The 56,365-nt window shown below is 54.7% G+C and carries 56 protein-coding genes and 1 tRNA gene (1 of these 57 cut by a window edge); 26 read left to right on the forward strand and 31 right to left on the reverse strand.

The genetic code is table 11. The features are described from left to right. Positions 1-33: 33 nt before the first annotated feature. Entirely contained in the window at positions 34-261 is a 228-nt protein-coding gene (locus KOI40_RS03570; protein WP_216096100.1) for a hypothetical protein, read from the forward strand. 9 nt (positions 262-270) lie between these two features. Here KOI40_RS03570 and tatC read toward each other — a convergent pair whose 3' ends face one another. From tatC to rpiA, 9 genes are all read right to left on the reverse strand, one after another. Beyond that, positions 271-1,026, reverse strand: coding sequence for a twin-arginine translocase subunit TatC (gene tatC / locus KOI40_RS03575; RefSeq protein WP_216096101.1), 756 nt, complete (start codon positions 1,024-1,026; stop codon positions 271-273). 16 nt (positions 1,027-1,042) lie between these two features. Next, the gene (gene tatB, locus KOI40_RS03580) at positions 1,043-1,474 is read right to left on the reverse strand and encodes a Sec-independent protein translocase protein TatB (protein WP_216096102.1); all 432 of its coding nucleotides are present in this window, start codon (positions 1,472-1,474) and stop codon (positions 1,043-1,045) included. A gap of 6 nt (positions 1,475-1,480) precedes the next feature. Then, on the reverse strand, positions 1,481-1,732 hold the full coding sequence (gene tatA, locus KOI40_RS03585; RefSeq protein ID WP_216096103.1) for a twin-arginine translocase TatA/TatE family subunit: 252 nt from the start codon (positions 1,730-1,732) through the stop codon (positions 1,481-1,483). 98 nt (positions 1,733-1,830) lie between these two features. Beyond that, a complete protein-coding gene (locus KOI40_RS03590) occupies positions 1,831-2,190 on the reverse strand; it encodes a phosphoribosyl-ATP diphosphatase (RefSeq protein ID WP_216096104.1) in 360 nt (119 codons plus the stop codon). Continuing rightward, complete coding sequence (gene hisI, locus KOI40_RS03595) at positions 2,187-2,576, reverse strand: phosphoribosyl-AMP cyclohydrolase (RefSeq protein WP_216096105.1); 390 nt, start codon at positions 2,574-2,576, stop codon at positions 2,187-2,189. Before hisI ends, KOI40_RS03590 begins: the two co-directional genes overlap by 4 nt. Positions 2,577-2,693: 117 nt before the next feature. Further along, the gene (gene ubiB, locus KOI40_RS03600; RefSeq protein WP_216096106.1) at positions 2,694-4,331 is read right to left on the reverse strand and encodes a ubiquinone biosynthesis regulatory protein kinase UbiB; all 1,638 of its coding nucleotides are present in this window, start codon (positions 4,329-4,331) and stop codon (positions 2,694-2,696) included. Positions 4,332-4,345: 14 nt separating this feature from the next. Beyond that, positions 4,346-5,008, reverse strand: a complete 663-nt coding sequence (locus KOI40_RS03605; RefSeq protein WP_216096107.1) for a ubiquinone biosynthesis accessory factor UbiJ — start codon at positions 5,006-5,008, stop codon at positions 4,346-4,348. 48 nt (positions 5,009-5,056) lie between these two features. Continuing rightward, the gene (gene ubiE, locus KOI40_RS03610; protein WP_216096108.1) at positions 5,057-5,806 is read right to left on the reverse strand and encodes a bifunctional demethylmenaquinone methyltransferase/2-methoxy-6-polyprenyl-1,4-benzoquinol methylase UbiE; all 750 of its coding nucleotides are present in this window, start codon (positions 5,804-5,806) and stop codon (positions 5,057-5,059) included. 198 nt (positions 5,807-6,004) lie between these two features. After that, positions 6,005-6,676 (reverse strand): ribose-5-phosphate isomerase RpiA, encoded by a 672-nt coding sequence (rpiA, locus tag KOI40_RS03615; RefSeq protein WP_216096109.1) that lies wholly within the window; start codon positions 6,674-6,676, stop codon positions 6,005-6,007. Between the two features lie 199 nt (positions 6,677-6,875). Here rpiA and ilvA point away from each other — a divergent pair, with 199 nt between their 5' ends. Both ilvA and KOI40_RS03625 read left to right on the forward strand, forming a co-directional pair. Continuing rightward, positions 6,876-8,393 (forward strand): threonine ammonia-lyase, biosynthetic, encoded by a 1,518-nt coding sequence (gene ilvA / locus KOI40_RS03620; RefSeq protein ID WP_216096110.1) that lies wholly within the window; start codon positions 6,876-6,878, stop codon positions 8,391-8,393. Between the two features lie 394 nt (positions 8,394-8,787). Beyond that, complete coding sequence (locus tag KOI40_RS03625) at positions 8,788-8,925, forward strand: hypothetical protein (RefSeq protein ID WP_216096111.1); 138 nt, start codon at positions 8,788-8,790, stop codon at positions 8,923-8,925. Positions 8,926-9,211: 286 nt separating this feature from the next. Here the strand turns inward: KOI40_RS03625 and KOI40_RS03630 are convergent, their stop codons facing one another. The 9 genes from KOI40_RS03630 to KOI40_RS03670 all read right to left on the reverse strand — a co-directional run bounded on the left by KOI40_RS03630 (position 9,212) and on the right by KOI40_RS03670 (position 17,012). After that, complete coding sequence (locus KOI40_RS03630; protein ID WP_216096112.1) at positions 9,212-9,496, reverse strand: hypothetical protein; 285 nt, start codon at positions 9,494-9,496, stop codon at positions 9,212-9,214. 167 nt (positions 9,497-9,663) lie between these two features. Then, a complete protein-coding gene (gene alr, locus KOI40_RS03635) occupies positions 9,664-10,764 on the reverse strand; it encodes an alanine racemase (protein ID WP_216096113.1) in 1,101 nt (366 codons plus the stop codon). 27 nt (positions 10,765-10,791) lie between these two features. After that, complete coding sequence (locus tag KOI40_RS03640) at positions 10,792-11,649, reverse strand: D-amino acid aminotransferase (RefSeq protein ID WP_216096114.1); 858 nt, start codon at positions 11,647-11,649, stop codon at positions 10,792-10,794. 250 nt (positions 11,650-11,899) lie between these two features. Then, positions 11,900-12,787 (reverse strand): LysR family transcriptional regulator, encoded by an 888-nt coding sequence (locus KOI40_RS03645; protein WP_216096115.1) that lies wholly within the window; start codon positions 12,785-12,787, stop codon positions 11,900-11,902. Between the two features lie 70 nt (positions 12,788-12,857). Next, a complete protein-coding gene (locus KOI40_RS03650) occupies positions 12,858-13,706 on the reverse strand; it encodes a DUF4392 domain-containing protein (protein WP_216096116.1) in 849 nt (282 codons plus the stop codon). A 16-nt stretch (positions 13,707-13,722) separates the two neighbouring features. Then, positions 13,723-14,679: a 5-oxoprolinase subunit C family protein gene (locus KOI40_RS03655; protein ID WP_369413141.1), complete on the reverse strand. Its 957-nt coding sequence runs from the start codon at positions 14,677-14,679 to the stop codon at positions 13,723-13,725. After that, positions 14,676-15,425 carry a 5-oxoprolinase subunit PxpB gene (pxpB, locus tag KOI40_RS03660; protein WP_233710003.1) on the reverse strand — a complete coding sequence of 250 codons (750 nt, stop codon included), beginning with the start codon at positions 15,423-15,425 and terminating at the stop codon, positions 14,676-14,678. The genes KOI40_RS03655 and pxpB overlap by 4 nt, the downstream gene beginning before the upstream one ends. Next, on the reverse strand, positions 15,422-16,156 hold the full coding sequence (locus KOI40_RS03665; protein ID WP_304504166.1) for a 5-oxoprolinase subunit PxpA: 735 nt from the start codon (positions 16,154-16,156) through the stop codon (positions 15,422-15,424). Before KOI40_RS03665 ends, pxpB begins: the two co-directional genes overlap by 4 nt. A 52-nt stretch (positions 16,157-16,208) precedes the next feature. After that, positions 16,209-17,012: a putative hydro-lyase gene (locus KOI40_RS03670; protein WP_216096117.1), complete on the reverse strand. Its 804-nt coding sequence runs from the start codon at positions 17,010-17,012 to the stop codon at positions 16,209-16,211. A 246-nt stretch (positions 17,013-17,258) separates the two neighbouring features. Here KOI40_RS03670 and pepQ point away from each other — a divergent pair, with 246 nt between their 5' ends. Further along, a complete protein-coding gene (gene pepQ / locus KOI40_RS03675; protein ID WP_216096118.1) occupies positions 17,259-18,581 on the forward strand; it encodes a Xaa-Pro dipeptidase in 1,323 nt (440 codons plus the stop codon). 291 nt (positions 18,582-18,872) lie between these two features. Next, positions 18,873-20,243, forward strand: a complete 1,371-nt coding sequence (locus KOI40_RS03680; protein ID WP_216096119.1) for a Na+/H+ antiporter NhaC family protein — start codon at positions 18,873-18,875, stop codon at positions 20,241-20,243. A gap of 80 nt (positions 20,244-20,323) precedes the next feature. Here KOI40_RS03680 and KOI40_RS03685 read toward each other — a convergent pair whose 3' ends face one another. After that, the gene (locus tag KOI40_RS03685; protein WP_216096120.1) at positions 20,324-20,911 is read right to left on the reverse strand and encodes a 2-hydroxychromene-2-carboxylate isomerase; all 588 of its coding nucleotides are present in this window, start codon (positions 20,909-20,911) and stop codon (positions 20,324-20,326) included. A 92-nt stretch (positions 20,912-21,003) separates the two neighbouring features. Then, positions 21,004-21,165 carry a hypothetical protein gene (locus KOI40_RS03690; protein WP_216096121.1) on the reverse strand — a complete coding sequence of 54 codons (162 nt, stop codon included), beginning with the start codon at positions 21,163-21,165 and terminating at the stop codon, positions 21,004-21,006. Between the two features lie 172 nt (positions 21,166-21,337). Here KOI40_RS03690 and KOI40_RS03695 point away from each other — a divergent pair, with 172 nt between their 5' ends. From KOI40_RS03695 to KOI40_RS03705, 3 genes are all read left to right on the forward strand, one after another. Then, positions 21,338-21,889, forward strand: a complete 552-nt coding sequence (locus KOI40_RS03695; RefSeq protein ID WP_216096122.1) for a winged helix-turn-helix transcriptional regulator — start codon at positions 21,338-21,340, stop codon at positions 21,887-21,889. 136 nt (positions 21,890-22,025) lie between these two features. Further along, positions 22,026-22,102, forward strand: a tRNA-Arg gene (locus KOI40_RS03700). 533 nt (positions 22,103-22,635) lie between these two features. Next, positions 22,636-23,052, forward strand: coding sequence for a c-type cytochrome (locus tag KOI40_RS03705; RefSeq protein WP_216096123.1), 417 nt, complete (start codon positions 22,636-22,638; stop codon positions 23,050-23,052). A gap of 108 nt (positions 23,053-23,160) precedes the next feature. Here the strand turns inward: KOI40_RS03705 and KOI40_RS03710 are convergent, their stop codons facing one another. Next, on the reverse strand, positions 23,161-23,934 hold the full coding sequence (locus tag KOI40_RS03710; protein WP_216096124.1) for an exodeoxyribonuclease III: 774 nt from the start codon (positions 23,932-23,934) through the stop codon (positions 23,161-23,163). A gap of 387 nt (positions 23,935-24,321) precedes the next feature. On the opposite strand from KOI40_RS03710, the gene pyrE reads away from it, so the two are divergent. The 3 genes from pyrE to KOI40_RS03725 all read left to right on the forward strand — a co-directional run bounded on the left by pyrE (position 24,322) and on the right by KOI40_RS03725 (position 26,255). Next, entirely contained in the window at positions 24,322-24,963 is a 642-nt protein-coding gene (gene pyrE / locus KOI40_RS03715) for an orotate phosphoribosyltransferase (protein WP_216096125.1), read from the forward strand. Between the two features lie 71 nt (positions 24,964-25,034). Continuing rightward, positions 25,035-25,709 carry a hypothetical protein gene (locus tag KOI40_RS03720; RefSeq protein WP_216096126.1) on the forward strand — a complete coding sequence of 225 codons (675 nt, stop codon included), beginning with the start codon at positions 25,035-25,037 and terminating at the stop codon, positions 25,707-25,709. 123 nt (positions 25,710-25,832) lie between these two features. Continuing rightward, a complete protein-coding gene (locus KOI40_RS03725) occupies positions 25,833-26,255 on the forward strand; it encodes an MAPEG family protein (RefSeq protein ID WP_216096127.1) in 423 nt (140 codons plus the stop codon). Between the two features lie 86 nt (positions 26,256-26,341). On the opposite strand, the gene KOI40_RS03730 is transcribed toward KOI40_RS03725, so the two are convergent. Beyond that, entirely contained in the window at positions 26,342-29,494 is a 3,153-nt protein-coding gene (locus KOI40_RS03730) for an efflux RND transporter permease subunit (RefSeq protein WP_216096128.1), read from the reverse strand. Further along, complete coding sequence (locus KOI40_RS03735) at positions 29,491-30,750, reverse strand: efflux RND transporter periplasmic adaptor subunit (protein ID WP_216096129.1); 1,260 nt, start codon at positions 30,748-30,750, stop codon at positions 29,491-29,493. Before KOI40_RS03735 ends, KOI40_RS03730 begins: the two co-directional genes overlap by 4 nt. A gap of 348 nt (positions 30,751-31,098) precedes the next feature. Between KOI40_RS03735 and KOI40_RS03740 the strand changes: the two genes are divergently transcribed. From KOI40_RS03740 to KOI40_RS03760, 5 genes are all read left to right on the forward strand, one after another. Then, the gene (locus tag KOI40_RS03740) at positions 31,099-33,492 is read left to right on the forward strand and encodes a Tex family protein (protein ID WP_216096130.1); all 2,394 of its coding nucleotides are present in this window, start codon (positions 31,099-31,101) and stop codon (positions 33,490-33,492) included. Positions 33,493-33,546: 54 nt separating this feature from the next. After that, positions 33,547-34,017, forward strand: coding sequence for an EVE domain-containing protein (locus KOI40_RS03745; RefSeq protein ID WP_216096131.1), 471 nt, complete (start codon positions 33,547-33,549; stop codon positions 34,015-34,017). Continuing rightward, a complete protein-coding gene (locus KOI40_RS03750) occupies positions 34,014-34,937 on the forward strand; it encodes a ChaN family lipoprotein (RefSeq protein ID WP_216096132.1) in 924 nt (307 codons plus the stop codon). Before KOI40_RS03745 ends, KOI40_RS03750 begins: the two co-directional genes overlap by 4 nt. 108 nt (positions 34,938-35,045) lie before the next feature. Then, a complete protein-coding gene (locus KOI40_RS03755) occupies positions 35,046-35,519 on the forward strand; it encodes a CBS domain-containing protein (protein ID WP_216096133.1) in 474 nt (157 codons plus the stop codon). A 144-nt stretch (positions 35,520-35,663) separates the two neighbouring features. Then, the gene (locus KOI40_RS03760; protein ID WP_216096134.1) at positions 35,664-36,044 is read left to right on the forward strand and encodes a SpoIIAA family protein; all 381 of its coding nucleotides are present in this window, start codon (positions 35,664-35,666) and stop codon (positions 36,042-36,044) included. Positions 36,045-36,102: 58 nt separating this feature from the next. Here KOI40_RS03760 and KOI40_RS03765 read toward each other — a convergent pair whose 3' ends face one another. Further along, positions 36,103-37,125: a zinc-binding alcohol dehydrogenase family protein gene (locus KOI40_RS03765; RefSeq protein ID WP_216096135.1), complete on the reverse strand. Its 1,023-nt coding sequence runs from the start codon at positions 37,123-37,125 to the stop codon at positions 36,103-36,105. A 465-nt stretch (positions 37,126-37,590) separates the two neighbouring features. Between KOI40_RS03765 and KOI40_RS03770 the strand changes: the two genes are divergently transcribed. After that, positions 37,591-37,797: a cold-shock protein gene (locus KOI40_RS03770; RefSeq protein ID WP_167187766.1), complete on the forward strand. Its 207-nt coding sequence runs from the start codon at positions 37,591-37,593 to the stop codon at positions 37,795-37,797. Between the two features lie 143 nt (positions 37,798-37,940). Here the strand turns inward: KOI40_RS03770 and KOI40_RS03775 are convergent, their stop codons facing one another. After that, positions 37,941-39,512: an alanine/glycine:cation symporter family protein gene (locus tag KOI40_RS03775; protein ID WP_216096136.1), complete on the reverse strand. Its 1,572-nt coding sequence runs from the start codon at positions 39,510-39,512 to the stop codon at positions 37,941-37,943. Between the two features lie 360 nt (positions 39,513-39,872). Between KOI40_RS03775 and KOI40_RS18585 the strand changes: the two genes are divergently transcribed. The 6 genes from KOI40_RS18585 (at position 39,873) to KOI40_RS03800 (ending at position 45,975) form a co-directional block, all read left to right on the forward strand. Beyond that, positions 39,873-39,998, forward strand: coding sequence for a hypothetical protein (locus tag KOI40_RS18585; RefSeq protein WP_255568219.1), 126 nt, complete (start codon positions 39,873-39,875; stop codon positions 39,996-39,998). Positions 39,999-40,055: 57 nt separating this feature from the next. Then, the gene (gene safD, locus KOI40_RS03780; protein ID WP_216096137.1) at positions 40,056-41,423 is read left to right on the forward strand and encodes a sulfoacetaldehyde dehydrogenase SafD; all 1,368 of its coding nucleotides are present in this window, start codon (positions 40,056-40,058) and stop codon (positions 41,421-41,423) included. A gap of 162 nt (positions 41,424-41,585) precedes the next feature. Beyond that, positions 41,586-43,112 carry a MocR-like pyridoxine biosynthesis transcription factor PdxR gene (gene pdxR, locus KOI40_RS03785; RefSeq protein WP_216096138.1) on the forward strand — a complete coding sequence of 509 codons (1,527 nt, stop codon included), beginning with the start codon at positions 41,586-41,588 and terminating at the stop codon, positions 43,110-43,112. 156 nt (positions 43,113-43,268) lie between these two features. Next, entirely contained in the window at positions 43,269-43,682 is a 414-nt protein-coding gene (locus tag KOI40_RS03790; protein WP_216096139.1) for a hypothetical protein, read from the forward strand. A 57-nt stretch (positions 43,683-43,739) separates the two neighbouring features. Continuing rightward, complete coding sequence (gshA, locus tag KOI40_RS03795) at positions 43,740-45,323, forward strand: glutamate--cysteine ligase (protein WP_216096140.1); 1,584 nt, start codon at positions 43,740-43,742, stop codon at positions 45,321-45,323. Positions 45,324-45,372: 49 nt separating this feature from the next. After that, positions 45,373-45,975 (forward strand): acyl carrier protein phosphodiesterase, encoded by a 603-nt coding sequence (locus KOI40_RS03800; protein WP_216096141.1) that lies wholly within the window; start codon positions 45,373-45,375, stop codon positions 45,973-45,975. Between the two features lie 25 nt (positions 45,976-46,000). On the opposite strand, the gene KOI40_RS03805 is transcribed toward KOI40_RS03800, so the two are convergent. Beyond that, the gene (locus KOI40_RS03805) at positions 46,001-46,558 is read right to left on the reverse strand and encodes a DUF4136 domain-containing protein (protein ID WP_216096142.1); all 558 of its coding nucleotides are present in this window, start codon (positions 46,556-46,558) and stop codon (positions 46,001-46,003) included. A 351-nt stretch (positions 46,559-46,909) separates the two neighbouring features. On the opposite strand from KOI40_RS03805, the gene KOI40_RS03810 reads away from it, so the two are divergent. Continuing rightward, positions 46,910-48,115, forward strand: coding sequence for a class I SAM-dependent rRNA methyltransferase (locus KOI40_RS03810; protein ID WP_216096143.1), 1,206 nt, complete (start codon positions 46,910-46,912; stop codon positions 48,113-48,115). On the opposite strand, the gene KOI40_RS03815 is transcribed toward KOI40_RS03810, so the two are convergent. Both KOI40_RS03815 and KOI40_RS03820 read right to left on the reverse strand, forming a co-directional pair. Next, the gene (locus KOI40_RS03815) at positions 48,112-49,278 is read right to left on the reverse strand and encodes an imelysin family protein (protein ID WP_216096144.1); all 1,167 of its coding nucleotides are present in this window, start codon (positions 49,276-49,278) and stop codon (positions 48,112-48,114) included. The genes KOI40_RS03810 and KOI40_RS03815 overlap by 4 nt on opposite strands. A gap of 56 nt (positions 49,279-49,334) precedes the next feature. Continuing rightward, positions 49,335-50,006, reverse strand: coding sequence for a histidinol-phosphatase (locus KOI40_RS03820; RefSeq protein ID WP_216096145.1), 672 nt, complete (start codon positions 50,004-50,006; stop codon positions 49,335-49,337). A 332-nt stretch (positions 50,007-50,338) separates the two neighbouring features. Here KOI40_RS03820 and rppH point away from each other — a divergent pair, with 332 nt between their 5' ends. Continuing rightward, positions 50,339-50,935 carry an RNA pyrophosphohydrolase gene (gene rppH / locus KOI40_RS03825; RefSeq protein ID WP_216096146.1) on the forward strand — a complete coding sequence of 199 codons (597 nt, stop codon included), beginning with the start codon at positions 50,339-50,341 and terminating at the stop codon, positions 50,933-50,935. Between the two features lie 10 nt (positions 50,936-50,945). Then, positions 50,946-53,216 (forward strand): phosphoenolpyruvate--protein phosphotransferase, encoded by a 2,271-nt coding sequence (gene ptsP, locus KOI40_RS03830; RefSeq protein WP_216096640.1) that lies wholly within the window; start codon positions 50,946-50,948, stop codon positions 53,214-53,216. A gap of 79 nt (positions 53,217-53,295) precedes the next feature. Here the strand turns inward: ptsP and mepK are convergent, their stop codons facing one another. From mepK to KOI40_RS03845, 3 genes are all read right to left on the reverse strand, one after another. After that, positions 53,296-53,841, reverse strand: a complete 546-nt coding sequence (mepK, locus tag KOI40_RS03835; protein ID WP_233710005.1) for a peptidoglycan L,D-endopeptidase MepK — start codon at positions 53,839-53,841, stop codon at positions 53,296-53,298. A 458-nt stretch (positions 53,842-54,299) separates the two neighbouring features. After that, the gene (locus KOI40_RS03840; RefSeq protein ID WP_216096147.1) at positions 54,300-56,105 is read right to left on the reverse strand and encodes a L,D-transpeptidase family protein; all 1,806 of its coding nucleotides are present in this window, start codon (positions 56,103-56,105) and stop codon (positions 54,300-54,302) included. 162 nt (positions 56,106-56,267) lie between these two features. After that, positions 56,268-56,365, reverse strand: the 3' end of a protein-coding gene (locus KOI40_RS03845; RefSeq protein ID WP_216096148.1) for an NRDE family protein. The gene runs 718 nt beyond the window's last position; the window shows 98 of its 816 coding nt (coding positions 719-816); the start codon falls outside the window, past its right edge; it ends in the stop codon at positions 56,268-56,270.

The following is a 56,365-nucleotide window of genomic DNA, read 5'->3' on the forward strand; positions in this document are numbered from 1 at the left end:
ATAAGAAATTACAAGAGATACAGGGGAGAAACGATGGAACCCTTGTCTGCAGTTTTTATGGTTTTTGGTATGGTGTTGCTGGCGGTCAGTTGGCTGTTGTTATTGCAGCTGGCGTTTGCCAGTGACTACAGCTGGGGCATGTTTGCCCTGCTCTTGCCACCTCTGGCGTACTTCTATGGCCTGTTCCGGTGGGACAGCGCCCGCGAGCCGATACTGATGTCGGTGTTGGGCTGGGTGTTTATCTTCATCGCCCTGGCCTGACTACCTCTATTATTCTGCCGTTTGCGATTCTTTCGGGCTGCGGCTGAGAAGCCGACCGAACAAGAGTCCGAGTTCAAACAACAGCCACATGGGCAGTGCCAGCAATGACTGGGACATAATGTCCGGTGGGGTCAACAACATCCCGAAGACAAAACAGCCGACAATAATGTAGGGACGTTTTTGTGCGAGCCCGTCCGCGGAAACCACACCGGCGACGATCAGGATGACCGCGGCAATGGGAATTTCGAAAGCCAAACCAAAGGCAAAGAACAGCTTAAGGACAAAGTCCAGATAGCTGCTGATGTCCGTCATTACCGTCACATTGGCGGGGCCGACAGTGGTGAAAAAACCAAAAATCAGTGGGAACACCACAAAGTAGGCGAACGCCATACCGGCATAGAACAGCAGGATGCTGGAAATTAAAATCGGAATGGCAAGGCGCCGTTCACGCTGATACAGCGCCGGCGAGATAAACGACCAGATCTGATAGAGCACAAACGGCATCGACAGAAACAACGCCAGAAAAAAAGTCAGTTTAAAGGGCGTTAAAAAAGGTGAGGCCACCTCGGTGGCGATCATGGTGCTGTTTTCGGGCAGCAAATCCTGCAGAGGTTCAGAGACAAAGGTATAGATGTCGTTGGCAAAGTAAAACAGGCCGCAGAAGATCACCAATATGAACAGGACAATGCGCAGTATCCGATCTCTCAGCTCTACCAGATGTTGAACCAGAGTCATTTCCTGATCGTTGGGAGGCGTGTCGTTCATAGGGGATTAACGGGTCTCAGTGGTGGCCGATATCAGAAGGCTTGGTCTGTGCGCCTTCTTTTGGCTCTGCAGATGCAGAATCTTCAGTTGTGGACTTTGGTGCGTCTTGATCACCGGGTGCTGAATCTGACGGATCCAGACGATTTAGTGACTCAGAAACCTCTTTCATGCTGTTCTGGATATCATCGACGTTTTCACTCACTGCCCGGGAGATCTCATCTTTGGATGAGTTCAGACGCTGCATAACGTCTTCGTTATGCAGTTGACGACGAATATCATCGGCACCGATTTGTTGTTCAAATTCAGTGCGGGTGTTTTGTATGCCTCGCTTGAGTCTGCCCCACCACAGCGCCAACGTGCGCAAGGTGTCAGGCAGGCGTTCAGGGCCGATGACCAGCAGGCCAACGACACCGATTACAAGAAGCTCGAAAAAACCGATATCAAACACGGCGACTTACTTGTTGCTGTCGACTTTTTCGGATTCGCCGTTAACCACTTTCTCGGCGCTATCACTTTTGTTTTCGACTTTTTCTGGATCGTTCTTCTCTTCGGCTTTCTTGTCTTCATCGCTCATGGCTTTCTTAAAGCCCTTGATGGCTCCGCCCAGGTCTCCGCCGAGATTGCGCAGGCGTTTGGTACCGAACAACATGAAAACAATGGCCAGGATGATCAATAACTGCCAAACACTAATTCCACCGATACCCATAGAGTTACTCCAATTTCAAAATGAGTGCACACAATCTGCACGTTAAACAAAGATGATTAAACCAATAGTGTTACGTATGTATTAAAAGCGTCCGTCCACTAGTGCTTGTTGCGGGATGCTTTCTCTTCCAGGCCGGACATATCAAAGCGACGCGCCAGTTCATTCAATACCGCAGAGGCGTCTTCGCCCAGGTGGGAGAGCATCACCAGGGAGTGGAACCACAGATCGGCCGTCTCGTAGATAACATCACTGTTGTCACCACTGGTTTGGGCGTCCTTGGCGGCGAGTACGGTTTCCACGGCTTCTTCGCCAACCTTTTCCAGGATCTTGTTGAGCCCTTTCTGATGCAGACTGGCAACGTAGGATTTGCTGTCGTCACCGGCGGCTTTGCGTTCTTCCAGAATCCGACACAACTCGGTCAGGATGTCTGTATTGCGTAAATTGTTGGTGACGCTCATGCGTAAATCTCTTTGGGGTCTTTCAGAACCGGGTCAACCGCAACCCATTCTCCATCTTTCAGGACTCGGTAAAAACACGACTCTCTACCGGTATGACAGGCCATGCCGCCCAGTTGTTCCACCTGCAGAACAATCACGTCTTCGTCACAGTCCAGACGAATCTCGCTGACCACCTGAGTGTGGCCGGAGCTTTCACCCTTGCGCCACAACTGCTGGCGCGAGCGGGACCAGTAAACAGCGCGTCCCTCTTCGGCTGTGAGCTGCAGAGACTCTTTGTTCATCCACGCCATCATCAGAATCCGGCCACTTTTGGCGTCCTGGGCAATGGCGGGCACCAGGCCGTCGTCGGTCCACTTGATGCTGTCGAGAAACGACTTGTCTGTCACGAGTGTTTTACCTTATCAATAACTGCTATCAGGTCGCCGATTCTAACCTATCCCGCGGCCTTTGGATATTCGCCATCCAACGGCGCAGCGGCGGGGGGAAATCGGACAGGGCGGGGGCTACTGGCTGACCCAGGCCCAGCCGGCAATGGCGACCAGTACCCAGCTGTAGGTGGGAATGGCGCTTAAATTTACGCCGGCAGCCGGCAGGGCCGTGGCAACCGCCCCGATACCCGCCAGAACCGCAATCAGCAACCTGCGTCGGGTGCGGCCTACACTGGCCTTTTGGCGATTGATGAGCTCGGTGGCGCGCTCTAGTTTGGGGGTGAGTTCTCCCAGCTGCTGAACCTGATCCAGGGCTGCGGCCAGCTTGTGAGGCATTTGCGGCGCCTGTTCCAGGATTTCCGGTCCGTAGCGTTTCAGTTGTTGCCACAGGCTGCGGGGATTGAAACGATCCTGCATCCAGCGCTCCAGATAGGGGTGAGCGGTTTGCCAGAGGTCGAGATCGGGGTACAGCTGGCGTCCCAATCCTTCAATATTGAGCAGGGTTTTTTGCAGCAGCACCAGTTGTGGCTGAACTTCCATGTCAAAGCGGCGGGCCGTCTGGAACAGGGTAATGACGATCTGCCCGAAGGAGATTTCCCGCAGGGGCTTTTCAAAGATGGGTTCGCAAACGGTACGAATGGCGGCTTCGAAGTCATTGACCGGGGTGTCCTCCGGTACCCAGCCACTTTGCACGTGAAGCTCGGCGACAAGACGGTAATCGCGACGGAAAATGGCCAGCAGGTTGCGGGCCATATAGTACTGGTCCGCCTGGGTCAGAGAGCCCACAATGGCCATGTCCACAGCAATGTACTGTGGTCGCTGAGGGTGCTCGCGAGAGACAAAGATATTGCCCGGGTGCATGTCGGCGTGGAAGAAATTGTGTTCAAACACCTGGGTAAAGAAGATTTCGACGCCGCGTTCGGCCAGCAGCTTCATATTGGTGTTCTGTTCGGCCAGGGCTTCCATGTCGGTGACCGGAATCCCGTAGATCCGCTCCATCACCATGACATTGGCGCGGGTGTAGTCCCAGAAGACTTCCGGCACATAGAGCATGGGCGAATTGGCAAAATTGCGGCGCAGCTGGGAGGCGTTGGCGGCCTCCCGTTGCAGGTTCAGCTCGTCGAAGATGGTGTGTTGGTATTCTTCCACCACTTCCACCGGGCGCAGGCGCTGACCGTCGGTGGCGAAACGCTGGACCAGTTTCGCCAGCAGATACATCAGCCTGATGTCTTTTTCGATGGTGATTTCGATACCGGGACGGATAACCTTGATGACAATGTCCTGCCCGGACTCCTTAAGTCTGGCGGTGTGCACCTGTGCCACGGAGGCGGAGGCCAGCGGTTCGGGGTCGAAGTCGTCAAACAGTTCGGTGACCGGTTTGCCGAGGGCTTTCTCTATGATTTCGCGGCACAGATCGTTATCAAACGGGGCGACGTTGTCCTGCAGGTGATCCAGCTCTTCCACAATATCGGGGGCAATCAGGTCCGGACGGGTAGACAGCAGCTGACCGAATTTGATGAATACCGGGCCCAGATCCTCGAAGAAGTGACGCAGGCGTTGCCCTCGAGTCTGCTGGCTGGCCGGAAGGATCACGGCCAGACACTTCAACATCAGCGCCAGCCCCCAGGGCAGACGGTGACGTGGCAGCAGCTCATCCAGACGGTAGCGCAGGGCGGTAAAGATAATCTTCAGTAATCGAAACAGGGCAACCACTTGGGGGAAAGTCCTTATGCGTTGTGACCGGGAGGTGTAGGGTTAGAGGAAGAAGCGTCTTTATTGCTGGCGGCACGCAGGCGCTCAAACCGTGCCAGCAGGCGGTCACTGGCCAGACGCAGGTTGTCCACCTGATCGCTGAAGCCTTTCAGTTCCGTGGCAGTGGGGATTGCGCGCAATTCTTCGGTCAGAAACTCGCTCAGCAGGCGTTTGCCGCTCTGGCCGCGATCCCTGAGCCAGCGGAACTGGCGGCGGGCCTGTTCGGCCAGCTGGTGTCCGGCGACATCTCCGAGCCAGTCGTTGATGGCTTCTTCCCAGTCCAGATCCAGGTCGCCGGCAATCTGTTTGATGTCTGCCAGCAGTGCGGTATTGCCCCAGGCTTCAACATTGGCTTCGGAGAGATTGACCCCATCGCTGGTGGCCAGCATCAGCAGGCCTGGCAGTGAACCCCGCAGGCAGGTGGTCGGGTCGTCGACATTCGCGGAAATGCCAATGCCGTCATCTTCGAAGTGGCAACACAGGGGAATTTTCTTGCCCGCGAAGGCGATCTCTATGGCCAGACTTTTGCCCGCCAGCGCCTGGCAGCGCAGGCGGGTTGCCGGGTCATAGTGCAGCGCCTTGTTGATTGCTGCCTCCAGTGAGGCGGTGGCCGCAGCGCTGAGTGTGGGGTCGACCATAACCGTGTGTTTCCTGTGTTCGGGACGGGATGGGTTCAGGGTTGGTGCTTAAGGTTTGGTGCCCTTGTGCAGGGCGACAATACCGCCGGTCATGTTGTGGAATTCACAATTGGCGAAACCGGCGTCGACCATCATGGTTTTCAGGGTTTCCTGATCCGGGTGCATGCGAATGGATTCGGCCAGATAGGCATAGCTGTCGGCATCGTTGGTGACCAGCTTGCCCATAAACGGAAGCAGTTTGAACGAGTAGGTATCGTAAGCCTTGGTCAGCAGTTCGCTCTGGGGCTTGGAAAACTCCAGTACCAGCAAGCGGCCGCCGGGTTTCAGAACCCGCAGCATGGAGCGCAGTGCCAGGTCCTTGTCGGTGACATTGCGCAGGCCAAAGGCAATGGTGATGCAATCGAAGGTGTTGTCCGGAAAGGGCAGGAACTGGGCATCGGCCTGACTGACCACCAGATTGCCGGCGACGCCCCGATCGGTAAGGCGATCGCGACCCACCCGCAACATGGATTCGTTGATATCCGCCAGCACCACCAGACCTTCCGGCCCCACCAGTTTTGAGAACTTGTAGCTGAGGTCGCCGGTGCCGCCAGCGATGTCCAGCACCTTGTGGCCGCGGCGCACACCGGAGAGCTCAATGGTGAAGCGCTTCCACAGGCGGTGGATACCGCCGGACATGAGGTCGTTCATCAGGTCGTACTTGGCGGCAACCGAATGGAATACATCGGCCACGCGACCGGCTTTCTCTTCAACCGGAACTTCCTGAAAGCCAAAGTGGGTGGTTTTTTTCTCGCTCATGGTCTCTTCACTTGTCTGATTGCGCCGCCACGGGCACTTGAACTGCCCGTAGCCTGGATGAGAATCATTGTACCCTGTTTGCCGGGCTTTATGGACACAGGGTTCTTATCTTCAGGCGGCAGGTCTTGAGGGGGCCGAATGTTGGTGGCCCACTGAGTTCAGTCTGCCGTCCCTGGCAGGCCTGGTTCAGGACTGGAGTCAGGCGCGAATGGTTTCGACACCGGATTCACGGCCGATCAATAACACATCGGCCGGGCGACAGGCGAACAAGCCATTGGTGACCACGCCGACGATCTGATTAATGGCGGCTTCCGTTTCGGTGGGGTTGGTGATGGCCATATTGTGAACGTCCAGAATCACATTGCCGTTATCGGTAATGCAGTTTTCCCGGTAGACCGGGTCGCCGCCCAGCTTGACCAGTTCGCGAGCCACGTAGGAACGGGCCATCGGGATCACTTCTACCGGCAGGGGGAAATTGCCCAGCGTATCGACCCACTTGCTGCCATCGGCAATACAGACAAATTCGTCGGCAACGGCGGCTACGATCTTTTCACGGGTCAGAGCGGCACCGCCACCCTTGATCAGTTCCAGAGCCGGATTGGTTTCATCCGCGCCATCGACATAGACCACCAGTGAATCCACGCTGTTGAGATCGTACACCGGGATTCCGTGGGATTTGAGCCGCTCGGCAGAGGCTTCGGAGCTGGCCACGGCACCGTCAAAGCTGCCTTTGATGTCGGCCAGATAGTCAATAAAGAAGTTGGCGGTGGAGCCGGTGCCCACACCGACAATACTGTCGTTGTCGAGTTTGGGCTGGATGTAGTCTACAGCGGCTTTGGCAACGGCTCGTTTTAATTCGTCCTGGGTCATGGCTTTGATCTTCTTTCGGGTGTCGTCAGGGGGATGTGGTAAATTCGCGCCCATTATACGGGGACAGCGGTTGCGTCGATAGCCGTTTATGGGTCAATGATTTACTATGTGCCCCTTTTACCCGATGCTGTTTACCGATTGGCTTTTTGGTCCGGTCGGCAGGCATCTGATTTTCACGACCGCCGGAATGAGTTACCCCATGCCTCAGTCATACATCAAGCGAATCCTCGATGCTCGTATCTACGACGTTGCGATTGAGACTCCACTGGATCGCGCGGGCTATATGTCTACACGTTTGAACAATCAGGTTTTGCTCAAACGCGAAGATCTGCAGCCTGTGTTTTCTTTCAAAATTCGCGGGGCTTATAACAAGCTGCGCCAGTTATCGAAAGAGCAGTTGGACGCGGGTGTGATTTGTGCTTCGGCGGGCAATCACGCTCAGGGCTTGGCGCTGTCAGCGGCAAAGATGGGGGTGAAGGCCACCATCGTGATGCCGCGCACTACGCCGGCGATCAAGGTGAATGCGGTCAAAGCCCGCGGCGCCAAGCTGGTCCTGCACGGTGACACCTACGATGAAGCATCTGCGCATGCGCAGATGCTGGTGAAAGAAAAGGGCATGACCTACATCCATCCATACGATGATCCGGATGTGATCGCCGGTCAGGGTACGGTCGCGCTGGAGATTTTGCGTCAGCATCCCGCCCATATTGATGCGGTGTTCGTGCCGGTTGGCGGCGGTGGCCTGTGCGCGGGTGTTGCGGCTTATATCAAGTATGTGCGTCCCGACGTGAAGGTGTTCGCCGTCGAGCCGGAAGACGCCGCCTGTCTGAAGGCCGCACTGGAAGCCAAGCGCCGGGTGAAGCTGCCGCAGGTGGGTATTTTTGCCGATGGTGTCGCGGTGGCACAGATTGGCAAGGAAACCTATCGTGTGCTGAAAGACACGGTTGACGGCGTGATCACCGCCAACACCGATGAAATCTGTGCGGCGATTAAAGATGTCTTCGAGGATACCCGCTCCATCACCGAGCCCGCCGGTGCTCTGGCTCTGGCTGGCCTGAAGAAGTACGTTGCCGAACAGGGCGTCGAAAATCAAACCCTGATTGCCATCACCAGTGGCGCCAACACCAACTTTGATCGTCTGCGCTATATTTCCGAGCGCACCGAGATCGGTGAAAAGCGCGAGGCGATTCTTGCGGTGACCATTCCGGAAAAAGCCGGCTCGTACAAGACGTTCTGCCGGGATCTGGGCAAGAGCCGCAATATCTCCGAATTTAACTACCGCTATGCGGATGATCGCGATGCCCGAATTTTCGTTGGTGTGCAGGTTTCTCCGGACCACGAAGATCGTCAAAACCTGGTTCAGGGGCTGGTGGATAAAGGCTATGAAGTGGTCGACATGACGGATAACGACGTGGCCAAGATGCACATTCGTCACATGGTCGGTGGCCATGCCCCGCAAGTGGATAACGAAAAGGTGTATCGCTTCGAGTTTCCCGAGCGTCCCGGAGCCCTGTTCAATTTCCTGTCGAAACTGGCGGGTCGCTGGAATATCTCCATGTTTCACTACCGCAACCACGGTTCCGCTTACGGCCGAGTGCTGGTGGGTATGCAGGTGCCGAAAGAAGAGCACAAGCAAGTGGATAAGTTTCTGGCTGAGTTGGGCTACCGTTACTGGGACGAAACCCAGAACGAGGCGTATCAGTTCTTTTTAGGCTGATGTGTTGGTTCTGAACCGTCACCCTTTTGGGGCGTCCTGAATACAGCCTGTGCCGCTCGCCCCGTTTTGGGGCGGCGGCTGTCGTGTCGTTTTCATCATTCTTGTTTTGCCACCCGCCAGCAGGTAGCTGCTATTACAAAACTGTCAAATACCCTCTCAAAAACATCTGCAAAGGTATAAAACGACAGCTTTCTGTATGTGAGCGCTTACACACTCTGTGCGCTGCGTCCCACTTGAGCATAAAGACCCTTGTCGAAGTGGGTGTTTGCCATAAAATACAACTCTCAGAACTAATAGTAGTGAAAGGCTTGGCGTTTTAATGTTTATTCGGTATAAAACTTGCTCTCTTCGCTCTAGACAACAACAAAAAAAGAAGGGTCTTAGGGGGTTTTAAATGAAAGTTGATGTACTAACGATCGCAGTTGTGGTGTTTGTTCTCGGCGTTGTGGGTAGCTCCCTGGATTTGGGGGAAGCCTTCGCGGATGAACCGGAACTGCCATCGGCACTGCAGCAGGGTATTACCCAGCGCTGATATCTGGAAACGTCGATAGGGATGTCGGCGTTGATCCTTCCGAAAACTATTCCCTGTTTTATCTCTTGCCGATACCGTCTGGTATCAAGCTCACAAGCTCAAGAAACGTTTTCCGTATCGCCAGAGGGCATGGGTGATGTGTGTGAAAGCCGGTGAGGTCGCGGCCACCTGCCGGAGTCTGCACATGTCAGCACTTCAGATTCCCAAGCGCCTGTGCGGCTCTTGGGCTTTCAGATGACTGGAAGCTCCCGCAGGGATTGCCAGAGCTTTAACCCACTCATAGCTGTCAGATGCGAAATTCGATGCGCTCGTTGCCGCTGTCGGCACGGGAATAAATTCCCACACAGTCGATCTGTTCGGCATTGTCAGACGGCTTGTCGGAAATCACATCCAGGTCTTCAATGCTGATGCCACCGGCATTGAGTTCCTGCATTTTTTTCGCAGCCAGTTTGCGCAGCACGGCGCCACCGGTTTGAAAAAAGTCAGCCTGGAATACGGCGCAGTAGCGAACCCAGAATTGTTCGCCGGCGTTAGACCAGTGAGCCAGTGAAAAATAGCCTTTGTACAACATATAAACTCCTGCTTTGGGCTTGTGACCCGTTTGCTAAACATCCAGGGATTGCCTGTTGAATGTTTGCGGTTCGTGTCTGAAAGCGGCTCTTCATTTGTAAGGCATTGTGCTTGAGTAAAACAATGCTGATTCGTACAAGTAAAAAACGGTTTTCAGTGTTTACGTTTTCAGGTTTCGTTTATGTACAGTCGCGGTGTGCGCAAAGGCATACGCGTGACCAGTTCATAACTGATTGTGCCAACACAGCTGGCAACTTCGTTCAGTGGAATGTTGTGTCCCCATAATTCCACATTGTCGCCTACATTAACAGTGCCGATGTCGGTGACGTCGACCGTAATCATGTCCATGGAGACGCGACCGGCCAGTTCGGCGCGCTGGCCGTTAATAAATACCGGGGTACCGTTGGGCATTTGCCGTGGGTAACCGTCTCCATAGCCAATGGCTACGGTTGCAATTGTTGAGCGTCGTTGTGCCGTCCAGCTGCGACCGTAGCCGACTGTTTCACCCGCTTCGATGGTGCGTACTGCAATCACTTCCGACTCGAGTGTCATCACCGGTTTCAATTGATCCGCGTTGACTTGCGGCTCCGGAAACGGGGATGAACCGTAAAGCATAATGCCCGGGCGGGTGTAGTTGCCGTGTGCCTGCGGCCAAGCCAGGATGCCGGCGGAATTGGCGAGGCTTACCGGAGTGTTCAGGCCTTCTGTCAGTGAAGCAAAGCAGTCAATTTGCTGCGAGGTAAAGTCACTGTCCAGTTCGTCCGCAGCGGCAAAATGGGTGGCGATAACAATGTCATCGGCCACGTAAGGCAAAGCCTTGAGTTTTGCGTAGGACTCTTTTACCTGTTCGCCGGTCAGGCCCAGGCGATGCATGCCGGTATCCGCTTTCAACCAAACGGTCAGAGCACTACCCTGGGTTTCATCGAGATTGGCCTTGGCAATCATCTCAACCTGTTCGATGCCGCTGGCCATCAGCCAGAAATTTTGATCTCTGGCGGTGATAATTTCTTCGGCCTCGAAAGCGCCTTCCAGTAACAGGATCGGTTTTACAATTCCCGCCTGGCGCAGTTCGACAGCTTCTTCGATACAGGCAACAGCCAGCACAGGAGCCAGTGGCTCCAGTGTTTTAGCCACAGCCACGCTACCGTGACCGTATGCATTGGCCTTAACAACGCCCAAAGCCTGAGCGTTGGGCGTCAATTTTTGAGCCAGTTGATAGTTGTGGCGAACAGCGGCCAGATCAACAATGGCTTTGGCGGGACGGCTCATACGCGTCTTTCACTCTCAGCCAGTGGATCAGTAGTTGTGCTTGCTGGCGCTGTAGAGAGTCTGGGCAGCTTGCCAGACATCGCCCACTTCGCCATTGCCCACAGGCTTGCCATCAATTTCGACGACCGGTGCAATTTCTTTGGAGGAAGAGGTTACCCAGACTTCGTCAGCATTGAAGACTTCGTCCATGGTGACAACGCGCTCTTCCACTTTGATAGAGCCGTCTTTTTTCAGTATGTCCAGCAGCATGAAACGGGTAATGCCCGGCAGAATCTGATTGTCCAGCGGTGGTGTGGCAACCACACCGTCCTTGACGATGTAGGCGTTGCACGCGGAAGCTTCAGTCAGCTCGTTGTTGGCGTTGTACAGCAGGGTCTCGTTTGCGCCCTGAGCAAAACCGTGTTGGAAGTGCATGACGTTACCGAGCAGTGCGGTGGACTTGATGTGGCAGCGTTCCCAGCGCAGATCGCGGGTGGTGCTGACCTTGTAGCCTTTAACCTGTTGCTTGTCGGCAACCGGTGCGGCAGGAATTTCAAAGGCGAAAGCGAAAACCGTTGGCGCTACCCCTTCCGGGTAAGCGTGGAAGCGTTTGGTGTCGGCGCCGCGACTGACGTGCAGGTAGATACCCAGATTGCCGCTACCATTTTTTTCGATCAGGTTTTCACAGACTTCGCGCCACTTTTCCAGGGGCCAGGAGAAGTCGATACCGATTTCCTGCATGCCGTTGTTCATGCGCTCAATGTGTGGAGCGAAACCCACCAGCTGACCATCATAGGATGGAATCACTTCGTAAATGCCATCGCCAAACAAAAAACCACGATCCATGGGAGAGATCTTTGCCTCTTCCATTGGCATAAACGCGTCATTCAAAAATACAATACTCATGGGTTCTATCTCTATACATCGGTTGTGAGTCAGACTGGTTGTCCCGCTGTAGAGTCGGGCGCCAGCTGACTAATAAGGCTTATCAATTGGGCAAACTTTATCATAAGGCCCTGGAGTAAAATCGATTATTCCGGCCCTGATTTAGTGGATTTCACTGCGAAAATGCCTGTTTTGGTGGAAACGGCTGGTTTGACCTGTGTCTGCAGGTTTTGGTGCCAGTTTTTTTGACTGGCGACTCCTGTGTCGGTAGCTAGTCGATAATGTCCCGGCTGCTGTCGGCCAGCAATCGCGGCAGGATACGGTCGTCGTCGGTTCGCCAGTTGCAGCAGAAGCTGAGTTCCGGAGCTTCCTGAGTGGTGCCCAGCTCCATCAGCTGTTCCTGCTTCAGGTAGTCCGCCACCAGAGGGCGCGGCAACAGGGTGATGCCCAATCCCTGGCGAGCGAGGGTCAACAGGCTTTCAGCCGAGCTGCAGGTGTGCAGCATGGGGCGGCGATCGTTGAGTGGGGCAAACAGATCGTGCAGGTATTGCCAGGGGTGGGTGCCGCGGGGAAAACTCAGAATCGGAAAGCGGGCCAGTTGATCCAGTTCCAGTGTGCCGCTCAGACTGGGGTGGGTATCAAGCAGTGCCGGAGAGGCCACCCAGCATTGACTGTAGCTGCACAGGGGCTGACTGACGGTGGTGTGGGAATGCTCGCGGGCGACCATCAGGGCCAGGTCCAGCTCGTGATTCTCCAGTTGTTTTTGCAGGTGGCTGGATACGTCGACGGCGATTTCAAACTCAATCAGTGGAAACTGCTCGTGCCAGTGACTCAATAGCGGGCCGACCCACAGATGCGCAATGGTGTCGGCGATTCCAATCTTGATGGTGCCTGTCTCGGGCACATCTTCACTGATCTGGTTTTTCATTTCGCGGCTGATGGACACCAGCTTTTCGGCATAGGGCAGCAGTTGCTGACCGCGGGAAGTGAGGCGGGTGCCACCGGTATCGCGGATAAACAGTTTGACGCCCAGCTCGGTTTCCAGAGCCGCAATGCGGGCAGAGATGGCTGGCTGGGTGGCGTGCAGCTGACGCGCCGCGGCGTGAAAACTTTCCAGTTGAGCCACTTTGACAAAGGTCGCTAAGTTTCTGATCCGCATGGTGTTGGCGCTCGTCAATCTGGTTTACATAACGTCATCGCTTCGCAGGGAGGCAATGACGAATCGGGTTTTAAAAGCCGGTAAGCTTGCGCAGTTCCTGTATCACTTGCATGCCTTCTGAGGCGGGCATGCCGTCTTCGGTCAGCTCGTTCAGGCGAGTGACGCCGTCAACGCTTCCGCGTTCTGATAAATATTGCAAAATGGCCAGCGGGTCAATGTCCGCCAGCAAATCCTGTTTATTCCACCAGCCCAATAGTGCGATTAACCCATGGGCTGCCCAGTTGGACACATCGGCGATCACCAGTTCGCTGCAGGTGGTGGCTGCGGGCACAATGTCCAGATTTTTCAGGGCATCCTGAATGTTACCCATGCCGATTTCGTTGCCGCCGTCGCCGATGGCAATGGTCGGACAGCTGGCTTGCTGCATAAAGGTGTCAAAGCAGGCTGCGCGCGGGCTGATGTCTTCGCCGCGCATATTGTAGTAGTTGCCATCGGAGGCTTGTCCAGGACGCTCAATGGAGATGATCAGTTCCGGTTGCAACTGTTGCAAAGCCTGTTGCGCTTCCTGTTCCCGGTTGCTGTGTGGGCCCACTTGTATTTCGTGAACGCGAAACTGATCGGCCATGGAGGTAGACAGCGGTGGTCCGCAGACGATGACCGGTTTTGCACCCAGCGTTTCCAGTGCGTTATAGAGTGCGATTGCACCAACCGGGCCGTCAGTTTCAAAGGTGTCGACCACCGGAAAGCCGGTGCCGATCAGTACCGTGCCCTTTACGTCGCGCATCAGGCGAGCCGCACGGCGATAGTAGCCGGGCGTCAGCGCGGGTTGTACTTCTTTCATGCCGCGGGGGTTTCTCGCGACCAGCAGGTCTTCGATTTGCTGGCTTAGGGTTTGTTCATCAATCGCGGTCTGGTTCATAGTGTCTCGGTCTGGTTCAAACTGTCTCGGTGTTCAATTGGGCACGCGTAAACCGGCTGTGTGCCAGATGCAGTGCGTTGTGGGCGTCGTGAATATTGATGGCGGTAAAGTTGACCTTTCCGCCGGGCATGAGCTGCGCCAGTTTTGCCAGGTCCAGCGACAGCACTGAGCCCAGTTTCGGGTAGCCGCCAATGGTCTGGCGGTCGTTCATCAGCACAATGGGTTGGCCGTCGGCGGGAACTTGAATGGCGCCCAGGCAAATCCCTTCCGACAGGATGCCTTCAATGTCGGACTTAACCTGCGGCCCAGTGAGGCGATAGCCCATGCGATCGCAGCGGTCGCTGACTTCAAAGGTGTTGTGGAAAAACAGACGTTGCTGCACCGCATTGAAGGTGTCCTGCTGATAGCCGGGAATGACTCGCAGTGTCACTTCGCTGCTGTACTGCGGGCGTTCATCTGCGGGCACAGACCAGCATTGTGTGCTGCTGTCTTCTGCGCAGGGAATGATGTCTCCGGCTTTCAGGGCCTGTCCGTTCAGACCGCCGAGGCTTTCACGTACGACGGTGGCGCTGCTGCCAAAAGACGGAGCCACCTGAAAGCCGCCACTGACCGCAATGTAGGCGCGACAGCCGTTTTGACTGTAACCGAGTTCCAGTGTGTCGCCACTGTTCAGTGTGTGGGTTTGCCAGCGTTCCGCTTCTTCGCCGTTGATGGTCAGCGGCATCTCGCCACCGGTCACTGCAACACGGGTTGTGCATTCGGCCTGCATTTTGAAGCCGCCAATGCTGACTTCAATGGTGGTGGCGTTGCTGTAGACATCAGCAGCATCGTTGTTTTCGCACAGGCGGTTGGCCCAGTGAAATGCCAGCGGGTCCATGGGGCCGCCGTTGGTCAAACCGATCTGGTGTTGTCCAAAACGTCCCGCATCCTGCAGCAGAGACAAAATGCCGGGATTTAAAATCTTCACGCTCACGATTTGGCCTCCTGTGAAGTGGATGGCTGATCGGGAAGCTCGCCGCCGAGTGACAAAAACTCTTCCCGGCTGATGCTTTTGAAGCGCACGCGGTCGCCGACCGAAACCGGCATGGTGGGTTCGGCATCGGGATCAAACATGGGGGTGGGGCACAGGCCAATCAGATTCCAGCCACCCGGCGACACGGCGGGGTAAATCGCAGTCTGGCGATCGGCGATGGCAACGGCTCCCTTGGGCACCTTTTGTCGCGGTGTCGACAGGCGAGGTGCGGCGATGCGCTCATCCACCTGACCGAGGTAGGCAAAGCCCGGCGCAAAACCGATAGCGTAGACGCGGTACTCGGTGCTCATGTGCAGCTTGATCACGTCTTCGACGCTCATCTGGGCACGCTCGGCCAGCGCAGTCAGGTCAGGGCCGGATTCTTCAGAATAGTACACCGGCAATTCCACCAGATGGCCTTCGGACTGTTCCGCGGAGGCGATGGATTGGGTGGCTTTTGCAATGGCCTGACGCACATGGAGTTCATCGGTCAGCAGCGGGTTAAACAGCACCAGCAGTGAGGCGTAAGAAGGCACCAGATCGACCAGGCTTTCGCCCATCAGTTCAGGGAGGCGCTGGGCGGTTTGCTGAACCTGAGCCGAAATTTCGGGGCTGGTTTCGTTGCCGAAATAGATGATCAGAGAGCTTTCACCGGCAACACAAATGTTCATTGGGGTGCTGGTCTTGGTGGATGTACTGGAGCTCATGATTTGATCAGTTCCCGAATCGCTTCAATGGCCTGTACACCTTCCAGATTATCACCGTGCACGCACAGAGTGTCGGCTTGCAGAGGCAGAATCAGGCCGCTGGCGGTGGTGATGGTGCCCTGTTCGTTCAGTTGTCTAACCTGTTCGAGCATCTTTTCCTTGGTGTGGACTGCGCCAGGTTTGGTGCGGGCAAGCAACTTGCCGTCGTCGTCATAACAGCGGTCGGCGAAGGCTTCAAAGTAGAGTTTAATGCCGCGCTCAACCGCTTCCTGGCGGTGTTGCTCCATCTGAGGAGTCGCTTGCAGCATCAGCCGAATGGGCAGGTGGAAGCTGGCAATGGCATCCATGATGGCGTGACGAACATGGTCTTTCGCCATCATGTCGTTGTAGAGCGCACCGTGGGGTTTGACGTAATCGAGGTTCAGCCCCATGGACTGAGCCATTCCAGCCAGTGCCGAGGTCTGGTACATCACCTTGGCTTTGATTTCATCGGCGGAGCAATTCATGGAGCGGCGGCCAAAGCCCACCAGGTCGGGGTAGGCAGGGTGAGCGCCAACACTCACGCCGTGTTCTTTGGCCAGTTCCAGGGTTTTGGTCATGATCAGCGGATCGCCGGCGTGAAAGCCGCAGGCAATGTTGGCCTGATCAATGTGGGGCATGACGGCAGCGTCCATACCCATGGTCCAGGAGCCGAAGCTCTCGCCCAGATCGCAGTTCAATAGCAGTGGCATTGTCTGCTCCTTATCAATGTCTTCTCAGTAGAGGGTCTTGTCTGTACGATTGTTACAAAATAGCCAGACGGCTGTTCGGGAGGTCGGTCACGACCATGCAGCCGGGGCTGTGAGTAATGCAGAATGGCGGCTTGGCGGCCATGATGGCGGCCTGCGGGGTGACGCCACAGGCAGTGAATACCGGGTACTCGCCGTCTTTGATGGTCACGGAATCGCCGTAATCTGCCTGGTCAATATTGTGAATGCCGATGGCTTTGGGGTCGCCAAAGTGCACTGGAGCACCGTGAACGGAAGGAAACCGCGAGCAGATCTGAATCATGCGAATGGCATCTGCAGGCTTGAAGGGACGCATGCTGACGACCATATTGCCATGAAAGCGGCCGGCGGGGCGGCAGGCAATGTTGGTGTCGTACATGGGGACGTTCTTGCCTTCGGTGATGTTGCGGATTTCCAGGCCGTCAGACAGCAGCGCCTCTTCAAACGAGAAGGAGCAGCCGATCAAAAAGGTTACCAGTTCGTCATTCCAGATGTCGCGGATGTCGTTGACTTCGCCGGTCAGCTCGCCGTCTTTCCAGATGCGGTAGCTGGGCACGTCGGTGCGAATATCAAAATCCGGGCCTATACCTTCTATATTAGTATCGCCGGGGTTGGCGGCCATGCCCACAATGGGACAGGGCTTGGGATTCAGCTGGCAGAATTGCAGGAATTCGGCCGCCCAGTCTTTAGGCAGAATCGCGACGTTGGCTTGCACAAAGCCTTCGCAATAGCCGGAAGTGTTGCCGGTGTGTTCGCCAGAGCGAATTCTGGCGCGCATTTCACTAGGCGTGACTGAGGTTGACGTGAGTGGGGCGGACATAGGCCTTCCTTACTAATAACAAACACTGAATCGAAGATACGCTCGCCATTCTCTGCGGCCGGTGGGCGAGTGTCCAATTCAGGTTTTCTGAGTGCTTGATAAGTACTTTTTATCAGTGTTGGTGATAAGTTGTAAAAAATCCAGATTTTTTCTGGGTAAATAGACCCGGCGATTGGTTAGTCGGGTGTTTTATTTATCAATGGCCGGTTCGAAGAGCGTTGGCTGGTTGTGTCTGGGGAGTTAAGAGTGGTTCCGTCTTCTTTGGAGCACCTGTATCAGGTGCATATTCAGAAGCAGTTTGATCAGGTTTGCCAGTTATTGGAGGCCGGGTCATTCGACGGTCTGTTGATTGCGGCGGGAAGTCTTCTGCATCCGTTCCGCGATGATGTGGATTACCCGTTCAAGGTGAATCCCTACTTTAAGGCCTGGTTGCCGCTGCTGGATCAGCCGGGCTCTTACGTCTGGTTGAAGCCTGGTGACGACAAGCCTGTGCTGTTTTTTAATCAGCCGCGGGATATCTGGCATCAGGTGAATCAGCTGGACGATGAGGCCGTGCAGCGGGCGTTTCGGGTGCATGTGATCGCCGCACCCCGTGAATTGTCAGCTGCCCTGCAGAAAACCGGTGCCCAGAAGATGGCCTTTATTGGCGAAGCGCAGGATTCCCCCGATCTGAGCACAGAGCAAAACCCACAAGACCTGCTGGCGGCTTTGGATTATCGGCGGGCGTACAAGAGTGATTACGAAGTGGCTTGCATGGTGCAGGCTACTGAAAAAGCCGTGTCCGGGCATCGTGCGGCGGAACAGTGCTTTCGTCAGGGTGGCTCAGAATATGATATCCACATGGCGTACCTGCAGGCGAGTGGTCATCTGGAAGAGGAGCTGCCCTACGGCAATATCATTGCACTGAATCACCACGCGGCGGTATTGCATTACACGCAAAAGCGGCGTCAGCCTCCGGCGCAGTCACACTCTTTTCTGATTGATGCGGGCGCCAGTGTGGCCGGTTATGTGTCTGACATCAGTCGAACCTATTCGGCAGAACAGTGTGTTTTCTCCGACTTGATTGCCGCGATGGAGCAGTTGCAACAGTCTGTGGTGGAACGCATTCGTCCGGGGGAGGCTTATCTGGATTTGCATCGCTGGACTCACACTCAGCTGGCAGGGGTGCTGCAACAGTTTGAGTTGATCCGCTGCTCGCCGCAACAGGCCGTCGAAGAGCAGCTGACGCAGGCGTTCTTTCCGCACGGTCTTGGGCACTTGCTCGGCTTGCAGGTTCACGATCGCGGCGGCTGGATGCAGTCGCTGGATGGAACCGAGTTGCCCCCACCGCCGGAGCACCCTTATCTGCGTTTGACTCGTCCCGTTGAAGTGGGGCAGGTGTTTACCATCGAGCCGGGTCTGTATTTTATTCCTGCTTTATTAGAGCCGTTAAAACATTCAGCAAAAGGGCAGTGGGTCAATTGGAGTGCAGTCGATGCGCTGATGCCCTATGGTGGGATTCGAATTGAAGACAATATTTATATCGGTCCGGATGGGGTGAGGAATCTCACCCGTGAAGCGGGACTGTAAATGTCCCGTTTGGGTTTGGTCGTGATGGATCAGTCCGATAAAGGGATCGCTGCTTTTTAAACAGGCTTCTCGGGCTGGGATGATTCAGAAACAGTAGCGCCAACGCAAAAACTGCGCTTACAATGCTGCGTTCTCTCCGGTGCAATCTCGTCCTTCCCGCAGTCTGTGTCCACAGCCTCTGGCCACCGGATAAGGCATCTTTTATTTTCATGCCGAAGCTTTTTGTCCGCCCCGTTTGCCGGGTGGCCCTGATTTTGCGTGTCGGTAAAAATTTTTTTGAGGTGTTTTTGTATGGGGTTAGCGGATTACGGGGTGGTGTCACTGGTACCCACACTGCTGGTGTTTGTGATGGCCGTCTGGACTCGTCGGCCAATTGAGTCCCTGATTACAGGGTCCTTGCTGGGGTTGGTGATTCTGCATGGCCTGGGTTTTGTCTCGGGGCTGGCGGAAACCTCACTGCGGGTTTTAACCGACGAGGATGTGGCCTGGGTCATTCTGGTGTGTGGCTTTATGGGCAGCCTGATTGGTTTGCTGATTCGCACCGGAGCCGCCACTGCGTTCACCGCCGCGCTGCAACGCTGGGTGACCTCCCAAAAAAGTGCGCTCTTTGTCACCTGGGGTCTCGGCATTGTGATGTTTGTTGATGACTACCTCAACTCGCTGGCAGTGGGTGCGGCCATGCGCGATCTTACGGACAAGTTTAAGGTGTCTCGGGAGAAACTGGCCTATATCGTTGACTCCACAGCTGCGCCAATCAGCGTGATCATTCCCTATTCTACCTGGGGGGCTTTCTTTGGTGGTTTGCTGGTGGCCAACGGTATAGCAGAAGAAGGACAGGGCCTCTCTGTTTATATCTCTGCGATTCCTTACATGCTCTACGCCTGGGTGGCCGTGCTGTTAGTGCCCGCGGTTATTTATGGCTGGGTGCCCGCAATCGGGCCGATGAAAAAGGCCGAGTTGCGAGCCAGCTCTCAGGGATTGATGGTGCCGCCGGGGGCGGAGCATATCGAGAAAGCCAATAAATCCATTCAGCCCAAGGCCGGTATCAAACCCAGAGTGAGCTTGTTTGTCTTGCCGATGATTGCACTGGTGGCGACCACCATGTACTTCGACAACGATTTTCTGATCGGTATCTACATTACGCTTGGGGCGACCTTGCTGGTGATACTGGGAATGCGACTGCTGGATCTGCATGAAACCTTCGACACCGTCATCGACGGTTTCAAATCCATGATCGAACCGCTGGCCGTTTTGGTGGCCGCCTTTATTCTGAAAGATGTGAACGATGCGCTGGGATTACCCGCTTATGTCGTGAGTGTTATGGAGCCATTACTGACGGCTCAAATGCTGCCATTGGTAATTTTTCTGAGCATGGGGCTGGTGTCGTTTATGACCGGCTCCAACTGGGGGGTGTTTGTGATCGTGCTGCCGATTGTGACTACTCTGGCCAATAAGCTGGGCGCGGATATGACGCTGGTGATTGGTGCGACTTTGTCGGCGAGTACCTTTGGCAGTCACGCCTGTTTCTATTCGGATGCCACCGTCTTAACCTCACAGGCCACGGGTTGTACTCCGTTGCAACATGCGATCACTCAGTTTCCCTATGCGTTGATGGCTGCTGTTGTCACGGCGCTGGGTTATCTGGCGATTGCGTTTCTGTAGCGTCTTTAAAAGTATCTGATTAATGAAAGCCTGCATGCCCGCGCGAAGCGTATCATCGCGCGGGCATGGTCAGTGGTTTCTTAATTCAGTTGTTCTTCTATAAAGTCGAGCCTGTCCTGGCCAAAATACATGTCACCATTCATAAAGAAGGTGGGTGCTCCAAATGCGCCTCGCTCGACAGCTTGTTCGGTGTTTGTGATCAGTTGTTGTTTGACTTCGGCATCCTGGCTCAGGGTGAATAACGCTTCGCTATCCAGTCCCTTTGCTTGCAGGCATTCGATCACGGTATCCATCTCGCCCAGGTTTTTTTCCTGTGTCCACAGGGCGTCGTAAACGGTTTCCATATAAAGTGCGCTGACGCCGAGTCGCTCGGCCGCAATGGCGCCGCGCATCAGCTGCAATGTGTTGATGGGAAAGAACGGATTGAATGTCAGCGGCACCTGATAGCGCTTGGCGAAGCGGGGCAGATCCTGTTCCAGCATGTATTTCCCTTTGGCGGGAATGGTGACCGGTGAGGTGTTGCCGGTGGCTTTGAAGACGCCTCCCAATAGCATGGGGATGGCATTCACTTGCAGATCGTACTGCTGTTGCAGTTGCTGCAGGCGTTTGTAGGCAAGGTAAGCGGTCGGGCTGCCAAAGTCGAAGTAGAAATCCAGTGTCTGTGTCATGGGAGTCTCCTGTGGGGTTACCAGCGTTCGGCCCAGGGGCGAATATCCAGCTCAAAGGTCCAGGCATTGCGGGGTTGTTTATAAAGATGCACCTAGTTGTCGGCGAGGTCGTCGGGCCGGACGATGCCGTCTTGCTGTTTCAGCTCACGGGCCTTGGGCAGGTTTTCCAGAATCCACTGTGTGTCCGCTGCCTCATAGATGGTGTCTCTTGCGCGGACAATCAGGGCGACTTTGGTGTTGCTGGGGGTGGGCATGATTCAGTCCCTCTCTGTGGTGCGGTCAGTACGCGCTAATTTAGTGGGTTCCGTTTTGAAACTAACACTAAGTTCCATTGTGAAACCTGTCAAACTATACTGGTCGAAATGTCACTATTCGCCTTAAAGGTGGCATACAAACACAGGAAAGCCCGAGCAGGAGTAAAGCAAAGTGCGCTGGGAAGATATTGATCAACAGGTGTGTTCCATAGCCAGGGCACTGTCGATTGTGGGGGATCGCTGGACGCTGTTGATTCTACGCGATGCTTTTTTGGGCACGCGTCGCTTTGAGGATTTCCGCCGTCAGTTGGGGGTCAGTCGTCATCGCCTGACGGAGCGGTTGAACAAGCTGGTGGAGAATCAGGTTCTGGAAAAAGTACAGTACCAGCAACGTCCGCCGCGCTATGAATACCGGCTGACGGAAAAGGGGCTGGATTTACACGGAGTGATTCTGACGCTGGGGGACTGGGGTACTCGCTGGTGTTCGGATGAGGCGGGTGCACCGATTGAATATCGGCACCGAACTTGCGGCCACAAGGCCAGGCCTGTCCTCAGTTGCAGCGAGTGCGGCGAGCCAATGGAGCCGAAAACCGTGACGCCTGAAATAGGCCCGGCTTTACAGCAGGCACTGGATGCCGGAGCAGGGATGTTTCCGGAAGTCGGTTCGGAGGCTGATATCAGTGATAAATTACCACCCTTGCTGGTTAAATTGCTGGCCAAGTGATTGCCGCTGCAGAAGATTCAGCCTAAATATAAGCGACACAAATCGGTGTTTGTTCGCGGTTTGAGGATAGACTAAGCCCGTCCGGATGCGTATCATTGCGCCTGCTTTAAATCGCCGATGGCGAATTAAACGCTGCGCACCCTTAGCTCAGCTGGATAGAGCGTCGCCCTCCGGAGGCGAAGGTCAGAGGTTCGAATCCTCTAGGGTGCGCCATTCATAAAAGACCCCGCGCAGCGGGGTTTTTTATGAATGGTACCTCCTGGACTCGATGAGAGCCTCCGTTCGATCAAAGCGACAGCTTTGAGACCGCGCAAAGCGCGCCCGTAGGGTGATAAAAGCCCAAAGGCTTTTATCAGTCCATCCTCTCTGGCAGCCGCCTCCTAATTCTATCGAAGCCACCTGCCGCACAGCGGGGTTTTTTATGAATGGTTCAGTCTTGGGCTCGATGAGAACCTCCCAGGTTCGATCAAAGCGACAGCTTTGAGACCGCGCAAAGCGCGCCCGCAGGGTGATAAAAGCCCAGACGCTTCATCTGTCTATCTTCTCTGTCAGCTATTTCGTATTTCTCTTGGCGGTCTGTTGCCTCATTTATGGCTCCTGTCCGACGATTTTGACCGCCCCTGGTTGCTGAAAGATTCCCTTAGCGGTCATAAGGTTTTTCTCTTGAGCCGGTTTTTGTCTATAATGCACCGTTACTGGCCAACCGGGCCTATGCCGAAAATGGAGAGGACTTAACTGTGAGTCATATGAAGAAGACAATGGGCCTGCTGGCGGCGGCTGGCCTGAGTGTGATGGTTTCAGCGGGCGCGGTCAGTGCTGATCTGAATGAAGAAATGCAAGAGCGCCTGAAGCCTGTGGGCGAAGTGTGTATGTCCGGTGACGACTGCGCAGCAGCCCCGGTAGCGGCAGCTCCTGCTGAGCCCCGCTCTGGTGTGGAAGTGTACGAAGCGCACTGTCAGACCTGTCACGCAACCGGTGCTGCGGGTGCGCCCAAGTACGGTAATGCCGGCGACTGGGGTCCTCGGATTGCCAAAGGCATCGAAACCCTGTACACCCACGCATGGAGTGGTTTTAATGCCATGCCGGCGAAAGGTTTGTGTATGAGTTGTTCAGAAGACGAAGTTCACAAAGCCGTTGACCATATGGTGGAAGGCTCTAAATAAGAATGATCGTCGGTCAGTCTCTGTGACTGACTGGAACAACAAAAAAGGCCGCAACAGCGGCCTTTTTTGTGGGCGGGCGAAAGGGATCTAACCCTTCTCGGCCACCGGTCAGTAGACTTCCAGGTCATAATCCACGATCAATGGCAAATGACTGGAAAACTCCTTGGTCTTGTAAGTGGTGGCGTATTCCACGCGATTGGCCAGACTGTCGGAGATGACCTGGTAGTCAACCCGCCATCCATCACCTTTGCCAACGGTACCGCTGGGCCACCAAGTGTATTCGTCCTTGTCGGTGTTGCCTCGGCGGAAAGCGTCGGTATACCCCACCTGGGAGAACAGTTGTTTCATCCACTGTTGCTCATGAGGCAAAAACCCCGAGACGCTGTCGTTGTCCTGCCAGTTCTGAACATCCTCACGCTTGTGAGCCATGGCCCAGTTACCGCAGAAAATAAATTCGCGACGCTTGCGGGTGATTTTGTGCAGGTGAGCCTGCATGTCATCGAAGAACTGAATTTTTACTTCCTGAGATTCATTCTCAGATCTGGCGGAAGGCGCGAGCAGTGAGCCCACGCTGATTTGTTCAAAATCTACTTGCAGGTAGCGGCCTTCCATATCCACACCGCTGCTGAAACCCAGGCCGTAAATCAGGGCCTTGGGTTGTTGGCGGGTGTAAATGGCAACACCGTTGTAGTGCTTGATGCCGGAGTCGAAGAAGTAGGCAAAGTAGCCGTCCAGCTGAAACGGATCGCCGTCCAGCTCGTACTCCTGAGCACGTAAATCTTGTAAGCAAATGATGTCGGCGTCCTGATCGGCGAGCCAGTCGTACAGACCTCGCTGTGCCGCCTGGTGAATACCGTCAACACAAAGACTGATAATGCGCATGTTAGCCCCTTGATTACAGGCTGCGTATGATACCCGAGCTTTCGTTATTTTTGTTAATTCTATTTCCCTATGACGCTAATAAAGCCGGTCTGGGAATTCACAGGCTTCATTAAAACTAGATCATTTTGGGGGGATTGCCACAGTTCGGTTCGTGAACTGGCTGGTAGTTTTCCCCATATTGAGCCTGACATAATGTGCTTTGACGTCATCGGGTGCATTTTGTTCGGCATACGCGTTCTGCCCTTTTGATGATTTTGAACAAGCAAGAACTCTGCCCGATGTGTGACAGAGCGTGGTGTGGCTGTGTATCATTACCTTCTATTTGACGGCTCCGGAGGAGCTGTTTGACTGACAGGTCAGTGATGACGAGTAGACGAGAGCAAACCGATGCAGCAGTACCAGAGAGACTTTATCCAGCTAGCCATTGACCATGAAGCCCTGTGCTTTGGGGAATTTACCTTGAAATCCGGGCGCACCAGCCCTTATTTCTTCAATGCCGGCAAGTTTCAGACGGGTGCAGCACTGGCGGCATTGGGGCGATTTTATGCCGATGCACTGGAAAGCTCCGGTGTGCCTTATGATGTGGTCTTTGGGCCCGCCTACAAAGGTATTCCGCTGGCGGCGACCACGGCGGTGGCTCTGTCGGACAAACACGGCAAAGACATGCCCTATTGTTTCAACCGCAAGGAAGCCAAAGATCACGGTGAGGGTGGCAGTCTGGTCGGGGCTCCTCTGCAGGGCAAGATTCTGATTGTGGATGACGTGATTACCGCGGGAACCGCGGTGAGAGAAGTGATGTCGATCATCAAGGCCGAAGGTGCCGAGCCGGCCGCGGTCCTGATTGGTCTGAATCGACAGGAAAAAGGCCAGGGTGAATTGTCTGCGATCCAGGAGGTGGAGCGGGACTACGGTATTCCGGTGGTCAGTATTGTCTGTCTGGAAGACATTATTGCCTTTTTGCAGGAGCAGGGCGGCCAGCAGGATATGGTGGACAAGATTCGAGAGTACCGGCTTCAGTACGGGGTTTAAGCTTTTGTTCAGCTCCGGCGCTGCATTATTTGATAAAAGCAGTCATAAAGTAATCATAAACAGGTGAACCTATGAAAACACTGACTCTATTCCGGCGATCTACCGGTGTGCCACATCTTGTCAAAGGGATGGCATTGCTGGTGGTGTTGGCGGGGCAGTCAATGTGGGCTCAGGCACAGTCCGGCAAAACCTTTTACCGCTACCTGAACGAGCAGGGCATTCCGGTGCTTAATCACCAGATTCCACCGGAGTATGCACAGAAAGGTTACGAAGTCGTGTCTGCGAACGGCGAGGTGATCAAGGTTGTACCGCCGGCGCCCAGTGCTAAAGCTGCGACCCAGATGGAGCTTAAGCGACAGCGTGAGGCTGAGTTGGCTCAGTGGGATGAAGAGTTGCGTCGCCGTTACAGCACTGTGCGTGATATTGAAGCAGCCAAAAAGCGCAAACTGGTACAGGTGGATGGCAGTATTGCAATTCTCAAGGGCAATATTCGGAATCTGAAGTCACAAATTGCTGACCAGCAGGCAAAGGCGGCCAGAAGTGAGCGCATGGGACAAGCCGTACCCGAGGCTACTCTGAAAGCTCTGGAGGGGTTGGAAGAAGAGTTGAGAGTGAGCGAAGCGCAAATCAAGGAGCGAGAAAAGCAGTACAAGCAGATCGAGGCAAAATACGATCGCGACATCGAGCGCTTTAAGATCATCAGCCCTGAGCGTCCGCGAAACACTACCACTGCCGATAAGCGCTGATTCATCTGGAATGTATTTCCCTCCGCCGGAAGGTTTCTGCTTCGTCCCGGCTCCCTGTTTGCTGTTATGATGGCTTTCTTTTGAAATGCCTGACTCATAACAACATCCAAGTAAGGAGCCTCCATGTCTCAAAGCATTATTTTTCAACCACTGCTGACCATGCTGATTTTAACCGGCGTGGTGTGGCTGGTGTTGTTTATTCGTCGTATGTCTTATCTGGTATCTCAGAAGATCGACGCTGAACAGTTGAAAACACCCTCTCAGGTTTCCGCGTTGATTCCCGATAATGTCGAATCACCGGCGAATAATTTTAAGAACCTGTTTGAAGTGCCGGTGGTTTTCTATGTGGTGTGCATCGCCGCCTTTTTGTTGGGGCAGGTAGATGGTCTGCTGGTCAATCTGGCCTGGGCGTTTGTCATTTTGCGAGTGATTCATTCGCTGGTGCACTGTTCCTACAACCGGGTACAGCATCGCTTTATGGCGTACCTGGGATCCAGCATTGTGGTGTGGGTCATGGTGGGTAAAGTGGCCTTGGCGACTTTTTGAATCTAAGGTTGTCAACCACGGATTGACGAAGAAGGCCGGGCAGAGTGAACTCTGTCCGGCCTTTCTGTTTCATGAACTTTTTGGTGTTAAGAGGAGTGTTCTGCCTGACCGGCATCCCTCTCGAACGGCAGGGCTCCCCGATCGACTTTATCTCCCTGCATGCGGGCTTTGACTCTCTCACCTAACAGGAACAGGCCCGGCACCAGAAACAGGGTGACGGTGGTGGCGAACAACACGCCGAAGGACAGGGAGATCACCATCGGGATCAGAAATCGTGCCTGGGTACTGGTTTCCGCCATAATAGGAACCAGTCCTATAAAGGTGGTGACGGAAGTCAGCACAATGGGACGGAAGCGATCCCGCCCGGCCTGCACCACAGCTTCAAAAACCTCCATGCCGCTTTCCCGCAGATGATTGATGCGATCCAGCAGAACCAGGTTGTCATTGACCACTACCCCGGCACAGGCAAAAAAGCCCAGCATCGACATCATGCTCACTTCGCGCCCCATAATCAGGTGGCCAATGACGGCACCCATAAAGCCAAAAGGGACGGCGGTGAGAATCAGAACCGGTTGCCAGTATGAGCGAAACGCGATGGCCATCAAGCCGAAAATGAGCAGCAGTGCGAGACCGAAGTTGCGTGTTGTGGAGCCGACAAACTCCGCCTCGTTTTCCATGTCACCGGCAACCCCCAGATGGAAGTCGGGGTATTGCTGTTGCCAGCGGGGCAAGTTGTCCTGCAGCAAACCGTTCACAATCATCGTCGGGTTGCCTTTGCTGCTGTCGACTTCTGCAGTGATGTCGATGGCGCGCTTTCGATCTACCCGTTCGATAGTCGTGTAACCGGGGACAAACTGAACACTGGCAACGGTATCCAGTGGAATCTCCCGACCGTCGCTGGTGCGGATACGCATCTCCCGCAGTTGATCCACATTATTTCTTTCATCCCTGGGGTAGCGCACCATGACTTTGACGTCTTCTTTGCCTCGCGGAATGCGCTGTGCTTCCTCGCCGTAAAAGCCCTGACGAACCTGGCGGGCGATATCCGCCAGTCCTAACCCCAGCATTTCGGCGTTGGGCTTGAGTTTCAGTTCAATCTCTGTGCGGGCGGCGGTTAAAGAGTCGCGCAGATCGTAAACCCCCGAATAGCTGGCCAGAGTCTGGCGCACCTCCTGAATCGCCTGTTCCATGATGTCGTAATCGTCGACTCCCAATGTCAGGCGCAGGCTGATGGCCGCACTGATTTCATTGAGGGTGGCATTGGCTTTGATTTGATCGGCGTCGTGTATGTCGCCGGCCAGCTCTCGCCAGCGTTTGACGATCTCACTGGAGGCGACGTCATGCTTGTCGGAGTGTTTGAGGGCGATGGTGACCAGGGCGTTGTTTTCCCACGCCCAGGATTGCACATCTCCAATAACACCGTCGTCGTCGCCAGCAAACAGAGTCCGGTCGGTTTTGAGTTGCTCCGCGCTCTGCTCCAGTTGATGGATAATTTGTTCCTGAGTCTTGAAGGGGCTGCCCTCGGGGACGGTGACCTGAATGCGAACAAAGTCGGAAGCCACCACCGGCATAAACGTCTTTTTCATCCAGCCGCCACCATAGAGCGCTACGGCCAGGGCAAAGGCCACCGCAAAACCGGCAATGGTGGCGCCGTTACTGCGCAGGCTGGTCAGCAGGGTCGGCCGATAAATACGATCGGCAAACTGGTCGAGTCCCAGTGCAATATGTTCACGGCTGTGTTTTAGCCATTTCAGCAACCGGTTGTTGGTCGGTTTCTCGGGCTTCAGGTGAGCCAGGTGAGAGGGCAAAATCAGCATCGATTCTATCAGCGAGAATGTCAGGGCGAGGATCACCACCACAGGAATCGCGTAACTCATGTCGCCCATGGAGCCGGGTATTGCCAGCAGCGGGGCAAAAAAGATCATGGTGCTGATGACAGCGAAAAACACCGGTTTGCTGATGGATTTAACGCCGGCGGCGGCCGCCTCATGACCTCGCAGGCCACTTTGCTGCTTCGAATAAATGCTCTCGCCGACAATGATGGCATCGTCCACGACGATCCCCAGTACCATAAGAAAAGCAAACATGGAGACCATGTTCAGGCTGACACTGGCGAGCGGCAGCAGCCACAGAGCGCCCAGGAAGGCCACGGCAATGCCCACGCACACCCAGGCTGCCAGAGCGGGTCGCAAAAACAGCATCAGGATAATAAACACCAGCAACAGGCCCGACAGTGAGTTTTTGAGCAGCAGATTCATGCGGCCTTCAAACATGTCGGACCAGTCCCGCCAGACTTTTGCCTCCAGTCCCGGTGGCAAGTCGGCCTGAGCGTTTTGCAAATAGGTTTCGACCGTGCGGGCAATGTTCAGCACATCCGGTTCTTCGGAGCTTTTGACTTCCAGAAACACCGCAGGCTTGCCGTTCAGGTGAGCCACCACATTGTCTTCGCTGAAGCCGTCGGTAACCGTGCCAATGTCACCAATAGTCAGCTCGGCGCCATCTTCCCTGCTGTCGACGACAATCCTGTCAAAGTCGCCGGCGGAATAGGCCTGTCCTCGGGTTTGCAACTGAATGTCGCCAATGTCCGACTGGATGATGCCGGCGGGCAGGTTCAGCGAGGCCTGACGCACGGCATTCACAACCTGCTCAAAGCTGAGGTTGTAGCGGCGCAGGTTGTGCTCGGAAATTTCGATGGCCATCTCGTCCGGGCGGGTGGCATTAAGGTTGACGATGGAGACCCCTGGCAGCAGGGCAATCTCATCGCGCATTTTTTCGCCGGCATTTTTCAGGGTTTCTTCATCCACATCGCCAAACAGGCCGATGCTCATGACCTCAGTCTGCCACAGCACTTCGGTAATGATGGGTTTTTCGGCATCGGCGGGAAAGGTGGAGATGGCGTCGACCCGGGCCTTGATGTTGTTGAGCAGTCGCTGGGAGTCGTAGCCGTTGACTGCTTCCACCTGAACGGAGCCGGTATTGAGGCGCGCCGTGGAAGTGATTTTTTCAATGCCATCCAGATCAGCGATGGCTTCTTCCACCCGTTTCACAATTTGCTCTTCAACTTCCACCGGACCTGCGCCGGGGTAGGGGACCTGCACCTGAATCAGGTTGGTTTGGACTCCTGGAAAGACTTCTTTATTGAGATTCACCAGATTGCTGAGGCCGCCGAGAATGATGACGATCATCAACAGATTGGCGGCAATGGGGTTGTCAATAAACCACTGAATGATTCTGTTCATAGTGCGGCCGCCTGATCCTTGGCCAGCTGGTGGGTTTCGGTGGTCTGGTCGTTCTCTGGCAGAGGCGTGACCACCATGCCCTCACTCAGAAGACTCTGGCGCCCGACAACGATGGCGTCGCCTTTGCGAATATCGCCGCGAATCCAGGCCTGCTGACCATCGGTGTGCAGCAGGGATACGACTTTTTCGTGAGCCCGGTTGTTGGTGTCCAAAATGTACAGGTGATTGCGCTTGAACAGAGCCTCATGGGGAATCGTGATCACGTCTTCCAGTTCCCGCCCCTGTATTTCGGCTTCCACAAACAAACCGACGATCAGCGGAGCCTGAATGGTGTCGTTCTTGAGAAAGTTGCCGGTTACCCGAAATGGGTCTTTCACTTCCGCCACGGCATAATAGAGGCGCGAGCGGGTATCGAGACTGGCTTCGGTGCGGGTGATGTGTCCCTGCCAGGTGTAGCGTTTACCGGCAATGGTGCCGATGAGGGTGACCTTCGGTCCGGTGCTGTGAGGTTCCGCGGCAGTGGTTCCTGCCGTGGGGCTGTTGCTCAGTCCCAGAGGCAGATCCACCAGCGATACCTGGCGATCAGTCAATGGCAGTCGAATCTCGGCAACGCTGGTGTCGTAGACGCTGGCGATGGCAGTGCCGGGGGTAACGTACTGGCCCAAATCCACTTTGGTGTTACGGATCCGGCCGTCAAAGGGGATGCTCACCTGGGTGCGCTCCAGATTGAGCTGAGCCTGCTCCCGATCCGCCTTGGCCGATTGCAGCTGTGCTTCTGCCGCAGCCAATTGGGGTTTTCTCAGAAAGAGTTCGTTGGCCTCTTTATTGCCCAGGTCGCGCCACTCGCGACGGGCCTGACGATTGCGACCTTTTTCGGTGGCCAGCAGTTGGGTGGCGTCGGCAACCCGGGCTTCGGCGCCCAGCAGGGCAGTTTTGTAGTCTCTGGGGTCAATGGTGATCAGTGGCTGGTGTGCCTGAACAAAAGCACCGTCGACAAAGCTGGGAGCCACTTCGGTGATGCGGCCACTGACTTCGGCCACCAGATCGATTTCCCGGCGTGGTGCCACAGTGCCCTGGGATTTAACCGTGATTGCCTGTGGCGAAGGGGATGCGAACACGACCTCGACTCTGGGCGGCGGCGGTGTTGCCACGGGCGTTGGCGTCGGTTTGGGTTTAAGGGTGGCCACTGCCAGTACAAGCAGTCCGCCGAGAATAAGAATGGCGACAGGTTTAACGCTGATTTTGTGACGGGTCACAACAGATTCCTTGCAGTTGTTATTGGTGTTACCTGATTTTGAGGCCACGCAGGTGATATTCTGGAGGGACCGGCAGGCTTAGAGAAGCCATTGATTGCCGGTTGTGGCTCCAAAGGGTTCTACTGTATACGCTGGAAACGTCCAGTTTAGTCACCGCTGGCAGGACTTGTCCTGAGCCTTTACCCATCTTATCACGCGACCATAAAACCCGATCAAAAACAAGGCTGTTTTCGGGCTTTCTATTTACGCATAATGGCTGGCTAATGCCCCGTAAGACATTCGATAAAAGCGCCGGGGCCACTGAATTCAACACGTCCAGACTTACTCCGTATTCCAAGAGTTGTATCTATGAAAAGTATTTCCGCCCGTATTGCCGAAGAAATTGGTGCTCAGGAGCAGCAGGTTAATGCTGCCGTTGGTTTGCTGGATGAAGGGGCGACGGTTCCCTTTATTGCCCGTTATCGGAAAGAGGTCACGGGCGGGCTCGATGATACCCAAATGAGGAATTTGGAAGAGCGCTTGCGCTATTTGCGTGAACTGGAAGATCGCCGTGCCGCTATTCTCAAGAGTATTGACGAGCAGGGCAAACTGACCCCTGAGCTGACGGCCGACATCAACAGCGCAGACACCAAAAACCGCCTCGAAGACCTGTATTTGCCCTACAAGCCCAAGCGCCGTACCAAAGGCCAGATTGCCCGGGAAGCCGGTCTCGAACCACTGGCTAATGATTTGCACGCCAATCCGGCACTGGTGCCTGAAGAGGAGGCGCAAAAATACATCGTTGGTGGTGAACTCAATGACGATAGCGACGAAGCGAAAAAGATCACCGACATCAAAGCCGCTCTGGATGGCGCGAAGTACATTTTGATGGAACGCTTCAGTGAAGATGCCAACCTGTTGGGTCGCCTGCGTGATTTCCTCAAAACCGAGGGCAATGTCTCGGCCAGAGTGATGGATGGCAAACAGGCGGAAGCGGCCAAGTTCCAGGACTACTTCGAGCACGATGAACCGCTCAAAGGGATTCCCTCTCACCGGGCGCTGGCGATTTTCCGCGGCCGCAATGAAGGCTTTCTGTCCATTGCCATCACGGTGGGCGATGAGGAAGATCGCACGGCGGCTCACCCCTGTGAAGCCATGATTGCCGATTTCTGGGAAATCCGTGATCAGGGCCGCGCAGCCGACAAGTGGCTGGGTGAGGTAGTGCGCTGGACCTGGCGGGTGAAGTTGCTGACTCATTTGGAGACCGACCTGCTGGGTGAAATTCGCGAGCGTGCAGAAGAAGAGGCGATTCAGGTCTTTGCCAGCAATCTGAAAGATTTGCTGTTGGCCGCTCCGGCGGGTCAGAAGGCGACCATCGGTCTCGATCCCGGCTTGCGCACCGGTTGTAAGGTTGCCGTAGTGGATGCCACCGGCAAGGTGCTGGATCACTGTGCAATATACCCAACACCGCCGCAGAACAAAGTGCGCGAGGCAGAAGCGATTCTGGTCAACTACTGCAAGAAATACGATGTTGGTTTGATTGCCATAGGTAACGGCACGGCTTCTCGCGAGACCGACAAATTTGTCGGCGATATGCTGAAAGCTCACAAGGACATCAAAGCGCAAAAAGTCATGGTCAATGAAGCCGGTGCTTCGGTTTACTCCGCTTCGGAATTTGCCGCCAAGGAATTTCCCGATCTGGACGTTACCATTCGGGGAGCCATTTCCATTGCCCGCCGTTTGCAGGACCCTCTGGCCGAACTGGTGAAAATCGAACCCAAGTCCATTGGGGTGGGCCAGTATCAGCACGATGTGTCACAAACCCAGCTGGCGCGTTCACTGGAAGCCGTGGTTGAGGATTGTGTAAACGCCGTCGGTGTGGAAGTGAATACGGCCTCCGCTCCGCTGCTGGCAGCGGTGTCGGGTTTGAATCAGAGCATTGCCAACAATATTGTCGAGTTTCGCGATCAGAATGGTGTGTTTACCAGTCGGGAAGCTCTGAAACAGGTTCCTCGTTTTGGTGCCAAAACGTTTGAGCAGGCGGCGGGCTTCCTGCGTGTTGCCGGAGCCGAAAACCCACTCGATGCTTCTGCGGTTCACCCGGAATCCTATTCAGTGGTGGAAAAAATTGCCGCCAAGAATGCGCGTCTAATCAGCAATCTGATGGGCGATTCGTCTTTCCTGCGCTCCCTGAAGGCTGAGGATTACACCGATGAAAAATTTGGTGTGCCGACCGTGACCGATATCATCAGTGAGCTGGACAAGCCTGGACGTGATCCGCGCCCGGAATTCAAGACCGCTCAGTTCCAGGAAGGCGTTGAGAAAATTTCCGACCTTGAGCCTGGCATGATTCTCGAAGGGACTGTCACCAACGTCACCGCCTTTGGTGCGTTTGTGGATGTGGGTGTTCACCAGGACGGTTTGGTGCATATCTCTGCACTGTCCAATACCTTTGTTAAAGACCCTCGCGATGTGGTCAAGGCCGGTGATATTGTCAAAGTCAAAGTGATGGAAGTGGATGTCGCCCGCAAGCGTATTGGCATGTCCATGCGTCTCGACGACACCCCGGGAGAGCAGACCTCAATCGGTGGTGAGCGCCGTCCATCGCGCCGTCAAAATCAGGGTTCCAGCCAACGCAGTTTTGGTGGCAATGACAGCAAGCGTGGCGGTGGTCGCTCCGGTGGTGGTCAGGCCAAGCCGGCTGAAGGCACCATGGCGGCGTTGTTTGCGCAGGCCAATAAAAAGAAGAATGGTCGCTTGTAACAAAACCAGCAATCACGCAATAACAAAACTCGACCCTGGAGGCGCAGTGGCGTTATGAATTATTGGTTGTTCAAGTCCGAGCCGGACGAGTTTGGTATTGATGATCTCGCCGCTTGCAAACGCGAGCGGTGGGATGGTATCCGCAATTATCAGGCTCGCAATCTTTTGCGTGATCAGGTGGCGGTGGGCGATCAGGTGTTGCTCTATCACAGCAGCTGTAAAACCGTGGGAGTGGCGGGCATTGCTGAAGTGGTGAAGGAGGCTTATCCCGATCCGCTGCAATTTGATCCGGACAGTAAATATTTCGACCCCAAGTCGTCGCCGGATAATCCTCGCTGGATCTCGGTCGATATCGCGTATGTTGAAAAGTTTCCCCGCGTATTACCGCTCGCCAGTATCAAATCGAATCCGCAGTTAGAGGAGATGGTGCTGGTCAAGCAGGGACGCCTGTCGATACAGCCGGTGACCGCCCACGAGTGGCAGGTGATACTTGGGATGGTTAACCGTGGACGGACTGATGCATGAGCATCAGCCGTGCGGTACTTTGCTGGTGTCTGTTGCTGACAGTGCCTTCTGCGCTGTGTGTTGCCGCTGAATGGCAGTCGCCTCTGTTGCAAACACATCCACTGGTGGGGCAGATCGTTGAACGACAAAGCGGGCAAGTCATTGCCTACCGGGAACTCATCGCTCGATTAGAGCAGTACCCCATGATTCTGATCGGTGAAAAACATGACAATCCCGATCACCATCGCTTTGAATCCCGATTGCTTGAATCTCTCGTTACAGCCCAGACTGCGGTGGCGTTTGAAATGCTGGACGATGGTTACACCCCCGCGCTGGAAGCTCTGCCTGATGACCTCTCCCTGGCAGAGCTAAAGACCGCATTGCGGTGGCCGGAGCACGGCTGGAGCTGGGACGACTATGGTCCTTTGCTGTCGCAAGTGTTGCAGCAGGGTGGGCAAATCAAGTCAGCAAATATCGATCGGTCACAAATGATGGCGATCTACCGGGAAGGCTCTTCGGCACTCAGTGATCAACGCCGATTTGCCTCTGTGGCGCGAGTAGGTGACGACTTGCAAAAGCCTATTATGAATCTCGTGTTTGAGTCTCATTGCGGCAAGATGGCAAAAGAAAAACTGCAACCCATGGTGGATATCCAGTTGGCCAAGGACGCAAGCATGGCCGCTGCGCTGGCTGGTCAGGGTGACACGGTTAAACCGCTCAGAAGCATCCTGATTACTGGTGGCATCCACGCTCGCAAGGACGTCGGGGTGCCCCGACATCTGCCCGCAAAGACCCGGGCTGTGACACTGTTGATGATTGAAGTGGATGAGCAGCGTACCGAGGCCGGAGAATACCCCGCAATTCAACAGAATCAGGCGGATTATGTCTGGTTCTCCCCCATGTTCACCGATGAGGATTATTGTTCCCGTTTGAGTGAGTAGTTACTGCCAGGTCTTCGAAAGTGATGACATCCGGTGAATTTTGAAATTCACAGAGCCGGTGATAGTCTTAAGACAGAGACTCAAACAGCATCCTCCGGAGAATGGCTCATGAAAACCGATCTTTGTGCTCAAGATGTGATGACTCCTCAGGTATTGATGGCCTATGAAGGTTGGTCGATCAAACGCCTGTCTGACTTCTTTGTGAAGAATAAAATCAGCGGTGCCCCGGTGATCGCCAGTGACCACAGTCTGGTGGGGGTGGTGACCGTGACCGATATCCTGTCGTTCGAGAATAAAAGCTCCGAGGAAAAAGGCGAACTGCTGCAAGAGGTCTACGCAGAGTACGTGGGCCAGATCTATGATGACACTGTTCTGCAGACCATGATGTCAAAAGCTGATGAAAACTGTACGGTCAATCAGGTGATGACCAATCATGTGATTAAGATCGATGGTAAGGCCAGTCTCCAGGAAGTGGCTTACGTGATGTTGCAACATGGTATCCGTCGTATCTTTGTGACGCAAAATGGCATTATCTGCGGCGTCATCAGCACTCGCAATATCCTCTCGGCGATCGCCCGGTAGTCGCCCTTTTCCTTTCTGCAATCAGTCCCGCTGAGGGGCTGACATACGCCGTCTATACTGACCCTATTCAATCCCGTATTTGGGCAATAACCGAAATGTTACGGCTTGTCCTGTTATTCACCATGTCATAGGAGGGAAGATGGTATGCAAATTGAAAAGCACGGTTTGTCTGTGGGTATCGAGCGTGTCGGCAAGACGTTTTTTCTGATGATCACCGCCGTGGGCAAACTGACGCACGAAGATTATGAAATCATGACGCCCATGATCGATTCTGCTCTCGAAGGGGTTAAAGATCCGACAGTGAATGTCCTGTTTGATGCTTCCGGTCTGGAGGGGTGGGAGGCGAGAGCCGCCTGGGATGATTTCAAGCTGGGACTCAAGCACGGTAACGCGTTCAACAAAATTGCGCTGTGTACCAATAAACGCTGGTTGGAAGTGGGTGCCAAAATAGCTGGCTGGTTTGTCTCTGGTGAAGTAAAGACCTTTGACAGTCTCAGCGCTGCGTTAAACTGGTTAAATGAATAAGATGAGTGCCGGGCTTGCCGACGGTGGCAAGCCCGGCGTGTCGGTTTTAATCCGCGCGTCATTCCCAGTGGGTTAAGACAACCTTGCCAATGGCTTTGCCGCTTTCCAGAAGTCCGTGAACCCGGCGCAGGTTTTGTGCGTTGATGGGCTTGATGCACTCTTTCATGGTGCCCTGTAACTCACCTTGATCAATGCCCGCAGCGATCCTGTTGAGCAGCTTTTGTTGCTCAATCATGTCGTCCGTCTGAAACATGGCTCTGGTGAACATGAATTCCCAGGAGAAACTGGCGCTCTTGCTTTTCAGCAGGCCCAGGTCGACCGGGTGTTCTGTTTCAACAATAGAGCAGATATGACCCTGAGGGGCGATGGCATTCGCCATGGCTTGCCAGTGCTGGTCGGTAGCGTTGAGGCAAAGGATGTAATCGACGGTCTCAATATTGAGAGTTTTCAGCTCCTCATCCAGCGGCTTGCGGTGGTTGATCACCTGGTCGGCCCCCATTTGCTTCACCCAGTTGATGGTGTCGTCTCTGGACGCGGTCGCGATCACATTCAATTGGGCTAATTGTTTGGCCAATTGAATCGCAATCGAACCGACGCCACCGGCCGCGCCAATGATCAGAATGCTTTTATTGGCGTCCTGACCTTCCGGGCAAATGCCCATGCGCTCGAACAGGGCCTCCCAGGCGGTAATGCTGGTGAGAGGCAGGGCGGCTGCCTGGGCAAAATCCAGCGTGTTGGGCATTTTTCCGGTAATGCGTTCATCCACCAGCTGCAGTTCGCTGTTGCTGCCTGCACGGGTGATGTCGCCGGCGTAGTAGACCCGGTCTCCCACCTTGTAGTGTTCCACATCGGATCCCAAGGCTACTACTTCACCCGCCGCGTCCCACCCCAGCACCCGTGGAGAGCTTTCTGTCTGGTCTTTAGGGGAGCGCACCTTGGTGTCCACCGGATTGACCGAGATGGCTTTAACGGCCACCAGCAGGTCATGACCAGCTGGTGCATGCGGTTGATCAATGTCGACATCGATCAGAGCGTTTTCATCATCAATGGGTAAATACTGATATAAGCCGACAGCTTTCATTGAGGAGTCTCCACGAGTATGAGTGTTCGTTCTTGATGTGAGGGAATTGGTCTGCCCCGGATATTGGCAGAGGATAGAGTATTGGCGTGAAATTAGTAACTGATCGTTTGAGACTGTCCTGAAATGGTGATTTTCATTAGGCGTTTGGTTATTTCAGGTGCACGGGAAAAGGGCGTAAAAGGCCACCAAAGGCGATTCTGACGACTATTTTGAGGTAATCACTGTTTGAGTGTCAGTTATTGTAAATAACAGTTGACTCGGTCGCAGTCTTGTTTATAAGCTAAGGGTCGCTTGAAAGTGCGACTGAATATTTATGCACACCATTTCGAAGTCCGTATTGAGTACCTCGTCCTGTTTTCATAAGTAAATAGCAACACACTTCAGCACAGCCGCCTTTGGGGTTCTGGTTACGGGGCTCTGTTAAAGGCAAATCATTACTATTGAAGAAAGATTAGGATATTACTAATGTCAAAGACTACCGGTACGGTTAAATGGTTCAACGAATCTAAAGGTTTTGGTTTCATCGAGCAAGAGTCTGGTCCAGACGTTTTCGCTCACTTCAGCGCTATTCAGGGTTCAGGTTTCAAAACTCTGGCTGAAGGCCAAAAAGTTGAGTTCACTGTAACTCAAGGTCAAAAAGGCCCACAGGCCGAGGACATCGTTCCTCTGTAAGTCTCAGACCTTCTGAGATGAACTAAAAAAGGAGGCTTAAAGCCTCCTTTTTTGTGTCTGCATGTTTTGTGACGGATTATGCAGTCCCTGTTTATTCTCCTCAACCGGCCATCGCTGACCGGTGAGTGTCATCCTCTTTCAATCTACGCTGCTTCGGCCTCTTTGCTGACACCGGTCGCACTCGCTCCATTCACTTGGCGGCGGCTGGCGATCTCACCGCTCTTCACTTTGGCCAGATACTCGTTGACTTCGCGCTTCACCTCCGGAGCGTAGAGATACAATCCAATGATGTTGGGCACGGCAATCAGGAAAACGATGGCATCGGAGAAGTTCAGTACCGAGGTGAGGTTGGTCATACAGCCCAGCATGATGAACAGACAAAACACCGTTTTGAAAATGTTCTGGCTGAATGTGGCCTCGCCAAACAGATAGGTCCAGCCCTTTAAGCCGTAATAAGACCAGGAGATGGCGGTGGAGAAGGCAAACAACAACCCGGCGATGGCCAGAGGGTAGGGCGCCCAGCTGATGTGATGTTCAAACGCTGCGGATGTCAGGGCAATGCCTTCAAGGCCGGTATCCATCAGCCCATGAGGGTAGGCGGTGGTGATAATCACCAGAGACGTCAGGGTGCAGATCACAATGGTGTCAATAAACGGTTCCAGCAGTGAAACAATACCCTCTGATGCGGGTTGATCGGTTTGCACGGCGGAGTGAGCAATTGAGGCGGAACCAATGCCGGCTTCGTTGGAGAACAGTGCGCGCTGAAACCCGACAATCATGGCGCCAATCATGCCGCCGGTCATGCCATCACTGGTAAAAGCGCCGGTGAACATCATGCCGAAAGCGGCTGGGATGTACTCAGCGCTCATGGCAATGATCACAATGGCCGAAACGACATAAAGCACGGCCATAAAAGGAACCACTTTACCGGCTACGCGGGCAATCGATCTAATGCCACCCAAAATCACTGCCCCAATGATCAGTGCTAACACCAGACCGAATAACCAGCCTTTGTCCGCAAAGAAGCTGGAATCGTCGCCTGTGATGTTCACGAACTGCACATAGGCCTGATTGGATTGAAACATGTTGCCGATGCCGAAACAGCCAACTACCAGAGCCAGTGCATAAAAGCCACCTAGCAGTTTGCCGGCTCCGGGCATGTTGCGCTTGGCCAAAAAGGCTTCCAGGTAGTACATGGGGCCGCCGGAAACAGAGCCATCCGGGTTTTGTCGGCGGTATTTAACCCCCAGGGTACATTCTGCCAGCTTGGTGGACATGGCCAGAAAACCTGCGACGATCAGCCAGAAAGCCGCGCCGGGTCCGCCAATGGATATCGCTACTGCGACACCGCCAATGTTACCGATGCCGACGGTACCGGAAACGGCGGTTGCGACAGCCTGAAAGTGAGAAATCTCACCGGAATGGGAGGCGTTGTGATAGTCACCACGGACGAGTTTGATCGCGTGACCAAAAGCCCGTACGTTCATAAAGCCCAGATAGAGCGTGAAAAAAGTAGCGGCAATGGCCAGCCATAGGACAATAAGAGGAATGTCGTGACCAAACAGGTTGGCTTTATAGAAAATAAAATCAGAAAGTCCAGAGCTGAGCGGGGAAATCCACTGATTAATGGTCTCGTCCAGTCCTTCGGCAAAGGACGGCGCAGAGAGTGTGGATAAGCCCAAAAGCCATCCGGTTTGCGAGTGATACGTCGACATAGGTTTTATTTGCTCCCCTATTTAAAAAGGTTGGCTTTGCATGTTTTTGGGTAAGATCAAAGGCATGCAAACCCTCACTCGTTAACCCTAACCTCTAAGGTAAACTGCGGATAAGTCCAGTTGAACCGTTTTTAGTGGACCAGCGTGGAATTTTTCTTGAATTGCACCAATATAAGTGCTTTTTTCTGGGTGTGCACACTTGTGGTGCAATAAGGGGTGGTGCTTTTTGACAGTGACGTTTTTTCTGCTCATTTTTTAGGCTGGTCTGATAAAAAAAACAGTCCTGGATCTGTGGACATGCCTGGCACTTGATTACAGTGCAACCTCCCGCATGGTTGTGAACACTGACTGGTTATGGAAATGCCCGAACTGTCATGCGCAGCCATTGCCGTCCTCGCCGTGTTGATCGCGGTAATACGTTTTTTTTCAGTTGGCGGCCGCCGGCTGATCTTGAGAAAAGTTGATGGTGTGCTGTTTTTGCCGTGAATACCGTGCTGAAGAATTCTGCGAAACGAATCACTGGTTTTATAGAGGAATGAGATTTTGACTAATTATCAGGTAATTAACCCGTTTAATCATGAGCTGTTGGGCGAGTACGACTACGATAGCTGGCAAGTCGTACTGAATAAGCTGCAACTGCTCAAGCAGGGCAGGCGTACCTTGCGGGATATTCCTGCATTCCGTCGCGCGGAAATTCTTCGCCGTCTTGCTGAGCTGATGGAAGAGCGCGCCGAACAAATGGCTGAGTTGATTACCCGAGAGACGGGAAAGACCATATCGGACAGCCGAGTCGAAATGACCCGTGCCATCAATGCTGCAATCGCCAGTGCAGAAGAAGCGCGTCAAATCAGCGGTGAAACACTGGACTCCGATGCCTATGCGCCAGCCCGTGGAAAAATCGGTGTGGTGTGCTGGCGTCCATTGGGTACGATACTGTGTATTACGCCGTTTAATTTCCCGATCAATATTGCGCTGCACAAGATCGGTCCTGCCTTTGCCGCAGGCAATAGCATTCTGTTTAAGCCGGGTCCTCAGAATACCGCTTCCTCCCGGTTGCTGGTTGAGTTGTGTTATGAGGCTGGCATTCCTGAAGATGTCCTGCAGATCTCAGTGCCGGAGCTGTCCGATATGGCGGCGCTGGTTGCCCACGAAGATGTGAGTGCGATCAACTTCACCGGCGGGACTGCCGCTGCCAACGCCATTGCGGCGGCTGCCGGCTATAAAAAGTTACTGCTGGAGCTGGGCGGAAACGATCCGTTGATTGTGATGCCTGATGCCGATTTGGAAGCTGCAGTGGCGGCGTCCATCAATCAGCGTTTTGCCACGGCAGGTCAGCGTTGCACCGCGGCCAAGCGTTTGTTCGTGCACGCGGATGTGTACGACGCATTCCGCGATTTGCTGGTCGAGAAAAGTGCTGCGTTGAAAGTGGGCGATCCTTTGGAAGACGACACTTTTGTCGGGCCGGTCATTCATCAGCCGGCTGCCGATGAAATTCGCCAGCGCATTGAAGACGCAATTGCGCGCGGCGCTACTGTTGCGTTGGGGAATCAGTACGAAGGTGCTCTGGTTTACCCGACCATCCTGGAAAATGTCGCGGTTGATTGCGACCTGATGGTCGAAGAGACCTTTGGCCCGGTGATGCCTCTTTGCCGTTTTGACTCGGTAGAAGACATCGTGCCGTTGATCAACAATACCGCTTATGGTCTTCAGGCGGGAATTTTTACCCAGAATCTGGGTGTGATTCGCTACCTGTTTGAAGAGCTGGATGTGGGCACCCTGGCCACCAACGACGGCCCCGGATTCCGAACTGAACACTTCCCGTTTGGCGGCGTGAAAGAGAGTGGTGTTGGTCGTGAAGGGATCAAATACGCGATTCGTGAAATGAGCTATATTAAGACGCTCGTGATCTGATCGGCTGAAGTCGAGTATACTCATGCTCTCTCAGGGTTGAGTGTAGAGAATGCCGGGAAAATGGCACAGATTGGCAGTAATGCCGACTGTGCCATTTTCCGTTGTACGGCAGGGCAGCAGTGTACAAATGGCAGTCGTTGTCCTGAAAACAGGTAGAACCCAGTGCTTGAACAACTGATACACCTTGATAAATCCAGCAGTGATAACCTGAAGCAGCAAATTCGCAAGGCGTTGGCTGTGGCGATTCTCGATGGCCATATTCCTCTGGATCAGCCTATTCCATCCAGCCGCAAGCTGTCGCAGGCACTGTCAGTATCCCGGCAAACGGTGATGTTTGCCTATGAAGATCTGGTTGAAGACGGTTATATCATTGCCCGTGAGCGGCGTGGGTATTTTGTCAATCCGTCGATTCTCGATGGTCGGGTGAAGCTGAATACGCGCACTGAAATGGCCAGCGGTGAAGGGGACACCTTGTCATCACTGGTCGAGGCAAAAGCCCCTGACTGGGTGGAGCGTTTTGCCAGCCAACCCAGTCAGCAGCGCAACATCGACAAGCCGTCCGATTGGCAGCGCTATGAGTATCCGTTTCTGTCCGGTCAGATAGACCCGAAAGCTTTTCCGCTGGCAGAATGGCGTGAGTGCTCCAAGCAGGCACTCAGTGTACTCGCGGTAAGGGACTGGACCGGCGATTGTATGGACGCCGATGATCCCATGCTGATTGAACAGATTCGCTCGCGGGTTCTGCCCCGTCGCGGTATCTGGGCCAAACCGGAAGAAATCCTGGTGACGGTGGGCACTCAGCATTCGCTGTATCTGTTGTCTGCCTTGCTGGCAAAACCCGGCAAGAAAATGGCCATGGAAAATCCCGGTTATCCCGACGCCCGTAATATCTTTTCTCTGCATTTTGGCGAAACCGTACCTCAGCCCGTAGATAATTACGGATTGGTACTGGGAGATTCACTGCGCGAGTGCGATTACGTCTACACGACCCCCAGTCACCACTGGCCAACCTCTGTAACCATGCCCATCGAGCGACGAAAAGAGTTGCTGGCGCTGGCTGAAAAAGATGACCTGGTGATCATCGAAGACGATTATGAGATCGAAACCAATTACATCGACGATCCGCTGCCGGCCCTGAAAAGCCTCGATACCAGTGGTCGCGTGATTTATATGAGCAGCTTGTCAAAAGTGCTGGCCCCGGGGTTGCGCCTGGGGTTTATGGTGGCACCCGCGCCTCTGATTGAGGAGGCGCGGGTGTTGCGACGTTTGATGATGCGTCACCCTCCCATGAACAATCAGCGGATGACGGCGCTGTTCCTTTCCCGCGGGCACTATGATGCCCTGCTCAAGCGCCTGTGGCGCAAGTACAAGCGCAACTGGGCAAAGATTACCCGGGCCATAGAGCGCTATATTCCATCCAATCAGCAGCGGCCGGTGTTTGGCGGCACCACCTGTTGGGTGCGCGGTCCTGAGGGGCTGGATTGCCATGAACTCCGTCGCGTTGCTGCCGAAAGGGGCATATTGGTGGAGTTGGGCGATATCGCGTTTAATGAGAGCGCCGGTAGTCAGGGCGCGCCGCCAAAAAATTACTTCCGGCTGGGATTTACCGTGATCCCGGAAGAGAAGATTGAGCCCGGTATCAAGATGATTGCAGAGCTGATTGAAGAGCTCACCGGAACCGGGAGCTAGTCTCTCCCGGCGCCCGCCTCTCTGGAACCGAGGTTTTTTTCCGGTTACACTCGCCATTTACAGACTGTCGGGTCTGTTTGTCGAGCGACTCAGACTTGCATCGGCGAATCCTCCCGCAGTATAGATTCCGCAACAGAGGTCGGGTTTCGAGTCTTCATGAGCACTATTTTCCTGCTGCAAAACCAGCACAAGCACCTGTTGAACAAGCAGGGTGAATGGGTGGATGGCCGCGAGGCCAATACCTTGTTTCGTACCCCTCATCGCGACGAAGCACTCAATCAAATGATCGAGGTGAACGCACGCGACTATACTTTGCGTATCAAGATTCTTGAGTGCTCTCTGAGTGATCGCGGGCTTCCCCTCTTGAAGGATGAGGATTTGCCCCCATTAGGAGATCCTAGTACCGCACTGGAGGCAGAGGCAGGTCAGTTGTCCCCTGAAGAGGGTGATTCTTCCGCCACTATTGAAGCCGCTGAAAACCAGCCGGCAGACACGACTCCAGATGCCACTCCGGTGGAATTTGAAGCAGACGACGAGGCCGATAAAACAGAGGCTGCCTCACTGTTTTAAGTTTGGATAAGACCCACCCCGCCGCACGGCTTCTGTGCGGCCCACGAGGGAAACGGTTTGTCTTTATTGAACCAACGACTGGCGGTGCTGGCTGAGCCCGCCAATAGCAAGCTGACGCGCGTCTTTAAAGGTCTCGAAAAAGAAAGTCTGCGCATCACTCCCGAGGGCACCCTGGCACAAACACCGCACCCGCGTGGCCTGGGATCCGCCATGACTCACCCCTCCATTACCACCGATTACAGTGAGGCCCTGCTGGAATTCATTACCCCCCCGACCGAGAGCAGCCAGCAAGTGCTGGACGATCTGGACCGGGTTCAGCGCTTCACGTATCAACAGCTCGATAACGAGCATCTTTGGGTGGCGAGCATGCCGTGCATGCTCACCGGCGATGAAACGATTCCTGTCGGTCAGTACGGCAGCTCGAACCCCGGCAAGATGAAAACCATCTACCGTCTGGGATTGGGTGAACGCTATGGTCGCTCGATGCAAACCATTGCCGGCATACATTACAATTTTTCCCTGAGCGATGAATTCTGGTCATTCTGGCATCAGCGCGAAGGCGCGGCAGAGACTCTGCAAACCTATAAAAATCGCCGCTATTTCGATCTGATCCGTAATTTCCGTCGCAACTTCTGGCTGTTGTTGTATCTGTTTGGCGCTTCTCCGGCGGTGTGCCGCAGTTTCGTCAAGGATCGTGAGCACAATCTGCAACCGTTTGGCGATGATGACCACAGCCTGCACGAGCCTTATGGGACTTCGCTGCGCATGGGCAATCTGGGCTATCAAAGCAGTGCACAGGATTCGCTGGTGGTGTGTTACAACAATCTGGACACCTACCTGCAAACCCTCTGCGGTGCCATTACCCAGCCACATCCAGAGTATGTGGCCAAAGGCCTGAAGGATGAGCAGGGGAACTACAAACAGCTCAATACCAGTTTGCTGCAGATTGAAAACGAGTTTTACAGCACCATCCGACCCAAGCGTTCCGCCCGTTCCGGAGAGACTGCTTTGGGAGCACTGAATGATCGCGGAGTGGAATACATTGAAGTCCGCTGCATCGATCTCAACCCTTATGAGCCTCTGGGGCTCAACCGCGAGCAAATCGAATTTCTCGATGCCTTCTTGCTCTATTGTCTGTTGAGCGAAAGTCCGGAAACCGACAACGTGAAATACCGCCGCGCGCAAGAAAACCAGCGCCTTATGGTCACCCGGGGGCGCGACCCCGACATGCGTCTGCAGACAGCGGCAGGCGATGTATCTCCAGTGCAATGGGGCAATGCGTTGCTGGATGATATGGCTCGTGTGGCGGACTTGCTGGATACCAGTTACGACACTCAAGCTTATACGGCTGCGGTTGAAGCTCAGCGTATCAAGCTGGAAAAACCGGAGCTCATCCCTTCCGCGAAAATTCTGGCGGATATGAAGGCCAGTGGTGAGACTTTCTTCCGTTTTGCCATGAAGCAGTCACTCAAGCACAGCCAGGCTTATGCCAAGCGTCCACTGTCTGATGAAGAGTTCAGACAGATGCAGCATGAGGCGGAGGCGTCACTGCAGGCTCAGGCCGAACTGGATGCCGCGCCTCAGGTGGATTTTGAGGAATACCTGCAGGCTTACTACGCGCAATACACCTGTTGCCAGTAGCAGCTGTTGTCAGCCGCTGTCCATGAGCTATCTGTTCTGAGAGCGATCCATGAATTACCTGGCTCACATCTTTCTTTCGGGACCTGACCCGCAATGGCAGTTGGGCGGATTTCTGGGGGACTTCGTCAAGGGGCCACTGCCGGAAGTACTGCCCGATAATCAAGGCAGTCACTGGGCACCGGGTGTGGTGTCAGGTATTCAGTTGCATCGGCAGCTGGATGCCTATGTGGACAGCTGGCCAGAGTATCAGGCCTGTCTGGAGGTGTTGGGACGGGATTACCGACGGGTTGGTGGCATCGCACTGGATGTGTTCTTTGATCATTTGCTGGTGCGTCACTGGTCCCGCTTTTCAGAGGTTCCTCTGGCTGAATTCAGTCAGGCTTTTTATCAGTTGTGTGCCCGTCATCAGTCGCGGCTGCCGGAATCGGCCGCCCGATTCATTCATCGCGCTGCGATCAATGATTTGTTCCAGGGTTATGGTCGTGAAGATATGTTTCTGCCGGTGCTGGAGCGTATCGACCAGCGCATTCGCTTTGACACCAATCTGTTGCCGGCAGGTGAGGCTGTGCTGAATCAGTATCCGGAACTGGAGGCGCGTTTTTTGCGCTGGATGCCGCAACTCGTGGACAAGGCCGCCGAGTTGCGCAAATGATCATGGCTTAGTTGGCTTAGTTGGCTTAGTTGGCTTTGGGGATTTCCTTGCCCAGTTTGGCTGCCAGCTTGTTGGCGTGAACTTTAAATGTCGTCGCTGACTCTTCGGTTTCAATCTTGCGAGAGGCGCCGGCTTGCCAGGCGATGGATTCGTCGCTGTTGCGGGTCAGGGTCAGAATCACCAGTCCGCGCTGTATCAGACTGACCATGCCGGTGGGGTGTTCCCAACCGTCGTAGACCGGCTCACCGGTTTCATCCAGGTGCCAGCCCAATCCGGGTGAGTCATTGGCGGCCGGGTCTTCCACTGGGATCATGCTGATGCGGTAATCGACGGTGAAGTCGGCGTTATCACTGGCCGAGACATAACCCTTGTTGTGCAGGTGGGCGGTAATGGCTTCGCGAAATGCCTGATCGAAGGCGTCCTGATTTTTGCTGTCAGATGCGACTACCGGTTCCCACTGAAAGGTTTTCAGGCCTTCGAGCTTGGTGGATGAGGTTTGCATTTCCTGGTAGGCGACGGGATTGCACGCCGACAGGCAAGCAGCCAAAAAGGTGATGAGCAACACTGGGGAAAATAAACGCATCGTGACGGTTCCATATCGTGAATAAAAAGATAAAGCGTGCCATAAGGCTCTAGCAGCTTAGCAGCAATATCTGACTTTAACAGCTGTCTGCGTTCAGCTGTAGTTATTGAGAGCTATTGAGAGTTATTGAGAGTTATTGAGAGTTATTGAGAGCTATTGAGAGCTATTGAGCTGTAGTTATTGAGCTGAAATTATTTGCCAAGGGTGAATACACAACCGGTTTGACTGACGTGACTGGTAGTGCAAGCTAAGCCGGTGCTTTTCGCCTATAATGCGCGCCCGTCGCGCGTCGACGGGCGTTTTATCCACTATCGAATAGCTACCTTCCATCGGATCGCTCCGGAGATTGCCATGACCACCGAGCCAACAACGTTACCGAAACTGATTTTGAAATCGCAGGCCGATCGCCGCCTCAAACGTGGCCACCTGTGGATTTTTTCCAATGAGGTGGATGTTCAGCAATCGCCGCTGAAGTCGTTTGCGGCGGGTGATCAGGTGCTGGTGTGCAATCATCAGGGCAAGGAATTGGCCATTGCCACCATGAACCCCGGCAGTCTGATCTGTGGTCGTATCGTCAATCGCGATGTGGCGCATCCCCTCAACAAGTCACTGCTGGTACACCGTATCAAGCAGGCTCTGGGCTTGCGCGAGGCCTGTTTCAACGAGCCCTACTATCGTCTGATCTACGGCGACAGTGATCTCTTGCCGGGGCTGGTGGTAGACCGCTTCGGTGATTATCTGGTGGTACAGATGGCCACCGCCGGGATGGAAAAACAAAAAGATGCCATTGTGGAAGCGCTGCAGAAGTGTCTCAAGCCGACAGCCATTTTGCTGCGCAACGATCACTCCGCCCGCAGTCTGGAAGGTCTGGACAACTACGTTGAAGCCATCGGTGAAGTCCCCGAAGCCGTAGAGCTGGTGGAGAACGGGGTGCGTTTCCTGGCACCTATCGCCGAAGGACAAAAGACCGGATGGTTTTACGATCACCGTGAGAACCGCGCCATGTTGCAGCGTCTGGCTCCGGGCAAGCGGGTGCTGGATGTGTTTTCCTATGTCGGTGGCTGGGGTGTTCAGGCCGCAGCGGCCGGTGCCAGTGAAGTCGTGTGTGTGGATGCCTCAGAGCAGGCGCTGGAGTGGGTGGGTGAAAACGCTCACCTCAATGGTCTGGATGATCGTATGAAAGGCCTTCACGGCAAGGCGATTCAGGTCTTGAAGGGCTTGATTGAGCAGGGCGAGCAATTTGATATTGTGGTGCTGGACCCGCCGGCGTTTATCAAGCGCAAGAAAGATCAAAAATCCGGCGAAGCTGCTTACCGGCATTTGAACGAGCTGGCCATTCGCCTGCTGGCTCGCGACGGTATTCTGGTGTCTGCGTCCTGCTCCATGCATCTGGAGAAGACCGCGCTGGTGGAAATTGTCCGCGGTGCGGCGCGCCATCTGGATCGCCACGCGCAGATTATTTACCAGGGTGGGCAGGGCGCCGACCACCCGGTACATCCCGCCATTCCGGAAACCGATTACCTGAAAGCCGTATTCGCGCGGGTGTATTTGCCCTAAGCGTCTTCTCCGCTGGAAAACCAGGCCTTCAGCTGCAAAACCTGAGCGTTAAGGGCCTGAATGTTTTCCGCCGTCATGGTGCTCCAGTCTTTATCGGCGTCGCGCAGTGCCGCTGAGGTTTGTTGCAGCCGTGTTGTCAGTGAATCGAGATCACCCTTTGTGTTCAGCCAGTATGCCAGTGGTTGGGCGTTATCATCGTGGTTCAGCAACACGGGTTTCAATCCATCGATCGTGGCGGCCAGCAGTTCTCCCTGACCACCGGCAAAGGCGTTGTGCTGACCGGGTTCTTCGCTTTCTTCAGGCCAATCGTTTTGGGTCGCAGGCAGCTGTTGTTGCACACGCGATAACAGATGTTGAACGCTCTCTCGCCACAGGTGCAGCTGAGTTTGTGGCGGCAATTTGGCGTAGGTGCTGTTGAGACCGCTGGCCGGTTGCGAGAGCTTGTAGCTCAGGGCTTTCATGTCCTCGATCAGCAATTGGGCCTGTAACGACAGCAGGGCTGCGCGCCGCTGATTGGGCAGGTCTCTGGCTTTGACGCCACTCTGTTGTTGCAGTGCGTTGGGGGTGGTCGGCATAAAATCGCTGGCCGGACGCCGGTGGTTTTCACCCCACAGCAGATAGGCAATGGCGTGCAGGCCGAGGCTGACGTCATAGCTGCTGGTGAATCCGTGTTGATCACGGATAGACGGCTCGTCGATGTTTATCACGATGTCGTTGACGAGCCCGCTGTGGGGATAGGCATCAAAGTAATCCAGATAGCCGGGCTCTATGGGCCAGGCGTCCAGCTGAAAATGCGCCTGTCTTAACTGGGCAAACAGTGAGGGGCTGGTATCACCCAGCGAAAACAGCAGTGCCAGTTGTTGCAGCTGGTTGTGTGCAAGCTGCCACTGTTCACGGGCCTGTTGCAGGGTGTCGTCACTGGGTGATTCCACCAGGGCGGTGACGGCCGTTTGCAGCGCCTGAAACTGTGGGGCTATCTGCTGCGGCCAGGTGGACACCAGAGTCCAGCTGTAGCGGGTGCTCAGATCCATGCCTTCAGCTGGAGCGAGAGTGCTGGCGGGCGTGTCTGTTGTGGACGATGAGTCCGGGGCGTCAGATTTTTCACAGCCTGTCAGCAGGATAGAGAGCAGGAGAAACGCAAACAGCGGGCGCAGTGTAACCATCAACCTTGATTCCTCGAGATGCCTGATCGTGTGGTTTGAACCTTGTGGGTTATCGATCAGTCGCGCAGACTGATGACGGGCCAGCCCTGTTGCTCGGCGTGCTGACGCAGAGCGTCATCGGGATCCACAGCCACAGGATTGTCCACTTCCTGCATCAAGGGCAGGTCATTGATGGAGTCGCTGTAGAAGTAGCAGTCGGTCAGGTCACCGTCGAAACCTTTGTCGGCGGCGGTTTTCAGCCACTGATGCAAGCGGGTGATTTTACCGTCCTGAAAACAGGGGGTACCGGTCATCTTGCCGGTGTAGCGGCCATCAATAATTTCGGCATCGGTGGCGAGGATATCGTCCACGCCCAGCGCGGCGGCAATGGGTTTGGTGATAAACCCGTTGGTCGAGGTAATGATCAACAGGTAGTCGCCGTCAGCGCGGTGTTTGGCCAGCAGCGCTTCGGCCTGAGGCAGGCGCATGGGTTCAACCACTTCCAGCATAAACTTTTGGTGCAGGGCTTCCAGCTCCGCGAGGCTGTAACGGGTCAGGGGCTCGAGAGAGAAATTCAGGTAGGCCTGCAGATCCATTTCGCCGCGCTCGTAGTCGGCGTAAAACTGGTCGTTTGCCTGCTTGTACACCACCGGGTCAACCATGCCCTGAGCCACCATAAATTCGCCCCAGCCGTGATCGCTGTCACCGGCGATTAAGGTGTTGTCCAGATCGAAAATAGCCAATCTCACGTGATGTCCTCTTGCGTGTCGTTACAGTCTTTGTTGTTGAATTCAGTATTGAGCCTGAGGTCAGACTCTTTCAAGGTCCGACAGTTGTCCTAAGTGGTTCGATGGTACCAGTTGGCGCGGCCGGAATTGGCGCTAAGGATACAGTAGCCTTCTTATAAGTGTTACTAATGGTGATGTTTTTGTGACAGGAGGAGTGTGTTTGGACGATTCGTGTTTCCCCCAAACATAAAATAAACGTCTAAGTCATTGGCTGCATTGATGAAACTTGTTTGTTTGTGGAACAATAGCCCTTCTATAAGCAGAATTAACAATGTGTGCCTGGGAGGCTTTGAGTGATAGACGCTGACGGTTTTAGGCCCAACGTAGGCATTATACTGACTAACCGTCAGGGTCAGGTTCTTTGGGCGCGTCGTGTGGGAGGCCAGGACGCCTGGCAGTTTCCGCAGGGCGGCATTCAGAAAGACGAAGACCCCGAGCAGGCACTCTACCGGGAATTGCACGAAGAGATCGGCCTGACCCGCAAAGATGTAAAAATTCTGGCTCGCACCCGGGGCTGGCTGCGCTATCGCTTGCCTCGTCGCTTGCTGCGTCATGGCTCCAATCCCCTGTGCATCGGTCAAAAGCAAAAGTGGTTTCTGTTGCAGCTGGAGTCAGACGATGCTGCCATCAGTCTGGTTAACGGCGGCCCTGCCGAGTTCGATCACTGGCGCTGGGTAAGCTACTGGTATCCGCTGGATCAGGTGGTTTCCTTTAAGCGCGACGTTTACCGCCGAGCCATGAAAGAGTTGGTGATGGCGCATTCCGAGCTGGAAGCCCGAATTGACCGCGAGCCGAAAACAGGCAGTGGTCGGGAGTCGCGGGACGCCAAAGGTAGCCGGGGAAACCGGAGTCATCCACGACGGGGCGCAGGTCATGCGATGGGAGGATAAAATGCCAACCATGCTGAACTCCCTGCGCAGTATTGTGCAGGAGGTCAATTCGGCACGAGACCTGGGCTCGGCACTCAATATCATTGTGCAGAGGGTCAAGGCCGTGATGGAGACCCACGTTTGCTCGGCCTACCTGCGCGACGGCAAGGGGCAGTATCTGTTGATGGCTACCGACGGCCTGAATCAGAACGCCGTCGGTCACGTCAGTCTGGGACTGGGCGAAGGTCTGGTAGGTTATGTCGCCCAGCGGGAAGAGCCGATCAATCTCGAGCTGGCCACCGCTCACCCCAAATACCAATATTTTGAAGCCACCGGAGAGGAGCGCTACAGCTCATTTCTGGGGGTGCCCATCATCCACCAGCGACAAGTGCTGGGTGTTTTGGTAATTCAGCAGGTGGACAGCCGCCGTTTCGATGAAGGCGAAGAGGCCTTTTTGGTGACCATGTCGGCGCAACTGGCCGGGGTTATTGCCCACGCAGAAGCCACCGGTGTTCTCAAGGCCATGGGACAAAATGCCCAGGAGGCGCGTTTTAAAGGGGTCGCCGGTTCTCCGGGGATTGCCATCGGCCATGTGGTGGTGATGTCGCCGGCGGCGGATTTGCGCGGCGTGCCCTTCCGCAGCTGTGACGATATCGATGCGGAGCTGGCGTTTTTCCAGCGTTGTCTGGGCTCTGCCCGGGACGATGTGAAAAACCTGGGCAAGCAGTTGGAGCAGCGGCTGAACACACAGGAGCGAGCTCTGTTTGATGCCTACCTGTCGATGCTGGATGACGCCTCATTAGGGGGAGAAGTCACCGAGCGTATTCGTCAGGGGGTCAACGCTGCCTACGCCTGGAGTGAAGTGATTCTCGAGCACGAACGCAATTTCAGCAGCATGAGCGATGCCTACCTGCGCGAACGTGCGGCAGACATTCGCGACCTCGGGCGGCGGGTACTGGCCTATCTGCAGGAGTCTTCCCAGCAGTCTCGGGTCTTTCCCCAGAACGCCATTTTGGTTGGCGAGGAGCTGACGGCGTCCATGCTGGGTGAGGTGCCCAAGGAACAGCTGGCCGGTCTGGTGTCGGTTCAGGGGTCCAGCAACTCCCACGTGGCCATTCTTGCTCGCGCCATGGGCGTGCCCACGGTGATGGGGGCTGTGGATCTGCCCTACACCCAGATTTCCGAGCGCCGGGTGATTGTCGACGGTTACCGCGGCATGCTCTACACCGATCCCAGTGCCAACCTGCTGAAGCATTACGAAGACATTTGCGCCGAAGAGCGCGAGCTGGTCAAGGGGCTGGAAGCCCTGCGCGATCTGCCTTGCGAGACTCTGGATCAGCACCGGGTACCGCTGTGGGTCAACACCGGACTGATGGCCGATGTGGTGCGCTCGCTGGAGCGCGGTGCCGAGGGGGTTGGGCTCTACCGCACTGAAATTCCGTTTTTGCTGCGCGAGCGCTTCCCCAGTGAGGAAGAGCAGCGCCTGATATATCGCGAGCAGCTGGAGGCGTTTGCGCCCCATACGGTCACCATGAGGACTTTGGACGTGGGGGGCGACAAGTCCCTCAGCTATTTCCCCATCGAAGAGGAAAACCCGTTTTTGGGTTGGCGCGGCATTCGCGTCACCCTCGATCACCCGGAGATTTTTCTGGCGCAGATTCGTGCCATGCTGAAGGCCAGCGAAGGCTTGAATAACATGCGTATCATGCTGCCTATGGTGACCAGTGTGGGTGAGCTGGAATCAGCCAAGACCTTGATTTATCGGGCTTTCCATGAGTTGGTGGAAGAGGGGTATCAGCTTGAGCTGCCGCCCATCGGGGTCATGATCGAAGTGCCGGCAGCGGTCTATCAGGCGCGTGAGCTGGCGGCCCGATCCGACTTCCTGTCGGTGGGCAGTAATGATCTGACTCAGTATCTGCTGGCGGTGGATCGCAACAATCCCCGGGTCGCCGATCTGTACGAGCCATTCCACCCCGCCGTGTTGCGAGCCCTGCATCAGGTGGTACGCGATGGGCACAGTCAGGGAGCCAGTGTCGGTATCTGTGGTGAGTTGGCCGGTGACCCCGCTGCTGCGGTGTTGTTAATGGCCATGGGCTACGATGTGCTGTCGATGAACGCCACCAACTTGCCGAAAGTGAAGAAGGTGATTCGCGGGATTACGTTGGAGAAAGCCGAACAGCTGCTGGACGAGGTGATGGCTCAGGAAGACGCTGAGTCGGTGAACCGCTGTCTGGAGCGCGGTTTGGGCAGTGGCCTTACCCGTTTGTTGGGAATGCCGGAATTGCCGGAAGTGATTCACTGAGACTGCCCTTCTGGGCAGCTGTCAAACCACGACCGACAGTGTTCATCATCTCAAGGGCGTCCTGCCCATTTCTTTTCTGTTAACCCCACTGACGGGTGCGGCCGGTATCCAGATGCAGGAAATTGCTTTTCGGGTAGTAGCCAACTCCGCCATTGTGCTGTGCCAGCGCGGCTTTGCGCACCTGGCTCAATTGCTTTTTGGGAAGTCTCAGGTCTATGGCACGGCCCTGCATGTGCAAACTCTTTTTGGCCACGCCACTGCTGGTTTTGTTCAGCATGGCGTTGGTTTTGGGGGAGCGGTAGCCAGAAATAATGTGAATCTCACCGCTGTATTCCATGTTGCGGGTCAGGCTGTGAACCTGATCCAGCAGCAAAGGGTCAATCTGGGCCACGTCACCAGTGCGGTGATCGCGCAGACACGCATTTACTTCCTGCAGGGCTTCAAACTGATATTCCCCTTCGATCCAGTAAGTGCAGCTGACTTTTTCATTGGTGTGGAGGTTGCGCAGGGTGAGAATTTTGCTGCCTTTGGGTTTGCTGTTGCTTGCGAGTGCCAAAGGGCTGTTCAGGGCAAGCCCGGCGAAACCGGCCATGCCTAAAAAGTTGCGTCGTGAGTACATTGTCATAACAGTGGTCTTTCAAGCCTATGGTCTGTTTAGTCTGTTTTTGGGTTTCGGGAAATCTTCGTTTCCGTCATTTCCGTCGTGCAACAGAATCTCTGTTCTGCTTTTCTTCACCTCTGAGGACATTGTTCCCCCGGCTCAGCGATGAATGAAGTTTCGCCGATTATGCCTTTGGGTAGGCACTTTGTATATATTCTGAACGGGTCTTGTGCCTTGGCTCTGTTATAACGGGCCTCGGATGAAGTGACTGAAAGTGCGAAGGTCTAGGGCGAAAGCGGCCATTGTGGGAAGAAATTACACAGAGGAAACAGGTGACTTAGGGATTCTGGTCGGGGGTAATTGGCAAACTGGCTAGCGTTATTCTTTTTGTAAAGAAGTGTAAATGATTGAGTGCTGAGTGGCGAAAAGCGGAAGAAGCTTCTACTGCCAGTCAGGAGTGGACAGGTGTGGAGCGTGTGCGGTTACAGGCTCACGGGTGAGCTGGGAAAATTCACCAGCCGGTCGAGTTTGTAGATGTCGTCCCTAAACTGAATTTGCTGATTGTCATCGACCCAGGTGGTGGCGTAGAACAAATAAATGGGGACATCCTCCATCAAGCGAACATGGCGGGTTTTGCCGCTGTTGAGGGTGTTCTGGATTTTGCCCGGGGTCCAGCGGGTGCCGCTCAGCAGAGCTTGTGCGAGTGCCTGCGGGTGCTCGATGCGGATGCAGCCAGAGCTGATGGTGCGCTTGTCTTTGTTGAACAGCTCCGGAGAGTTGGTGTCGTGCAGATAGATGGAATCGCTGTCAGGAATGCTGAACTTAATGCGTCCCAGTGAATTGTAAGCGCCCGGTTCCTGCCGCAGCCGATAGTGGAAATTGCGACGATTGGCGTTTTCCCAGTCTATGCTGCTGGCGGGAATCGGGGTGGTGCTGTTCCAGTCCTCAAAGATGCGAATGTGCTTCTTGTCCAGGTACTCCGGATCTTTGCGTTGCTCTGGCAGCATGTCATTGACCACCAGCCGGCGAGGCACGTTCCAGTAAGGGTTGAACACCAGCGTGCTGACGTGCTTTTGCATCACCGGTGTGGGGCGATAGCTCTTGCCGATGATGATCCGCATATCCAGTTCCACCTCATGGTTGGTGACCAGCTGCAGCTTGTATTCGGTCATGTTGACCCACAGATAGCGCTCACCGAGGTCTCGTGGCAGCTCTCGCCAACGCTTCATATTGAAGGCAATCTGGCGCACCCGGTAGTCGGGGGAGATATTCAGAACCCGGCGAGTCTCGGGGCCGGCACGGCCATCGACAGTGAGGCCGTGGCGCCGCTGGAATTGCCGCAGGGCGAGTTCCAGCCCCTCATCAAAGGTGTTGTAGATGACTTCCTGCTGCTGTTCCGTAGGCTGTTGCTTCAGCCAGCGGGTGAACAGCCCCGGTTGATCCGGTTGATAGTCTCCGTAGAGCGTCAACAGGTCGCGCAGCTGGCCGACGCGGCTCTCCAGCATCCCCAGTTCCAGCGTCGGGCCGCTCTCAAGTGGTCGCCAGTTACCTTCGTCCATCGCCTGAAAACGGTTCAACGCCTCTCTGAGCCGGAGATATTGGGGGTGGTTGGGAGCCATCTCCAGCAGCAATTGGTAGAGTTGTTCCGAGGTCTTCAGGCGGCTCAGGACATTGATAAGCTCTTCGTGATTGGGTGGGTTGCCGTCAGGCGATCGGGAAGACTTGACGTATCCGGTCTTTTGCAGGGATTTCAGGTGGCGCTGCATATTGGAGGGGTGCAGTTTCTCGCTGAAGAGGTCGTCGGTATACGAGACAAACGCATCCGTCATCAGCATGTCCAGGGCGTTCAGGGCTTCCGGATCGGGGTCGCTCGCCTGCCAGTGTTGCTGAATCAGCTTCAGGTGATAGGGGTAGCGATAGATGCGGTCGGCACTGGTTTCGTTGAGGATCTGCAGCAGCAGCTGACCGGCTTCAGATAATTGTTCGTCCTCCAGCCACAGTGGTTGGTAGTCGCTGTTGGCGTAAATCCTTGCCAGTGTGGGGGTGTGATTCAATGGGAATTCCGACAGCAGACGATCGCTGTCTTCAAAGAACCAGTGACGAAGGCCGCTGCCCTCTGTATTAACCAGACTGCTGACTTCAGAATCCGAACTCAACCGGGCGGTTTCGGGACTCCCCGAAGACGCGCAACCGGTCAAAAGGCTGGCGCACACCAGGGCTGTCAGGATCGGCTGGATAACCCCCTGCCTGCACCATCCGAGGTTGATAGCACGGGGGGTTGGAGGCATTGTCGGGGGCTGTGTTCTCATACCCCAAGTATGGAACAGCGTGTTGATTTTGCGGCGGGATTTACAATTCTTTCCGGAAATATAAAAAACTGTTCTAACAGCGTAAATGAAGGCTAAATATCGGTTTTTAAATCTGCTGTTTTGGGCATTAAACGGAATGATTTAAATAACAAATTCCCGAACTTCCAGGGCGGGTTTGTCTCTTGATCCCTCTGTGGGGGGCGGCGGTGTAAAGCTCTTTTCCAGAAAGTGGATCCGAC

This window comes from Pseudomaricurvus albidus, from assembly GCF_018863235.1.
GTDB lineage: Bacteria > Pseudomonadota > Gammaproteobacteria > Pseudomonadales > Cellvibrionaceae > Pseudomaricurvus > Pseudomaricurvus albidus.

Bases quoted from the DNA above. Each gene is read 5' to 3' on its own strand.
- KOI40_RS03570 (WP_216096100.1), top strand. From the start codon at position 34: ATGGAACCCTTGTCTGCAGTTTTTATGGTTTTTGGTATGGTGTTGCTG.
- tatC (WP_216096101.1), bottom strand. From the start codon at position 1,026: ATGAACGACACGCCTCCCAACGATCAGGAAATGACTCTGGTTCAACAT.
- tatA (WP_216096103.1), bottom strand. From the start codon at position 1,732: ATGGGTATCGGTGGAATTAGTGTTTGGCAGTTATTGATCATCCTGGCC.
- KOI40_RS03590 (WP_216096104.1), bottom strand. From the start codon at position 2,190: ATGAGCGTCACCAACAATTTACGCAATACAGACATCCTGACCGAGTTG.
- KOI40_RS03605 (WP_216096107.1), bottom strand. From the start codon at position 5,008: ATGGTCGACCCCACACTCAGCGCTGCGGCCACCGCCTCACTGGAGGCA.
- ubiE (WP_216096108.1), bottom strand. From the start codon at position 5,806: ATGAGCGAGAAAAAAACCACCCACTTTGGCTTTCAGGAAGTTCCGGTT.
- rpiA (WP_216096109.1), bottom strand. From the start codon at position 6,676: ATGACCCAGGACGAATTAAAACGAGCCGTTGCCAAAGCCGCTGTAGAC.
- ilvA (WP_216096110.1), top strand. From the start codon at position 6,876: ATGCCTCAGTCATACATCAAGCGAATCCTCGATGCTCGTATCTACGAC.
- KOI40_RS03625 (WP_216096111.1), top strand. From the start codon at position 8,788: ATGAAAGTTGATGTACTAACGATCGCAGTTGTGGTGTTTGTTCTCGGC.
- KOI40_RS03630 (WP_216096112.1), bottom strand. From the start codon at position 9,496: ATGTTGTACAAAGGCTATTTTTCACTGGCTCACTGGTCTAACGCCGGC.
- alr (WP_216096113.1), bottom strand. From the start codon at position 10,764: ATGAGCCGTCCCGCCAAAGCCATTGTTGATCTGGCCGCTGTTCGCCAC.
- KOI40_RS03640 (WP_216096114.1), bottom strand. From the start codon at position 11,649: ATGAGTATTGTATTTTTGAATGACGCGTTTATGCCAATGGAAGAGGCA.
- KOI40_RS03645 (WP_216096115.1), bottom strand. From the start codon at position 12,787: ATGCGGATCAGAAACTTAGCGACCTTTGTCAAAGTGGCTCAACTGGAA.
- KOI40_RS03650 (WP_216096116.1), bottom strand. From the start codon at position 13,706: ATGAACCAGACCGCGATTGATGAACAAACCCTAAGCCAGCAAATCGAA.
- pxpB (WP_233710003.1), bottom strand. From the start codon at position 15,425: ATGAGCTCCAGTACATCCACCAAGACCAGCACCCCAATGAACATTTGT.
- KOI40_RS03665 (WP_304504166.1), bottom strand. From the start codon at position 16,156: ATGCCACTGCTATTGAACTGCGATCTGGGCGAGAGCTTCGGCTCCTGG.
- KOI40_RS03670 (WP_216096117.1), bottom strand. From the start codon at position 17,012: ATGTCCGCCCCACTCACGTCAACCTCAGTCACGCCTAGTGAAATGCGC.
- KOI40_RS03680 (WP_216096119.1), top strand. From the start codon at position 18,873: ATGGGGTTAGCGGATTACGGGGTGGTGTCACTGGTACCCACACTGCTG.
- KOI40_RS03685 (WP_216096120.1), bottom strand. From the start codon at position 20,911: ATGACACAGACACTGGATTTCTACTTCGACTTTGGCAGCCCGACCGCT.
- KOI40_RS03690 (WP_216096121.1), bottom strand. From the start codon at position 21,165: ATGCCCACCCCCAGCAACACCAAAGTCGCCCTGATTGTCCGCGCAAGA.
- KOI40_RS03705 (WP_216096123.1), top strand. From the start codon at position 22,636: ATGAAGAAGACAATGGGCCTGCTGGCGGCGGCTGGCCTGAGTGTGATG.
- KOI40_RS03710 (WP_216096124.1), bottom strand. From the start codon at position 23,934: ATGCGCATTATCAGTCTTTGTGTTGACGGTATTCACCAGGCGGCACAG.
- pyrE (WP_216096125.1), top strand. From the start codon at position 24,322: ATGCAGCAGTACCAGAGAGACTTTATCCAGCTAGCCATTGACCATGAA.
- KOI40_RS03720 (WP_216096126.1), top strand. From the start codon at position 25,035: ATGAAAACACTGACTCTATTCCGGCGATCTACCGGTGTGCCACATCTT.
- KOI40_RS03725 (WP_216096127.1), top strand. From the start codon at position 25,833: ATGTCTCAAAGCATTATTTTTCAACCACTGCTGACCATGCTGATTTTA.
- KOI40_RS03730 (WP_216096128.1), bottom strand. From the start codon at position 29,494: ATGAACAGAATCATTCAGTGGTTTATTGACAACCCCATTGCCGCCAAT.
- KOI40_RS03740 (WP_216096130.1), top strand. From the start codon at position 31,099: ATGAAAAGTATTTCCGCCCGTATTGCCGAAGAAATTGGTGCTCAGGAG.
- KOI40_RS03745 (WP_216096131.1), top strand. From the start codon at position 33,547: ATGAATTATTGGTTGTTCAAGTCCGAGCCGGACGAGTTTGGTATTGAT.
- KOI40_RS03750 (WP_216096132.1), top strand. From the start codon at position 34,014: ATGAGCATCAGCCGTGCGGTACTTTGCTGGTGTCTGTTGCTGACAGTG.
- KOI40_RS03755 (WP_216096133.1), top strand. From the start codon at position 35,046: ATGAAAACCGATCTTTGTGCTCAAGATGTGATGACTCCTCAGGTATTG.
- KOI40_RS03760 (WP_216096134.1), top strand. From the start codon at position 35,664: ATGCAAATTGAAAAGCACGGTTTGTCTGTGGGTATCGAGCGTGTCGGC.
- KOI40_RS03765 (WP_216096135.1), bottom strand. From the start codon at position 37,125: ATGAAAGCTGTCGGCTTATATCAGTATTTACCCATTGATGATGAAAAC.
- KOI40_RS03770 (WP_167187766.1), top strand. From the start codon at position 37,591: ATGTCAAAGACTACCGGTACGGTTAAATGGTTCAACGAATCTAAAGGT.
- KOI40_RS03775 (WP_216096136.1), bottom strand. From the start codon at position 39,512: ATGTCGACGTATCACTCGCAAACCGGATGGCTTTTGGGCTTATCCACA.
- KOI40_RS18585 (WP_255568219.1), top strand. From the start codon at position 39,873: ATGCCCGAACTGTCATGCGCAGCCATTGCCGTCCTCGCCGTGTTGATC.
- KOI40_RS03790 (WP_216096139.1), top strand. From the start codon at position 43,269: ATGAGCACTATTTTCCTGCTGCAAAACCAGCACAAGCACCTGTTGAAC.
- KOI40_RS03800 (WP_216096141.1), top strand. From the start codon at position 45,373: ATGAATTACCTGGCTCACATCTTTCTTTCGGGACCTGACCCGCAATGG.
- KOI40_RS03805 (WP_216096142.1), bottom strand. From the start codon at position 46,558: ATGCGTTTATTTTCCCCAGTGTTGCTCATCACCTTTTTGGCTGCTTGC.
- KOI40_RS03810 (WP_216096143.1), top strand. From the start codon at position 46,910: ATGACCACCGAGCCAACAACGTTACCGAAACTGATTTTGAAATCGCAG.
- KOI40_RS03815 (WP_216096144.1), bottom strand. From the start codon at position 49,278: ATGGTTACACTGCGCCCGCTGTTTGCGTTTCTCCTGCTCTCTATCCTG.
- ptsP (WP_216096640.1), top strand. From the start codon at position 50,946: ATGCTGAACTCCCTGCGCAGTATTGTGCAGGAGGTCAATTCGGCACGA.
- mepK (WP_233710005.1), bottom strand. From the start codon at position 53,841: ATGACAATGTACTCACGACGCAACTTTTTAGGCATGGCCGGTTTCGCC.
- KOI40_RS03840 (WP_216096147.1), bottom strand. From the start codon at position 56,105: ATGCCTCCAACCCCCCGTGCTATCAACCTCGGATGGTGCAGGCAGGGG.